Origin of the sequence: Mitsuaria sp. RG, assembly GCF_028369275.1 — a bacterium.
Lineage (GTDB): Bacteria > Pseudomonadota > Gammaproteobacteria > Pseudomonadales > Pseudomonadaceae > Aquipseudomonas > Aquipseudomonas peradeniyensis.
Genome location: NZ_JAQMYQ010000029.1, coordinates 1 through 55,755, shown reverse-complemented (window position 1 = coordinate 55,755; position 55,755 = coordinate 1). Strand labels below are relative to the sequence as shown.

Annotated in this window: 53 protein-coding genes (1 of these 53 only partly in view); 24 read left to right on the top strand and 29 right to left on the bottom strand. The window is 65.0% G+C overall.

What is annotated here, in order from left to right; genetic code table 11:
* The 5 genes from POF53_RS16940 to metG all read right to left on the bottom strand — a co-directional run.
* On the bottom strand, positions 1–334 hold the 5' portion of the coding sequence (locus tag POF53_RS16940; protein ID WP_498968636.1) for an Rnf-Nqr domain containing protein. The gene continues 191 nt to the left of window position 1, outside the view; 334 of the gene's 525 nt are visible here — the first part of the coding sequence; it begins with the start codon at positions 332–334; its stop codon lies off the left edge, out of view.
* Entirely contained in the window at positions 331–942 is a 612-nt protein-coding gene (locus POF53_RS16935; protein WP_254464838.1) for an RnfABCDGE type electron transport complex subunit G, read from the bottom strand. Before POF53_RS16935 ends, POF53_RS16940 begins: the two co-directional genes overlap by 4 nt.
* Complete coding sequence (locus tag POF53_RS16930) at positions 939–1,913, bottom strand: RnfABCDGE type electron transport complex subunit D (protein ID WP_498968634.1); 975 nt, start codon at positions 1,911–1,913, stop codon at positions 939–941. Before POF53_RS16930 ends, POF53_RS16935 begins: the two co-directional genes overlap by 4 nt.
* Positions 1,914–1,988: 75 nt before the next feature.
* Positions 1,989–2,537: an Rnf-Nqr domain containing protein gene (locus tag POF53_RS16925; protein WP_232855806.1), complete on the bottom strand. Its 549-nt coding sequence runs from the start codon at positions 2,535–2,537 to the stop codon at positions 1,989–1,991.
* A gap of 89 nt (positions 2,538–2,626) precedes the next feature.
* On the bottom strand, positions 2,627–4,669 hold the full coding sequence (metG, locus tag POF53_RS16920; RefSeq protein WP_254464835.1) for a methionine--tRNA ligase: 2,043 nt from the start codon (positions 4,667–4,669) through the stop codon (positions 2,627–2,629).
* Positions 4,670–4,827: 158 nt separating this feature from the next.
* Between metG and apbC the strand changes: the two genes are divergently transcribed.
* Complete coding sequence (gene apbC / locus POF53_RS16915) at positions 4,828–5,922, top strand: iron-sulfur cluster carrier protein ApbC (protein WP_203647749.1); 1,095 nt, start codon at positions 4,828–4,830, stop codon at positions 5,920–5,922.
* Between the two features lie 219 nt (positions 5,923–6,141).
* Here the strand turns inward: apbC and POF53_RS16910 are convergent, their stop codons facing one another.
* Positions 6,142–6,351 (bottom strand): cold-shock protein, encoded by a 210-nt coding sequence (locus POF53_RS16910; RefSeq protein ID WP_003254922.1) that lies wholly within the window; start codon positions 6,349–6,351, stop codon positions 6,142–6,144.
* A gap of 328 nt (positions 6,352–6,679) precedes the next feature.
* On the opposite strand from POF53_RS16910, the gene dcd reads away from it, so the two are divergent.
* Positions 6,680–7,246, top strand: coding sequence for a dCTP deaminase (gene dcd / locus POF53_RS16905; protein ID WP_050704036.1), 567 nt, complete (start codon positions 6,680–6,682; stop codon positions 7,244–7,246).
* A gap of 97 nt (positions 7,247–7,343) precedes the next feature.
* Complete coding sequence (locus POF53_RS16900; RefSeq protein WP_203647748.1) at positions 7,344–7,586, top strand: hypothetical protein; 243 nt, start codon at positions 7,344–7,346, stop codon at positions 7,584–7,586.
* A 6-nt stretch (positions 7,587–7,592) separates the two neighbouring features.
* Here the strand turns inward: POF53_RS16900 and POF53_RS16895 are convergent, their stop codons facing one another.
* On the bottom strand, positions 7,593–8,708 hold the full coding sequence (locus POF53_RS16895) for a succinylglutamate desuccinylase/aspartoacylase family protein (protein WP_203647747.1): 1,116 nt from the start codon (positions 8,706–8,708) through the stop codon (positions 7,593–7,595).
* A 226-nt stretch (positions 8,709–8,934) separates the two neighbouring features.
* Here POF53_RS16895 and POF53_RS16890 point away from each other — a divergent pair, with 226 nt between their 5' ends.
* Entirely contained in the window at positions 8,935–9,360 is a 426-nt protein-coding gene (locus POF53_RS16890; protein WP_203647746.1) for a type II toxin-antitoxin system HicB family antitoxin, read from the top strand.
* Between the two features lie 80 nt (positions 9,361–9,440).
* On the opposite strand, the gene POF53_RS16885 is transcribed toward POF53_RS16890, so the two are convergent.
* The 5 genes from POF53_RS16885 to POF53_RS16865 all read right to left on the bottom strand — a co-directional run bounded on the left by POF53_RS16885 (position 9,441) and on the right by POF53_RS16865 (position 13,735).
* Positions 9,441–11,876, bottom strand: coding sequence for a penicillin acylase family protein (locus POF53_RS16885; protein WP_498968629.1), 2,436 nt, complete (start codon positions 11,874–11,876; stop codon positions 9,441–9,443).
* Between the two features lie 193 nt (positions 11,877–12,069).
* Positions 12,070–12,273: an SEC-C metal-binding domain-containing protein gene (locus POF53_RS16880; protein ID WP_012313055.1), complete on the bottom strand. Its 204-nt coding sequence runs from the start codon at positions 12,271–12,273 to the stop codon at positions 12,070–12,072.
* A gap of 7 nt (positions 12,274–12,280) precedes the next feature.
* A complete protein-coding gene (locus POF53_RS16875) occupies positions 12,281–12,757 on the bottom strand; it encodes an LEA/WHy family protein (protein WP_498968626.1) in 477 nt (158 codons plus the stop codon).
* A gap of 2 nt (positions 12,758–12,759) precedes the next feature.
* Entirely contained in the window at positions 12,760–13,236 is a 477-nt protein-coding gene (locus tag POF53_RS16870) for a YchJ family protein (RefSeq protein ID WP_254464831.1), read from the bottom strand.
* 4 nt (positions 13,237–13,240) lie between these two features.
* Positions 13,241–13,735 carry a DUF6231 family protein gene (locus tag POF53_RS16865; RefSeq protein ID WP_498968624.1) on the bottom strand — a complete coding sequence of 165 codons (495 nt, stop codon included), beginning with the start codon at positions 13,733–13,735 and terminating at the stop codon, positions 13,241–13,243.
* Between the two features lie 160 nt (positions 13,736–13,895).
* Between POF53_RS16865 and POF53_RS16860 the strand changes: the two genes are divergently transcribed.
* The 4 genes from POF53_RS16860 (at position 13,896) to POF53_RS16845 (ending at position 16,518) form a co-directional block, all read left to right on the top strand.
* The gene (locus tag POF53_RS16860; protein ID WP_110738786.1) at positions 13,896–14,588 is read left to right on the top strand and encodes a PA1041 family peptidoglycan-binding anchor lipoprotein; all 693 of its coding nucleotides are present in this window, start codon (positions 13,896–13,898) and stop codon (positions 14,586–14,588) included.
* Positions 14,589–14,677: 89 nt separating this feature from the next.
* Positions 14,678–15,397 (top strand): PA1041 family peptidoglycan-binding anchor lipoprotein, encoded by a 720-nt coding sequence (locus POF53_RS16855; protein WP_203647742.1) that lies wholly within the window; start codon positions 14,678–14,680, stop codon positions 15,395–15,397.
* A gap of 94 nt (positions 15,398–15,491) precedes the next feature.
* Entirely contained in the window at positions 15,492–15,767 is a 276-nt protein-coding gene (locus tag POF53_RS16850) for a DUF1145 domain-containing protein (RefSeq protein ID WP_050704046.1), read from the top strand.
* Positions 15,760–16,518, top strand: coding sequence for a collagen-like protein (locus POF53_RS16845; protein WP_203647741.1), 759 nt, complete (start codon positions 15,760–15,762; stop codon positions 16,516–16,518). The genes POF53_RS16850 and POF53_RS16845 overlap by 8 nt, the downstream gene beginning before the upstream one ends.
* 848 nt (positions 16,519–17,366) lie before the next feature.
* Here the strand turns inward: POF53_RS16845 and POF53_RS16840 are convergent.
* Positions 17,367–17,831: a CopD family protein gene (locus POF53_RS16840; RefSeq protein WP_498968620.1), complete on the bottom strand. Its 465-nt coding sequence runs from the start codon at positions 17,829–17,831 to the stop codon at positions 17,367–17,369.
* A 98-nt stretch (positions 17,832–17,929) separates the two neighbouring features.
* Between POF53_RS16840 and dinG the strand changes: the two genes are divergently transcribed.
* From dinG to pdxH, 5 genes are all read left to right on the top strand, one after another.
* Positions 17,930–20,074: an ATP-dependent DNA helicase DinG gene (gene dinG / locus POF53_RS16835; RefSeq protein WP_203647739.1), complete on the top strand. Its 2,145-nt coding sequence runs from the start codon at positions 17,930–17,932 to the stop codon at positions 20,072–20,074.
* Positions 20,075–20,155: 81 nt separating this feature from the next.
* Positions 20,156–22,384, top strand: coding sequence for a hypothetical protein (locus POF53_RS16830; RefSeq protein ID WP_498968618.1), 2,229 nt, complete (start codon positions 20,156–20,158; stop codon positions 22,382–22,384).
* A gap of 169 nt (positions 22,385–22,553) precedes the next feature.
* Positions 22,554–23,699 carry a serine hydrolase domain-containing protein gene (locus POF53_RS16825; RefSeq protein ID WP_234562502.1) on the top strand — a complete coding sequence of 382 codons (1,146 nt, stop codon included), beginning with the start codon at positions 22,554–22,556 and terminating at the stop codon, positions 23,697–23,699.
* A gap of 99 nt (positions 23,700–23,798) precedes the next feature.
* Positions 23,799–24,776: an OmpA family protein gene (locus POF53_RS16820; protein ID WP_498968616.1), complete on the top strand. Its 978-nt coding sequence runs from the start codon at positions 23,799–23,801 to the stop codon at positions 24,774–24,776.
* Between the two features lie 19 nt (positions 24,777–24,795).
* Positions 24,796–25,443: a pyridoxamine 5'-phosphate oxidase gene (pdxH, locus tag POF53_RS16815; protein WP_203647735.1), complete on the top strand. Its 648-nt coding sequence runs from the start codon at positions 24,796–24,798 to the stop codon at positions 25,441–25,443.
* Between the two features lie 111 nt (positions 25,444–25,554).
* Here pdxH and POF53_RS16810 read toward each other — a convergent pair whose 3' ends face one another.
* On the bottom strand, positions 25,555–25,785 hold the full coding sequence (locus POF53_RS16810) for a hypothetical protein (RefSeq protein WP_028692125.1): 231 nt from the start codon (positions 25,783–25,785) through the stop codon (positions 25,555–25,557).
* 146 nt (positions 25,786–25,931) lie between these two features.
* Here POF53_RS16810 and POF53_RS16805 point away from each other — a divergent pair, with 146 nt between their 5' ends.
* Positions 25,932–26,396: an outer membrane lipoprotein gene (locus POF53_RS16805; protein ID WP_050704227.1), complete on the top strand. Its 465-nt coding sequence runs from the start codon at positions 25,932–25,934 to the stop codon at positions 26,394–26,396.
* Between the two features lie 75 nt (positions 26,397–26,471).
* Here POF53_RS16805 and POF53_RS16800 read toward each other — a convergent pair whose 3' ends face one another.
* The 7 genes from POF53_RS16800 to POF53_RS16770 all read right to left on the bottom strand — a co-directional run bounded on the left by POF53_RS16800 (position 26,472) and on the right by POF53_RS16770 (position 34,090).
* On the bottom strand, positions 26,472–28,079 hold the full coding sequence (locus tag POF53_RS16800) for an NAD(P)/FAD-dependent oxidoreductase (RefSeq protein WP_232855818.1): 1,608 nt from the start codon (positions 28,077–28,079) through the stop codon (positions 26,472–26,474).
* A gap of 103 nt (positions 28,080–28,182) precedes the next feature.
* Positions 28,183–28,860 (bottom strand): COG3650 family protein, encoded by a 678-nt coding sequence (locus POF53_RS16795; RefSeq protein WP_203647734.1) that lies wholly within the window; start codon positions 28,858–28,860, stop codon positions 28,183–28,185.
* A 235-nt stretch (positions 28,861–29,095) separates the two neighbouring features.
* Complete coding sequence (locus tag POF53_RS16790; protein ID WP_203647733.1) at positions 29,096–29,797, bottom strand: ABC transporter ATP-binding protein; 702 nt, start codon at positions 29,795–29,797, stop codon at positions 29,096–29,098.
* Positions 29,798–30,565, bottom strand: coding sequence for a high-affinity branched-chain amino acid ABC transporter ATP-binding protein LivG (gene livG, locus POF53_RS16785; protein ID WP_084856089.1), 768 nt, complete (start codon positions 30,563–30,565; stop codon positions 29,798–29,800).
* Positions 30,562–31,818 (bottom strand): high-affinity branched-chain amino acid ABC transporter permease LivM, encoded by a 1,257-nt coding sequence (locus POF53_RS16780; RefSeq protein WP_028692120.1) that lies wholly within the window; start codon positions 31,816–31,818, stop codon positions 30,562–30,564. Before POF53_RS16780 ends, livG begins: the two co-directional genes overlap by 4 nt.
* Positions 31,815–32,738 carry a high-affinity branched-chain amino acid ABC transporter permease LivH gene (livH, locus tag POF53_RS16775; RefSeq protein ID WP_028692119.1) on the bottom strand — a complete coding sequence of 308 codons (924 nt, stop codon included), beginning with the start codon at positions 32,736–32,738 and terminating at the stop codon, positions 31,815–31,817. The genes POF53_RS16780 and livH overlap by 4 nt, the downstream gene beginning before the upstream one ends.
* Positions 32,739–32,974: 236 nt before the next feature.
* A complete protein-coding gene (locus POF53_RS16770) occupies positions 32,975–34,090 on the bottom strand; it encodes a branched-chain amino acid ABC transporter substrate-binding protein (protein WP_186735311.1) in 1,116 nt (371 codons plus the stop codon).
* 357 nt (positions 34,091–34,447) lie between these two features.
* Between POF53_RS16770 and POF53_RS16765 the strand changes: the two genes are divergently transcribed.
* On the top strand, positions 34,448–34,753 hold the full coding sequence (locus POF53_RS16765; protein ID WP_062363838.1) for a DUF2288 domain-containing protein: 306 nt from the start codon (positions 34,448–34,450) through the stop codon (positions 34,751–34,753).
* A gap of 245 nt (positions 34,754–34,998) precedes the next feature.
* Here the strand turns inward: POF53_RS16765 and POF53_RS16760 are convergent, their stop codons facing one another.
* Complete coding sequence (locus POF53_RS16760; protein WP_186735307.1) at positions 34,999–37,182, bottom strand: hypothetical protein; 2,184 nt, start codon at positions 37,180–37,182, stop codon at positions 34,999–35,001.
* A 193-nt stretch (positions 37,183–37,375) separates the two neighbouring features.
* On the opposite strand from POF53_RS16760, the gene POF53_RS16755 reads away from it, so the two are divergent.
* Entirely contained in the window at positions 37,376–38,263 is an 888-nt protein-coding gene (locus tag POF53_RS16755) for an NAD(P)-dependent oxidoreductase (protein ID WP_203647732.1), read from the top strand.
* Here POF53_RS16755 and POF53_RS16750 read toward each other — a convergent pair.
* Together POF53_RS16750 and rapA are read right to left on the bottom strand one after the other, a co-directional pair.
* Positions 38,163–40,427: a putative bifunctional diguanylate cyclase/phosphodiesterase gene (locus POF53_RS16750; protein WP_203647731.1), complete on the bottom strand. Its 2,265-nt coding sequence runs from the start codon at positions 40,425–40,427 to the stop codon at positions 38,163–38,165. The two genes, POF53_RS16755 and POF53_RS16750, sit on opposite strands and share 101 nt — an antisense overlap.
* 316 nt (positions 40,428–40,743) lie before the next feature.
* Entirely contained in the window at positions 40,744–43,590 is a 2,847-nt protein-coding gene (rapA, locus tag POF53_RS16745; RefSeq protein WP_498968608.1) for an RNA polymerase-associated protein RapA, read from the bottom strand.
* A 127-nt stretch (positions 43,591–43,717) separates the two neighbouring features.
* Between rapA and POF53_RS16740 the strand changes: the two genes are divergently transcribed.
* The 4 genes from POF53_RS16740 to ccoM all read left to right on the top strand — a co-directional run bounded on the left by POF53_RS16740 (position 43,718) and on the right by ccoM (position 45,339).
* Entirely contained in the window at positions 43,718–44,413 is a 696-nt protein-coding gene (locus tag POF53_RS16740; protein ID WP_203647730.1) for a M949_RS01915 family surface polysaccharide biosynthesis protein, read from the top strand.
* 112 nt (positions 44,414–44,525) lie between these two features.
* Positions 44,526–44,852, top strand: a complete 327-nt coding sequence (locus POF53_RS16735) for an aspartate-semialdehyde dehydrogenase (protein WP_110739592.1) — start codon at positions 44,526–44,528, stop codon at positions 44,850–44,852.
* A 73-nt stretch (positions 44,853–44,925) separates the two neighbouring features.
* The gene (locus tag POF53_RS16730; protein WP_177330824.1) at positions 44,926–45,087 is read left to right on the top strand and encodes a hypothetical protein; all 162 of its coding nucleotides are present in this window, start codon (positions 44,926–44,928) and stop codon (positions 45,085–45,087) included.
* A 135-nt stretch (positions 45,088–45,222) separates the two neighbouring features.
* Entirely contained in the window at positions 45,223–45,339 is a 117-nt protein-coding gene (gene ccoM / locus POF53_RS16725; protein ID WP_023629476.1) for a cytochrome c oxidase subunit CcoM, read from the top strand.
* Positions 45,340–45,468: 129 nt separating this feature from the next.
* Here ccoM and POF53_RS16720 read toward each other — a convergent pair whose 3' ends face one another.
* Positions 45,469–46,206: an SDR family oxidoreductase gene (locus tag POF53_RS16720; protein WP_498968605.1), complete on the bottom strand. Its 738-nt coding sequence runs from the start codon at positions 46,204–46,206 to the stop codon at positions 45,469–45,471.
* Positions 46,207–46,307: 101 nt separating this feature from the next.
* Between POF53_RS16720 and POF53_RS16715 the strand changes: the two genes are divergently transcribed.
* Positions 46,308–47,087, top strand: a complete 780-nt coding sequence (locus tag POF53_RS16715) for a LysR family transcriptional regulator (protein WP_498968603.1) — start codon at positions 46,308–46,310, stop codon at positions 47,085–47,087.
* 170 nt (positions 47,088–47,257) lie between these two features.
* Here POF53_RS16715 and POF53_RS16710 read toward each other — a convergent pair whose 3' ends face one another.
* Complete coding sequence (locus tag POF53_RS16710; RefSeq protein ID WP_203647726.1) at positions 47,258–48,016, bottom strand: SDR family NAD(P)-dependent oxidoreductase; 759 nt, start codon at positions 48,014–48,016, stop codon at positions 47,258–47,260.
* 115 nt (positions 48,017–48,131) lie between these two features.
* Here POF53_RS16710 and POF53_RS16705 point away from each other — a divergent pair, with 115 nt between their 5' ends.
* Positions 48,132–49,052 carry a LysR family transcriptional regulator gene (locus tag POF53_RS16705; RefSeq protein WP_498968600.1) on the top strand — a complete coding sequence of 307 codons (921 nt, stop codon included), beginning with the start codon at positions 48,132–48,134 and terminating at the stop codon, positions 49,050–49,052.
* A 124-nt stretch (positions 49,053–49,176) separates the two neighbouring features.
* A complete protein-coding gene (locus POF53_RS16700; RefSeq protein WP_498968598.1) occupies positions 49,177–49,497 on the top strand; it encodes a DUF2025 family protein in 321 nt (106 codons plus the stop codon).
* A gap of 214 nt (positions 49,498–49,711) precedes the next feature.
* Here POF53_RS16700 and POF53_RS16695 read toward each other — a convergent pair whose 3' ends face one another.
* Entirely contained in the window at positions 49,712–52,297 is a 2,586-nt protein-coding gene (locus tag POF53_RS16695) for a bifunctional diguanylate cyclase/phosphodiesterase (RefSeq protein WP_498968596.1), read from the bottom strand.
* A 50-nt stretch (positions 52,298–52,347) separates the two neighbouring features.
* Positions 52,348–53,424, bottom strand: coding sequence for a diguanylate cyclase (locus POF53_RS16690; protein ID WP_203647722.1), 1,077 nt, complete (start codon positions 53,422–53,424; stop codon positions 52,348–52,350).
* A 161-nt stretch (positions 53,425–53,585) separates the two neighbouring features.
* Here POF53_RS16690 and POF53_RS16685 point away from each other — a divergent pair, with 161 nt between their 5' ends.
* Positions 53,586–54,644 carry an MBL fold metallo-hydrolase gene (locus tag POF53_RS16685; RefSeq protein ID WP_498968593.1) on the top strand — a complete coding sequence of 353 codons (1,059 nt, stop codon included), beginning with the start codon at positions 53,586–53,588 and terminating at the stop codon, positions 54,642–54,644.
* Here POF53_RS16685 and POF53_RS16680 read toward each other — a convergent pair.
* Positions 54,641–55,516: a formate/nitrite transporter family protein gene (locus POF53_RS16680; RefSeq protein ID WP_232855828.1), complete on the bottom strand. Its 876-nt coding sequence runs from the start codon at positions 55,514–55,516 to the stop codon at positions 54,641–54,643. The genes POF53_RS16685 and POF53_RS16680 overlap by 4 nt on opposite strands.
* Between the last annotated feature and the right edge of the window lie 239 nt (positions 55,517–55,755).

The window sequence follows — 55,755 nt, the reverse complement described above, 5'->3', positions numbered from 1 at the left end:
CCAGGTGGCGATATCGGCCAGGCTGTGCTGGCAGTTGCTCGCTGGCGAGGCAGGGCAAGGCCAGCAGCAGTGGGTAGAGGCCAAGCTGCTGGGTCAGGGGCATTGCCCAGGCTTGCAGGCCGAGGTGCAGGCAGGTCGCCAAGGCGGCGGCAAGTACTATGCTCATCCACAGGCGGGGGGCTTGTTCCAGGTGACGGCGCAGAGGAGTCATCAACGCCTGGTGCAGGCCCACCAGCAGTATTGTGCAAAGGCTGATCGCAAGCGCCTGGACGATGGTGCTGGTCGCGCCGAGCAATGGCGCCAGGCTGATTGGCAGGAGCCAGAAACGGTTCATGGAGGCGTCTCACCGAGCAATGCGGGACGATGCTGGTCAAAATAGCGCAGTGCATCCTGGATCGCCTCGATGACTGCCCGCGAGGTTACCGTCGCCCCGGCCAGCTGGTCGAACGCACCCTGGTCACGTTTGATTGCCCAGGCCTGCTCGGGCGTATCGCGCAGTGTCCGGCCGATGAACTGGTCCAGCCAATGGCGCGCCGGGTCGACCAGTTGATCGCCAAGGCCGGGGCTTTCCTGCTGTTCGAGCACGCGCACGCCCACCAGGCGGCCCTGGGGGGCGATGGCGATCACCAGTTCGATGGCACCGCCATAGCCTTGGACGCTGCTGTGCAGCAGGATAGCGCTGGTGACGCCCGCCAGGCTGGCGCGGTAGCCGGCCAGCAGATGGCTATGGCTCAGGCTGGGATCCTCGAGGGCCACGGGTGTTTGCAATGGCCGGTTGTCGTAGCTGCCCGGCGGCAGCACCTTGAGCCACTGCTGTTCCTGCCATTGGCGCGAAGCCTCGGCAATCGGCCCGGCGGTGAAGCGGTGCCAGGCCAGCGTCGCGGCAATCGCCAGCCCTGCCACCAGGAGCAGCGCTGCGGCACTGTGCCAGCGGGCGGTCATGGACAGGCCCGTTGCTGGCGGCGTTCCGCCCAGCGATCAAGGGTGGGGACGGCGAGGTTCATCAGCAGGACGGCGAACGCCGTGCCATCGGCGAAGCTGCCCCAGGTGCGGATCAGGTAGATCAGCAGGCCGGTGCCGATACCGAACAGCAGGCGGGCCAGTGGTTGCTTGCAGCCGGACACGGGTTCGGTGGCGATGAAGAACGCGGCAAGCATGGTCGAGCCGGACAGCAGGTGCAGCAGTGGCGAGCCGTTGGAATCGGAGCCTGCGCCATTCCAGCCCAGCAGGGCGGACAGGAACAAGGCGCCAAGCAGACCGACGGGGGCCTGCCAGCCGAAGACCTTGCGCTGCAGCAGGAATAACCCGCCGAGCAGGAAGGCGAGGTTGACCCACTCGCTACCACGCCCGCCCAGATGGCCGAACGCCAGGTGGTTGGCGAACAGTTCGTCTATGGTCAGGCTGCGGTTGTGGCGCAGCACATCGAGCACCGTGGGGCTGGCCCACGCGTCGATCCGTTCGCTGGCGCCCAAGCTCAGGCCAAGGCTTTCCACGAGCCCAGGTGCCTGACCGGGCCAGTGGTTCATCTGTAGCGGGAAGCTCAACAGGACGAACGCATAGCCGACCATGGCAGGGTTGAACAGGTTGCGCCCGACCCCGCCAAAAGCTTGTTTCCCCAGGCCGATGGCGACGCAGGCCGCCGTCACGGGCAGCCACCAGGGCGCCAGGCTGGGCAGGGCTGCGGCCAGCAGCGCGGCGGTGACCAGTGCACTGCCGTCGCCAAGGGCGCAGGCGACCGGCATTCTCCGCCAGCGCAATAGCACAGCCTCGGTAGCCAGCGCCGCGCAACCGCTCAACAGCAGGTTGATCAGCACGCCCCAGCCATGCAGCCAGAACAGCACCAGCAGGCCAGGGGCGCAGGCCAGCAGAACCAGCTGCATGGTGCTGCGCAGGCGCGGATCAGTGGTCGGCATGGCTTTACAGGTCCTCGAGGTGTTGCACAGCGATGGCTTCCGTTGCCAGGGGCAGGGCGATGCGTGGAGCCGGGCTCATTGGGTGAAGAGTCCGTTGAGTCCAGAAAACGCCATGGCCATCACCCCAGCCCCGATCAGCTGGACGGGCAGGCCGCGCAGGGCTGCGGGCATCTCGGCATGGCGGCAGCGGGCGTCAAGGTCGGCATACAGCGCCAGGGCCAGCCAGAATCCCAGCGCGCCGACAGTGGCCCACGCCAGAATACCCCAGCCGTCGACGGCGCCGTTGGCAAGCTGTAACAGCAAGCCTAGCACCACGGCGTTTGCGCTCAGCAGAGGTTGCAGATCGTGCAGGGGCCAGCCTGGCCGAAAATGTCGGAGCAGGTTTGGCAGTGTCCAGGCCAATGCCGCCAGCAAGGGCAGGAAGATGAACAATTGCAGGTCCTGCAACCCCATGGGCAGGAAAAATTGCCGGTGTAGCCAGACGCCGACAGGTAGTGCGACGAGGATCAACAGGGCCGAACACAGACCCAATGCATGCAGGCGCGCACGCTCGACCGGCTCGGCCTGCAGGACCAGGTGATTGACCAGCGCGGCGCTGACCAGGATCAGGACGTAGTCACTCATGGCGATGTCGAAAGCCGGAGGGTGCCATCATTATCGGGTAGCGGGCGGCAGATGCAACTGCCCCGGCCAATTGGCCGGGGCAGGAGGGCTTACTTGATACGCTGGCCTGGCTTGGCGCCGCTGTCGGGGCTGAGCAGGTATATCTCTTCACCGCCGGGGCCGGCGGCCATGACCATGCCTTCGGAAACGCCGAAACGCATCTTCCGCGGCTTGAGATTGGCCACCATCATGGTCAGGCGGCCTTCCAGCTGGGAAGGATCCGGGTAGGCCGACTTGATGCCCGAGAACACATTGCGGCGCTCGTCACCGATGTCCAGGGTCAGCTGCAGCAGCTTGTCGGCGCCGGGCACGGCTTCGGCCTTGACGATCAGCGCCACGCGCAGGTCGACTGCAGCGAAGGTATCGAACTCGATCTCGGCCGACAGCGGGTCCTTGGCCAGTTCGCCATTGCCCGCCGGAGCAGCCTTGGCTTCGGCGGCCAGCAGGTCTTCCTTGCTGGCGGCGACCATGGCTTCGACCTTGGCCGGCTCGATGCGGCTCATCAGGGCCTTGAACGGGTTGAGCTGGTGGTTTTCCAGGCGCGACAGGTGGTCGTTCCAGGTCAGCGGGGCGACGTTGAGGAACGCCTCGGCGTCGGCTGCCAGCAGTGGCAGTACCGGCTTGAGGAAGATCACCAGCTGGCGGAACAGGTTGACGCCCTGGGCGCAGATGGCCTGCACTTCATCCTGCTTGCCTTCCTGTTTGGCCAGCGACCACGGCGCCTTGTCGGCGATCCAGGCGTTGGCGCGGTCGGCCAGGGCCATGATCTCGCGCATGGCGCGGCCGAAGTCGCGAGCCTCATAGGCCTCGGCGATCGACGGCGCGGCGGCGAGGAAGGCCTCGGTCAGCTCGGGCGCGGCATCGCCGGCAACCATCACACCGTCGTTGCCCTTGTGGATGAAGCCGGCGCAGCGGCTGGCGATGTTGACCACCTTGCCGACCAGGTCGGAGTTGACCTTCTGCACGAAGTCCTCGAGGTTCAGGTCGAGGTCGTCGACGCCGCGACCCAGCTTGGCGGCGTAGTAGTAGCGCAGGTATTCCGGCTGCAGGTGGTCGAGGTAGGTGCGCGCCTTGATGAAGGTGCCGCGCGATTTCGACATCTTCGCGCCGTTGACGGTCAGGTAGCCGTGCACGTTGACCGCGGTCGGCTTGCGCAGGCCCGCGCCTTCGAGCATGGCCGGCCAGAACAGGGCGTGGAAGTTGACGATGTCCTTGCCGATGAAGTGGTACAGCTCGGCCTTGGAGCCTTCGTTCCAGAACGCGTCGAAGTCCAGCTCCGGACGGCGGTCGCAGAGGTTCTTGAAGCTGGCCATGTAGCCGATCGGCGCGTCCAGCCAGACGTAGAAATACTTGCCCGGTTCGCCCGGGATCTCGAAGCCGAAGTACGGCGCGTCACGGGAGATATCCCACTCCTGCAGGCCCGAGTCCAGCCATTCGGCGAGCTTGTTGGCCACCGCGTCCTGCAGGGTGCCGCTGCGGGTCCACTGCTGCAGCATGGCCTGGAAGTCAGGCAGCTTGAAGAAGAAATGCTGCGAGTCGCGCAGCACCGGGGTGGCGCCGGAGATCGCCGACTTGGGGTTCTTCAGTTCGGTCGGGGCGTAGGTGGCGCCGCATTTCTCGCAGTTGTCGCCGTACTGGTCCTCAGCCGCGCACTTGGGGCAGGTGCCCTTGATGAAACGGTCGGCGAGGAACATGCCCTTCTCGGGATCGAAATACTGGGTGACCGAACGGGTGGCGATGTACCCGGCGTCGCGCAGGCGAGTGTAGATCAGGCTCGACAGTGCGCGGTTCTCCTCGCTGTGCGTGGAGTGGTAGTTGTCGAAATCGACCAGGAAGTCGGCGAAGTCGGCGCTGTGCTCGGCCTGGACGTTGGCGATCAGCTGCTCCGGCGTGATGCCTTCCTTTTCCGCGCGCAGCATGATGGCCGAACCGTGGGCGTCGTCGGCGCAGACATAGATGCACTGGTTGCCGCGCAGCTTCTGGAAGCGCACCCACATGTCCGTCTGGATGTACTCCAGCATATGGCCAAGGTGGATCGATCCATTGGCATAGGGCAGGGCGCTGGTGACGAGAATCTGACGTGGCTCGGACATGGTGGCTCGGCTACTTATCTGGCTACGGGGTAAAAATGAGGGTGATCGGCCACTATAAAGGGCTGGCGAATTTATTTCACCCCAAGGACGCATCTGCTGACGATTGACGGGTTAGCATAGGCGCCTGTTCCGTATCCAGTTTGCCAATGGGAGCCTCCATGAGTGCCGTTACCCGTGCCGCCGTCGAAGGCGTGCTTCGCCAGTACACCGACCCCTACCTGAACCAGGATCCGGTCAGCGCCGGTTGCGTGCGCGCCATCGACATCCAGGGCGGGCAGGTCAGCGTGCAGTTGCAGCTGGGGTATGCCGCCGGCCTGTTCAAGGGCGGCTGGGCGCAGGTGCTGCAGACCGCCATCGGCAACCTTGATGGCGTCACTTCGGCCAGCGTCAGCATCGACTGCGTGATCGCCACTCACAAGGCCCAGGCCCAGGTGCCGGCGATGGCCAACGTGAAGAACATCGTCGCCGTGGCCTCGGGCAAGGGCGGGGTCGGCAAGTCGACCACCGCCGCCAACCTGGCCTTGGCCCTGGCCCGCGAAGGTGCCAGGGTGGGCATTCTCGATGCCGACATCTATGGCCCGAGCCAGGGGGTGATGTTCGGCATCGCCGAAGGCACCCGCCCGCAGGTGCGCGAGCAGAAGTGGTTCGTGCCGATCAAGGCCCATGGGGTCGAGGTCATGTCCATGGCGTTTCTCACCGACGACAACACGCCGATGGTCTGGCGTGGCCCGATGGTCTCGGGCGCATTGCTGCAACTGGTGACCCAGACCGCCTGGGACGACCTCGACTACTTGGTGATCGATATGCCGCCGGGCACCGGCGACATCCAGCTGACCCTGGCGCAGAAGGTGCCGGTGGCAGGCTCGGTGATCGTCACCACGCCCCAGGACCTGGCGTTGCTGGACGCGAAGAAAGGCGTGGAGATGTTCCGCAAGGTCAACATCCCGGTGCTGGGCGTGGTCGAGAACATGGCGGTGCATATCTGCTCCAACTGCGGCCATGCCGAGCACCTGTTCGGCGAAGGCGGTGGCGAGAAGCTGGCGGCGCAGTACGGTGTCGAGCTGCTGGCCTCGCTGCCGTTGTCGATGCTGATTCGCGAACAGGCCGACAGCGGCAAGCCGACCGCCATCGCCGAGCCGGAAAGCCAGATCGCCATGGTCTACCAGGAGCTGGCGCGGCAGGTGGGGGCGCGGATCGTGCTGCAGGAAGCGGCGGCGCCAGCGATGCCGAGCATTACCATCAGCGAAGACTGACGCGTTACCTGTAGGAGCTGCCTTGTGCCGCGAAAAGGGGGCGAAGCGCCCCCAGAATCTGTGTATCAAGCAGATATTGCCGGGGACGCTATCTGCGGCCCTTTCGCGGCACAAGGCCGCTCCTACAGGGAAATGCGCAAATCCAGCCTCTGTTTTGTTCAGGCACAAAAAAACCCGCCAATGGCGGGTTTTTTTTGAAAGCGAGGAAGCGAGATCGACTTAGGCGATCTGAACTTCTTCAGCCTGCATGCCTTTCTGGCCGCGGGTAGCGACGAAAGTAACAGCCTGGCCTTCTTTCAGGGTTTTGAAGCCGTCAGCTTGGATGGCTTTGAAGTGCACGAACAGGTCGTCGCCCGACTGAGGGGTGATGAAGCCGTAGCCCTTCTCATCGTTGAACCACTTGACAACACCGGATTGACGGTTGGACATTTTTCTGTCTCCTTGGACAAAGTTGATAACGGTCAGGAAACACCCTGACCGGGACTGAGCGCAAAGAGAGCAGAAAATTCAGCGATGGGCCGATCAGGATCGTGCATCAAACTAGAGATTCTCGGTGTCACGTGCAGCACAGTGGCGCCACCTTAACCCACTTTCCACAACCTGCCAATGGCCAAGAAGCGCTTTGATGAAATTCGGATCGACGGCCGGTGCAGGCCCCGTCCGGCGCGGGATAGGGCGAGGAAACTTTAACCCGGGCGCCGGGACCGGTAAGATGCACCTCTCGTTTTTTACCCCGCACTCTTCAGGACACCCCGCCATGAGCATCAAATCGGACAAGTGGATTCGCCGCATGGCGCAGGAACACGGCATGATCGAACCGTTCGTCGAGCGCCAGGTGCGCGGCGAGCAGGACAGCCGGGTCATTTCCTTCGGTGTCTCCAGCTACGGCTACGACGTGCGCTGTGCCGACGAATTCAAGGTTTTCACCAACATCAACTCGGCCACCGTCGATCCGAAGAACTTCGATGCCGGCAGCTTCGTCGACATCAAGAGTGACGTGTGCATCATCCCGCCGAACTCCTTCGCCCTGGCCCGCACCGTCGAGTACTTCCGCATCCCACGTGACGTGCTGACCATCTGCCTGGGCAAGAGCACCTATGCCCGTTGCGGCATCATCGTCAATGTCACGCCGCTCGAGCCCGAGTGGGAAGGCCATGTGACCCTGGAGTTCTCCAACACCACGACGCTGCCGGCGAAGATCTACGCCAACGAAGGCGTGGCACAGATGCTGTTCCTGCAGTCCGACGAGGCATGTGAAGTCTCGTACAAGGATCGTGGCGGCAAGTACCAGGGCCAGCGCGGCGTTACCCTGCCACGCACCTGAGCCGACAAAGCGCGGGAATTGTTTCCGCGCCCGGCACTCCAACGAGAATACAGTTTCGGCGCGCATGCCGTGCGCCGGGCCTCGTCAGGAGCCGCCGATGAAACTCGACCCCTCAATCAGTGCCAAGCTGGCCGTCCTGCAGCCGAACCAGATCGGATTGCTGGCCTGGTCGCTGATGGCCCACCCGCCGATCCACACACCGCTGCCGATGCAGGCCGGTGGCGTGCCGCACCAGCCCGATCCCGATACGCCGCAACCGCCGGAACCTGGCGAGCACCCGCCGATGGAGCCGGGCGAGCCGACCCTGCCCGATGAGCCGCCTCCAGCCCCGGTGGCCTGATTTTTCTCAGTTGCCCAGCAGGTAGCCGCTGCGACAGACCTGCTCGCCGGCCACATGGGCAACCACCATGCCCGCCGTGGCCATGCGCCGGATGCTGCGCGCATAGAGCAGCCCGGCCTGGGTATTGCGCAGGGGCGTGACCCGGTCGTTGAGCGGGTCGATGACCTCAGCGATCAGCTCACCGGCTTGCAGGTACTGGCCGGGCGCGGCGTGGAACACCAGCAGCCCGCCGAGCGGCGTCATGACCGGCTCAACCGCCGCCAGCGGCGTTGCCGGGTGAACCAATGCGGGCAACGGCGCCGGCTGGCCCTCGATGACCCCGGCATGGGTAAGGAAGTCGAGGATCGCCTGGCAGTCCCGGGTCGCCAGCGGGTGGCTGACATCGGCCTGGCCGCGCAGCTCGATGGTCACCGAGAAACTGCCCTGGGGGATCGGGAAGCGTTTGCCGAAGCGCTGCTGCAGCTGCCACCACACCAGGCTGAAACACTCATCGAACGACTGTCCGCCCGAATCGGTGGCCAGCAGGCTGGCCTGCACGCCCAGGTAACGGGCCAGCGGCTCGACCTGGGGCCAGGCCTCCGGCGTGGTGTACAGGTGCTCGACGGCCTCGAAGTCGCAATGCAGGTCGAGCACCATGTCGGCGTCGCAGGCCAGGCGTTGCAGGGTCAGGCGCTGCGACTGCAGCGGCGTGTGCGCGGGGTGGGCATCCAGGCCCCGGCGCAGGTATTCGCGTATCAGCGCCAGATTGTGCGCCGGATCCTGGGTGAGGTGCCCCTCGATCTGGTCGCCAATGCTGTCGGACAGGTCGACGAACCTGCGGTTGAAGTTCTCGCCGCTCTGCAGTTCGAAACGGCCCAGCGGCGCGTCCAGCAGCACCTGCTCCAGGCCCACCGGGTTGGCCACCGGCACCAGGATGATCTCCTTGTGCAACCGGCCCTGCTGCTCCATTTCCCCGAGTCGCTGCTTCAAGTGCCAGGCCACCAGCATGCCCGGCAGCTCGTCGGCGTGCAGCGAGGCCTGGATGTACACCTTGCCGGCGCCACGCGGGCCGAAATGAAAGCTGTGCAGCTGGCGGGCGATACCCGGGACAGGGGAGAGCAGGTCGTGGGTCGAGTGGTGCATGGTGGTCCTGATGTCGTCAGCGTTGTAGGGCGAAGGCTGGGATCAAGGATAGAAGCATAACTTCGGGAGTGGCGCACTATTCAGATCGCGGGACCGAGGAGCACGGTACAGACACGGACTACCTGAAATGAAGAAATGCTGAACCTTCAGGTGTTGTTTACTGGGGCTTCATCGTAATGCGCAACAAATATGTTGTCCGCGATTGGCCACGCAACGAGGTGACTAAATGAATTTCGATTATCCGGTGAACGTGCACCGTGATGCAGGCAGTGTCTGGATCAGTTGCCCGGATATTCCCGAGATGGCCAGTGCGGGGGATACGCTCGATGAGGCGCTGTTCGATGCCGTGGATGGCCTGGAATCGGCGCTTTCACTGTACGTGGAGCGGCGGGTCGCCATTCCGTTGCCTACGTCATTGCAATCGGCCGAGGCCGTTGTCAGGTTGCCGGCGCTGACCGCAGCTAAGGCGGCCTTGTGGAACACCATGATCGCCCAGAATGTGACCAAGACTGAAATGGCCCGACGGCTTGGCGTTAACCGACCGCAGGTGGATCGCCTGGTCGACCTGCTGCATCGCTCCAAGATCGAACAGGTCGAGCATGCCTTGCATGTGTTGGGGCAGCGCATCGAACTTGCAGTGGTGGCTGCCTGAGAGGGCTCCGGGAGCTTACCTCCTGGCGAAGCTTCTATTGCGGTCCATCCAGGGCTACCGCGGATGGGCCGCAATAGGACTTATTTGCCAGGCACCAGCGTCAACCGCTGGCTGCCATAGGCACGGGCAAAGTTCTGTGGTTGCAGCGGCAGGCTAGTGAAGCGACCCTTGAACCAGGCATCGAGCCCGTCGCTGTAGTGGCGGCTGACCGGGTTGCCGGACTGGCCGTTGCTGGTCAGTACCTGCAGCGGTTCTGCCTGGCCGAAGTCGACGATCATCCGCGCCGAGGCCGGTAGCTGGGTGTCGAAGTTGCTCCCCCAGGCAAAGGGCGTCAGGGCCAGGGTGCTGAAGTCGCCGCCCGCCGCCAGGGGCGCGCGGTCGAGCTTGTCGCCCAGGCCGTGGTAGGCCGGTGCCGGCCAGCGGTACTGGTGCAGCTTGCCCCATTGCCAGGCGCGGCGATCGGCGCCGAGCTGGGCGGTGCCGGTATCTACTGCGGCGGCCAGGCTGCGGGCGAGGATGGTCGGCTTGTCTTCTTTCTGCGGCGTGCCGCGATCATCCCAGAACGGACTGTCGTCGCGACCCAGCAGGTGATCGACCTGGGCGGAGTAGGACAGCTGGGCATTGCCGACGAAGGCCTGCCAGGCCGGGCTGGATTCCGGGCCCAGCTCGTCGAGGAAGGTCTGCCGGGTGACCGCCTGCAGGAACAGTTCATACAGCGCGGCATCGGCGGACACCTGGCTCAATCGGCCATCGAAGGCCTTGAGCCGGGCCAGGGCGTCGCGGGCCTTGTCGCGCTGCGCGGCGGGCAGGGCATCGATGGCCTGCTTGAGCGGCTGGGCCATGCCGGGGGCGTCGAACATCTGCTTGAGCTTGTCGGCCAGCAGCGTCACCTGGTCGTTCTGCAGCGCCATCAGGCTGCGGCTGTCGTGACGACCGTTGCCGGCCAGCTGGGCCATGCGCTCGGCGCGTTCGGGGTAGTACCAACTGCTCGACAGCTGCATGCCATAGCCCTTGGGCAGGCTGCGCTGGTTGGCGTGACCGATGAAGCCGGCGGGCGGATCCTGGTCGTAGGGGTGCAGCATCGCGTCGGCGTAGCCGTCCCAGTCATAGCGCCCGTCCCAGCCCGGCGAGGGCAGCAGGCCCTGGCCTTCGCGGCGGTTGGGGTAGCGGCCACTGACCTGCCAGCCGATGTGCTGCGGCTCGGCGAACACGAAGTTCAGCGCCGCCGCAGTGACCTCGCGGGTGCTGTCGAAGGCGCGTTCTATGTTCTGCGCACGGGTCAGGTCGAACAGCGCGTCGAGGCTGCGATCTTCCTTGAGCTGCGGCAGGTGCAGGGCCAGGGCCAGGCTGCCATGGCCCGGCAGCAGGGTGCCGTGACGGGTGTCGTACATCACCTCGCGCTGCGGGCGCTGGCCGCGCACGAAGAAGGTTTCGTTGCGTGCGCGGGCCTGCTGCCACTTGCCGTCGGCGAGGTAGCTCAGCTGGCTGCCCTGGCGGCGTACCTGCTCGAGGAACAGGTCCTGGTTGTCGGCCATCACCGCGCTGCTGCTCCAGGCCAGCTTGCCGTTGTAGCCGGCCAGCACGATCGGCAGGCCCGGCAGCGACAGGCCGGCGACCCGATACTTGGTGGTGTGGATCTGCACCGGGCTCAGCGCCCAGGCGGCGCGGCTGTCGCTGGCCAGCAGGCTATTGCCGCTGCGGCTACGCTGGGGCGCCAGGGCCAGGTTGGCCGAGCCGGGGGCGCCCAGCAGGCCGAGATCGGCCAGTTGCTGCCCGGCGGCGGTGAGTGCGCCGAGCCCCGGCAGCTGGCTGGCCAGGTTCACGCCTTTGAGTTTGTCGACCTCGCCTTCGGCCAGTGGCTCGTCGGGGGCGCCGGGCAGCAGCCAGGCGAGCTTGTCGGCACCGACCTTCTGCGCCAGGGTCAGGGCCGACAGTTCCTCCTGCAGGTTCACCGACTGGCTGAAGGCGTAGAGACTGAAGATCAGCGCCGAGTCCTCCGGTTTCCAGTATTCCGGGCGGTAGCCGCTGCGGGCGAGCTCGCCCGGCAGCTTGTCGCGGTAGCGGAACAGGTAGGCGTTGACCCCGCGGGCGTACACCTCGAAGAAGCGCTTCAGGCGCGGCGAGGCGTCGGCATAGAGCTGGCCGGCGCTTTGCTTGAGGTTGGCGGCGCGCATCAGGCGATCCAACTCCAGGGCGTCGGCCCCGGCCAGCTCGGCCAGGCGCCCCTGGGCCAGCAGGCGCATGGCGACCATCTGCTCGATGCGATCCCCGGCATGCAGGTAGCCCAGGCTGAACAGCGCGTCGTGGAAGCTGCTGCTTTCGATCAGCGGCGCACCCATCGCGTTGCGCCGAACCGAGACGTTCTGCGCCAGGCCCTTGAGCGGTTGCACGCCGGTCGTCGGCAGTACGCTGTCCTGGTGACCACCCATCTGGCAGCCGCCGAGCGCGAGCAGGCCAAGCAACGCGGCAGCATTGCCGAGGCGGAGAGGGAAGGGCGGAAGGACGGGGGCGGCCATGACTAGGCTCCTGCAGGGCGTGGCGGGGTTCTGAAAGGCGCTAAGGTAGTGAGCGCGCAGTCGCCGTGCAAGGTGCCGGGAAGCTTTATTTACCAGTGGTAGTGCTGGTACGTGCAGATCGCGGGTCAAGCCCGCTCCCACGACTATTTGCCGGGGAGCGCGCTTGACCCGCAATGGTCTGCGTCGACGTCGATCAGGCGCCGTGGCACTTCTTGAATTTCTTCTCGCTGCCGCACGGGCAAGGGTCGTTGCGGCCGACGTCCTTCAGGGCGTTGCGCACCGGCTCCTGGTGGCCGTGGTTGCAGTGCGGGCCGTGCACATGGCCATGGTCGTGGTCGTGGTGATGGTCGTGACCGTGGTTGCAGTCGGGGCCATGGACATGGGGTTGCTGGGTCATTGCGGGGTTACTCCGGTTGTAGATCGCCGGGGATTATCTCACCCCTTTGCGACAAGTGCAGGTCCCGATGGACGATCAGCCCGGTGGCCAGCTCGCCGCGCAGCTGGTATTGCAGTGGCTGGCCGCTCTTGAGCAGCTTCGCCAGGGGCTTGAGGTGCTGCCAGAGGTTGGTACGCACGGTGATCTTGAAGGTGCGCCGGGCCTGGCCGCCGACGCTACGCCACAGGCTTGCCTCGTCCTCGGCCAGGAGCAGGTCGCCCAGGCGCACCGAGTAGGCCAGGTGGCGGATGAACAGGCGGTCGTCGTTGGGGTTGTCGACCTGCAGGTGCAGGACAAACTCCTGCTGATGCAGGCGCATCTTCACAGGCTCCACCTCAAGCAGGTGCAGCTGTGGCTCGCGCCAGGTGTCGCTGCCCCAGCTGGCGCAGCCCGCCAGCCAGCCCAGCAGCAGGCCAAGTGTGAGCAGGCGGGCCAGGGGGCGCATGTTCAACTACCGAGGTAACTGGCGCAGCATTTCTTGAACTTCTGCCCGCTGGCGCAGGGGCAGGGATCGTTGCGACCGGCCTTGAGCGCCACGGTCGGGTCGATGAAGTACCAGCGTCCGGCATGCTGGACGAATGCCGAGCGCTCGCGGTGCCGGTGGTCGCCTTCCAGGTCGTGCCAGCGCGCGGTGAAGGTGACGAAGGCGTGTTCGGGTTGCCCGCCCAGTACCTCGGCGCTTTCCACCTCCAGCCCCAGCCAGGTGCTCTGCGCGCTCCACGCCGACATGGCCGTGCGATCAAGGTCGGCCTGCTGGGCCGGCAGGGTGGTGTCGACCAGGTAGTCCACCAGGCCCAGCACGTAAGCGCTGTAGCGCGAACGCATCAGGGCCTGGGCGTCCGGCGCCGGGGTGCCGCTGTGATAATGCCCGCAGCAGGCGTCGAGCAGGTTGCCGCTGCCGCAGGGGCAGATCGAGACACTCATCCAGTCACCACCAGTACTTGCCGAAGTTTTCAGGGTTGGCCCAGAACTTCGCATTGAGCCAGTCCGGGACCTGCTTGTAGTCATGCAGATCATAGGTGAACAGGCTCAACACCTGTTCGTCGCGCTGGAATTTCTCGCTGGCCGAGAGCGCCAGCGAATAGAAGTCGGTGTCCTGCCAGCCGCAGGCGTTCAGGTCCGCCAGCACCGCGACACGGCTCGCATTGAGGTTGCGGATGCCGCCCAGCAGCTCCAGGCCGGTGCGCTTGGGCAGGTGCTCCAGGCAGTCGACCAGTACCGCCAGATCGAAGCGTCGGGATGCTTGTTCGGCGGGAAGCGGGCCGGGTGCGGCGACCTCGATCCGGGTCTCGGGATGGGCGGCGCTGAAGGCCTCCAGGGCCGGGAAGCGGCTGCCCACCAGCAGCAGGTGGCGCGGGGTGAAGCGATCAAGCAGGGCGGCCAGGGCCTGCTGCGGCGTGCGTTGTGAGAAAACCTCGGTCATTGCCATTCCTCGTTCAGGTCGCTCAAGACTAGCGGTCCTGGGCGATCGGGCAAAGAGGCGCGTCGCCACGTCGTGGCTTATTGCTGGCAGAGCGGTAATCGCCGGTCTTTACTCCCAGAGCATCGGTAATGCACCGATTCCCCCTAGGAGAAGCAACAAGATGAGCATAGTACGCACAGCGATACCCCTGGTTCTGCTCACCAGTGTGTTGACTGGTTGTGCAGGTTTGCAAAAAACCGACTGGCCGAAGTGTGCTGCCGTCGGGGGCGTGGGCGGCGCGGCCCTGGGCGCGATCGAAAGCTCCAGTTGGGCCGGCTGGGGCGCGTTGCTCGGTGGCGGCCTGGCGGCTGGCTATTGCTGGGCCCACGGCGATGGCGACGAGGACGGCGATGGCGTGCCGGACAGCCGCGACAAGTGCCCTGGCACCCCGCGAGGCGTGCAGGTCGATGCCAACGGTTGCCCGCCTGAGCCGGCGCCGGTGGTCGAGGAAGTGGTGGTGCAGAAGGAAGAAGTCATCGTCATCCGTGACGTGCGTTTCGAGTTCGACTCGGCGCGCCTGACCGCCACTGACAAGGAGCGCTTGAACACCATCGCGACACGCCTCAAGCAGGAAGCCCCGGGCGCCCGCCTGAGCGTTTCCGGCCACACTGACAGTGTCGGTTCCGACAGCTACAACCAGAAGCTGTCCGAGCGTCGTGCCCAGTCCGTGACCAACTACCTGGTCGAAAGCGGTGTACCGCGTGCGAGCTTTGTCTCGGTGGTGGGCGCTGGCGAGACTCAGCCTGTGGCCGATAACGCCACCGCCGACGGCCGTGCCATGAACCGCCGCACCGAGATCAAGATCCAGCGTTGAGTGCCGTGCGCCCGCGCCTTGAGAAGTGGCGCGGGCGCGTCTTTACTCCTGTGTGACCGGTAGCGGCCGGTGACACAGGAGCAATCACCATGCGTGTTTTGTCGAAAGCGGCACTGCCGTTGCTGGTGGCCACAAGCCTGCTTACAGGCTGCGCCACCCACAGCGATGGCAGCGCGCCCCTCAATCAAAGGACCTGGCCCATCTGCAGCCTGCTTGGCGGACTGGTCGGCGGCGGCCTGGGCGCCATCGAGAGTTCCACCTGGGCGGCTGGTGCCGGTGTTGCCGGTGCGATTGCCGGTGGCCTGATCTGCTATGCCCAGGATGGCGACGAGGATGGCGATGGCGTATTCGACCGCCGCGACCGCTGCCCGGATACTCCGGCAGGCACCCAGGTCAATCACATGGGCTGCCCGTTGCCGCAGTATCCGGCATCGGCGCCACCACCTGAGCCGGCGGCAACCCCGGAGGTGATCACCCTCGATGACCAGGGCCAGGTGCTGTTCGCCTTCGACTCCGCCGAGCTGACCCAGGGCGCCCAGCAGCGCCTGCAAGGTTTGTTGCCCAAGCTCAACGAGCCCGGCGTGGCCAGTGTCAAGGTTCTCGGATTCACCGACAGCGTGGGTTCGGACGCCTACAACCAGCGCTTGTCCGAGCGCCGCGCCAGCGGTGTTGCCGAGTACCTGATCAGCCAGGGGCTGGCGCCGAACAAGGTGACCAGCCAGGGTCGCGGAGAGAGCGAGCCGGTGGCCGACAACGACACCGACGAGGGCCGCTCGCGCAACCGTCGGGTGGAACTGCACCTGAACTGACCCCTCTGGCGCATACCTCGGCAGTAGGGTTACTGTTGTTGGCGCGGTCCGCTCGAACGGGCCGCGCCGACATAACAACAATCGGGGGCCGGACATGAAGTTCATCCTGGGCCTGGGCAAGGCTCTGACGGTGGCGTTCTGGGGCGTGGTGCTGTTCAACCTGTTCATGCCGCAGCCGTTGCCGCTCAATCTGCTGATCAATGCCGCGGGTATCGTCCTGCTGTCGCTGCATGCGCTGGAGGTGCTGTTCTTCAATGGCAGCCTGCGCGGGCGCAGCCATCGCTGGTTCGACCGCCTGCAGATCCTGCTGACCGGTATCTTCCATGTCATGTCCATCCCCCGTCCGCAGGAGGCGTCGAGCCATGCGTAAATTGATGTTGCTGGCCGCACTGGCCAGCCCCCTGGTCCAGGCCGAAAGCCTGGAGGTCGCCGCCCATTCGATGCTGCGTCTGCCCAACAAGGCGGCCAGCGTGCACCTGGAGCAGTTGCGGGTGGCCGACTCGGCGACGTTGCTGCTGCCGGCCACGCTTACCGAACTGAAGATCGACCGGCTCGAGCTGGGGCGTGATGCGCGGATCGCCATTGCGCCGGCCGAGCGGGACCTGAGTATCGAGGCTTTGAGTGCCTACCTGGGCGAAGGCAGCGAGTTCAGCGCGCCCGGGGCGCCCGGGACCTATGAACGTGCCGCGCGGCCGGGGCGTAACCTGGATCTGCGGTTGCAGGCGCTGGAGGCGGATCGGCTGTCGATCGATGCCCGGGGTGGGGCTGGGGCGCCTGGGTATGTCGGGCTCGATGGGGCCAATGGCAAGCCCGGGGGGTGTACCTGGGGGCAGGCCAGCCGGGGGGCCAATGGTGATGATGGTGGCAATGGGCACGATGGTGCTGCCGGTGGGCGGGTTCGTCTGGCGGTGCCTGAAGGGTTTGCGCAGGAGCGGATTGTGGTGCGGCTTGATGGTGGGGCGCCGGGGAAGGCGGGGGCTGCTGGGAAGGCTGGTTTGGGTGGGGCCAGTAAGGGGTGTCTGGTTTATCGGACTGATGCTGGGGGGAATGGGCGGCCTGGGCAGGCCGGGCAGCCTGGGTTGGCTGGGGGCTCGGGGGAGTTGATTCTTCAGCGGCTTTGAGTTTTCTGGGTTAGTGTTGTTTGGTTGTTTGGTTGTTTTGGTTGGTGTTGAGAGTTGTATGTGCATTCATTTGCGATGTTGACGCTTATTCACCTTTCCGCCCTTACGGCGGGTAACTTTTTGAAGGATCAAAAAGTCACCAAAAAATCCTCGCTCCATTCATCCGGCCCTACGCTTCGCTCCGGGTTCCCTCACTCCGGCCTTGCTCCCGGGAGGACCGCGCTGCAGGGCCCATCCTGGGCCCCAGCGCTTGACGGGCATCCATGCCCGTCACCTCCCTTCGCAAGGCCTGCGTTCGGCCTCCTGAAGTCGCGAAGTTACGGGCGGCGCCTGAACTAGCGCAGCTGTCGCTAGTTGAAATTTAATTAATCTCTCGATCGCATCGCGGGGCAAGCCCGCTCCTACACGACAGTCGCCGTTATATATAACCCTGTAGGAGCGGGCTTGCCCCGCGAATGGGCCGGAACAGCCAATATATAAATAACTGTAAAACAAATAACTTCGCATCTCTTGCTCTTGCTCTTGCTTCTAAACGCGGAATAGTCCAGGCGCCGCCAATTGCGACTTCAGGAGGCCGAGCGGAGTTCTTGCGAAGGGAGGTGACGGCCATGGATGGCCGTCAAGCGCTGCGCCCCAGGATGGGGCGTTCAGCGCGGTCCTCCCGGGAGCAAACAATGGCGTGAGGGAATCCCGCCACGAGCGGGACGGATGAACGGAGCGGAACGGTTTTGCCTACTTTTCCCTAGAGATAAGTAGGTCGCCGTAAAGGCGAAAAGGTGACTAAATGTCGACATCACCTACGAATGCGCATACAAAAACCAAAACAATCACCAAGGAACCCGAACCCCTCAAACCCAAACCCGCGAACTAGCCACCCCCACCACCAAAACCCCAATCAACAAATTAACCCCCACCAACCGCCGAATCCGCCCCAGCACCCCAGCCCCCGAAGCCCAATCCCCAGCCTCCACCGCCGCCCGCAGTTCAGGCAACAACAAAGACTGAACCCGCATGAACAACGCAAACATGACAATCCCCCCGCCAATCATCACCTGCACGTAACGAGGCGCGGTCTCGAACCCGGCAAACCGCAGGTGAATCATCCCGACCCCGCTGACAGCCAACACCGCCACCGCCAGCCAGACCCATCTGAAGAACCGCTGGAAAACCTCCACCCACAACCGCAGCCGCGCAGGCCCCTCCAGCGCGACAACCGTTGCCGGCCGCAGCACCAGCCAGGCGAAGAACATCCCCCCGACCCAGACGAGGGCAGCCAGGACATGCAAGGTGTAGGGCAGGGCAAAGGCAAGCATCCGGATCTCCATGCGGCACAAAGGGCAATAGCGGGGTATGATAGCCGGCCCATGCGAAACACTGAAAATATATCCAGCCCTCCGGGCGCCTGCAGACCATGATCAGCAACGAACTCAAAGCCACCATCCAGGGCGCCTACTCGCGTTTCCTCGAAGCCAAAAGCCTCAAGCCACGCTACGGTCAGCGCCTGATGATCGCCGAAGTGGCCAAGGTGCTCGGCGACATCGCCTGCGACGACGACGGCCGCCGTGCCGGTGAGCCCGCCGTGGTGGCCGTCGAGGCCGGCACCGGCACCGGCAAGACCGTCGCCTACAGCCTGGCCGCAATCCCCGCCGCCAAGGCCGCCGGCAAGCGCCTGGTGATCGCCACCGCGACCGTGGCCCTGCAGGAGCAGATCGTCTTCAAGGACCTGCCCGACCTGATGCGCAACAGCGGGCTGAACTTCAGCTTCGCCCTGGCCAAGGGGCGCGGGCGCTACCTGTGCCTGTCCAAGCTCGACGTCCTGCTGCAGGAAGGCCATGCCCAGTCGGCCACCGCCCAGCTGTTCGAGGAGGAAGGCTTTCGCATCGAGGTCGACGAGCGCAGCCAGAAGCTGTTCAACAGCATGATCGAGAAGCTCGCCGGCAACCGCTGGGACGGTGACCGCGACAGCTGGTCGGAGGCTGTCGAAGACCAGGACTGGGCTCGCCTGACCACCGACCATGGCCAGTGCACCGGCCGACATTGCCCGAACTTCCAGCAGTGCGTGTTCTACAAGGCCCGTGAAGGCATGGGCAAGGTCGACGTGATCGTCACCAACCACGACATGGTCCTGGCCGACCTGGCCCTGGGCGGTGGCGCCGTGCTGCCCGATCCGCGCGACACCATGTACGTGTTCGATGAAGGCCACCACCTGCCCGACAAGGCCATCGGCCACTTCGCCCATTATTCGCGCCTGCGCTCCACCGCCGACTGGCTGGAGCAGACCGCCAAGAACCTGACCAAGCTGCTGGCCCAGCATCCGTTGCCGGGCGACCTTGGCAAGTACATCGAGCAGGTTCCGGAGCTGGCGCGTGAGGTCCGCACCCAGCAGCAGTTCATGTTCACCCTCTGTGAGCAGGTGGCGGATTTCCGCGCCGGCGAGGACATGGAAGGCCGCGACCGCCCGCGCTACCGTTTCGAAGGTGGCGTGGTGCCGGAGCAGATCCGCGAAGTCGGCATCGAGCTCAAGAAAGGCTTCGCCCGCCTCAACGACTTGTTCACCCGCCTGGCCGACCTGCTCAAGGAAGGCATGGACGGCGAGAACAACATCGGGATTGCCAGCCACCAGGCCGAGGAGTGGTACCCGCTGTTCGGCAGCCTGGTGACCCGCGCCCAGGGTAACTGGGAACTGTGGACCGCCTTCACCGCCGAAGACCCGGAAGACAATCCGCCCATGGCCCGCTGGCTGACCTTGGCCGAAAGCGGCGCGCTGTTCGACATCGAGGTCAATGCAAGCCCCATCCTGGCCGCCGAGATGCTGCGCAAGAGCCTGTGGAACGTCGCTTATGGCGCCCTGGTGACTTCGGCGACGCTCACTGCCCTGGGCAAATTCGACCGTTTCCGCATGCGTTCGGGCCTGCCCCGCGACGCGGTGCAGTGCGTGGTGCCCAGTCCGTTCGTGCATGGCGACGCCGGCCTGCTGCGGGTGCCGGACCTGGGCGCCGACCCGCGGGACGCAACGGCCCATACAGCGGCGATCATCCGCGAGCTGCCGGGCATCGTCGAGGACGCGCGTGGCGCACTGGTGCTGTTCTCCTCGCGCAAGCAGATGCAGGACGTGTTCGATGGCCTGGACCGCGACTGGCGCAAGCTGGTGCTGATCCAGGGCAACCTGTCCAAGCAGGAGACCCTGAACAAGCACAAGGCGCGGGTCGACGACGGCCAGCACAGCGTGCTGTTCGGCCTGGCCAGTTTCGCCGAGGGTGTCGACCTGCCGGGTGCCTACTGCGAGCACGTGGTGATCGCCAAGATCCCCTTCGCCGTGCCGGATGATCCGGTCGAGGCCGCGTTGGCCGAGTGGATCGAGGCCCGTGGCGGCAACCCGTTCATGGAAATCGCCGTACCCGACGCCTCGCTGCGCCTGATCCAGGCCTGCGGACGGCTGCTGCGCACCGAGCAGGACCGAGGCGTCATCACCTTGCTCGACCGCCGTCTGGTCACGCAGCGCTACGGCAAGGCTATCCTCAATGCGCTGCCACCGTTCCGACGGGAAATCGGCTGAGCGTCGGAGCAAGACGCACATCCCGTTGTCCATTACTCGATTGTGAGCCCATGACGGGCTCCGAAGGAGAGTCACCGCCCTATGATCCGCCGCACCCTGCCTGTCGTGTTCTCCCTGTTGTTCAGTGCGCCCTTGCTGGCCGGGCAACAGACGCTGTTCAGTTTCGTGCGCCCGGCCTCGGTGGTGAATGTCGTCACCCAGGACGCCAGCCTGCCGCAGTACAACGCGGAACAGACAGCCGAAGGCGAAGTGTTGCGGCGGGTGGTGTTCAACCCGGTGGCGCAGCCGACCCTGCGCCTCGCACCGCAAGGCGGAGCGTGGGACTGGAGCACCGGCCAGGCACTGACCCTGCGCCTGCAGAGCGGGATGGACTGGGCGCTGACCGTCGATGTGACGGTGCAAAGCAGCGACGGGCGCACCCTCACCAGCCGTATCGATCTGCCGGCTGGGCCCGCACAGACCGTGATGATTCCGCTCAAGGCCAGTTCACCATTGAGCCGGGGCATGCGCGCCGGGCCTCCGATGCCCTGGACTTTCGAAGGACAGCGCCTGCTGCTCACCAGCAGCGAAGGTGCGGTGGACCTGGCGCAGGTCACTTCGGTCAGCCTGAGCATTCCCGGCCCCAAGGTGGCCCAGAGCCTGCTGATCGAGAAGGTCGGCCTGCAGGATGACGACCAGGCGTTCAAGGCTGCCTACAGCGAATTGATCGATGCCTATGGGCAATCGACCCGTGGCCGCTGGCCGGAGAAGATCGTCGGTGATGAGCAGCTCAAGGCCGCCGACAACCGCGAACAGGCATTGCTCAAAGCCTGGTTGGCTGAGCGCGAAAAACTCAAGCTGGACACCTATGGCGGTCTGCTCGCGGGGCCGGCCTTCGAAGCCAAGGGCTTCTTCCGCACCGAGAAACGCGACGGGCGTTGGTACCTGGTGACGCCGGACGGGCATCCGTTCTATTCGCTCGGCGTCAATGCCGTTGCCGCCGATGGTGGGCGCACCTATGTTGCCGGTCGCGAAGGCATGTTCAAGGGTTTGCCGGGCGAAGGCGATGCGTTGACTGCCTTCTACGGCGAAGGCAACAACGACGACGGCAATGCCTCGTCCCAAGGCCGGGGATTCAAGCAAGGGCGCTGGTTCGATTTCTATGCGGCCAACCTGCAGCGCACGTACGGCAAGCCTTGCCCGCAGGATGGCACGGCCTGCCCGGCGCCGGCCCTGGACGAACTGCGCTGGCAGGCCCACACCCTGGATCGCCTGCAGGCCTGGGGCTTCAACACACTCGGCAACTGGAGCGACCCGGCGCTCGCTCAAGCCAGGCGCCTGCCGTTCACCTTGCCGCTGTCGATCGTTGGTGACTACGCCAGCATCAGCACCGGCATGGATTGGTGGGGTCGCATGCCCGACCCTTTCGACCCGCGCTTCGCCATGGCCACTGAGCGCGCCGTGGCCATCGCCGCCCGGGATCACCGCGACGACCCCTGGCTGATCGGTTACTTCGCCGACAACGAACTGGCCTGGGCCGCCCCCGGCGACGACCCCAAGGCACGCTACGGCCTGGCCTATGGCACCTTGCGCCTGACCACCGATGTGCCGGCCAAGCGTGCCTTCCTCAAGCAGTTGCGCGACAAATACCGCAACCAGCAAGGGTTGTCGAAGGCCTGGGGGATCGAGCTGGCCGCCTGGGAGTTGATGGAAGACCCAGGGTTCGAGGCGCCATTGCCCAATCCGGAGCACCCGGAAATCGAGCGCGACTACCAGTATTTCCAGCAGGTGTTTGCCGAAACCTATTTCAAGACCATTTCCGATGCCCTGAAATGGCATGCGCCCAACCATCTGCTGCTGGGCGGGCGCTATGCGGTCAGCACGCCCGAGGCGGTGAAGGCCTGCGCCAGGTTCTGCGATGTGCTGAGCTTCAACTTCTATACCTTGAAGCCAGATGACGGCTATGACTTCGCCCGTTTGGCCGAGCTGGACAAGCCGGTGCTGGTCTCGGAGTTCCAGTTCGGCTCCCGCGATCGCGGTCCGTTCTGGCCCGGCCCGCTTGAAGTGGCCCGCGAGGAGGATCGGGGCCCGGCCTATGCCAACTTCCTCAAGGCCGCCATGGCCCAACCGATGATCGTCGGCGCGCACTGGTTCCAGTATCTCGACCAACCGGCCAGCGGCAGGCTGCTGGATGGCGAAAACGGCCACCTGGGCCTGGTGGCCATTACCGACGTGAGCTACCCGGGCTTCGTCGAAACCGTGCGCCGGAGCAACCTGCAGATCCTCACGCAGCTACGCACCGAACTGGACAAGCCCGCCCCCAAAAAATGAGCGCTGTCCCTGGGAGCGCTTTCGTGGGAGCGGGCTTGCCCCGCGATAGCGTTCCATCAGGGAACAAGGACGCCCCTGACAACCACCCAGCCATATCCAGTTTGCAAATCGCCCAACTACTGAAACAATGCACCCCTTTGCAAGCCAGGTCGTACAGAGAGGTAGTCGGGTGCAGATCCAGGGTCACTATGAGCTGAAGTTCGAGGCGGTGCGCGATGCCTTCGCCGCGTTGTTCGAGGATCCCCAGGAACGTGGTGCCGCATTGTGCATCCAGGTTGGCGGCGAGACCGTGGTCGACCTGTGGGCCGGCAGCGCCGACAAGGACGGCCGCGAGGCCTGGCACAGCGATACCATCGCCAACCTGTTCTCCTGCACCAAGACCTTCACCGCCGTCACCGCCCTGCAACTGGTGGGCGAGGGCAAGCTGGCCCTCGATGCGCCGGTGGCACGCTACTGGCCGGAGTTCGCCCAGGCCGGCAAGGAGCAGGTCACCCTGCGCCAGCTGCTCAGCCATCGCGCCGGCCTGCCGGCCATCCGTGAGCTGCTGCCAGCCGAGGCGCTGTACGACTGGCAGACCATGGTCGATGCCCTGGCCGCCGAAGCGCCCTGGTGGACGCCCGGCAGCGAACACGGTTATGCGGCGATCACCTATGGCTGGCTGATCGGTGAGCTGATCCGCCGCGCCGACGGTCGCGGCCCCGGCGACTCGATCGTGGCCCGAACCGCCCGGCCATTGGGGCTGGATTTCCATGTTGGCCTGGCGGACGACGAATTCCACCGCGTGGCGCATATCGCCCGCGGCAAGGGTAACCCCGGCGATGCCGCGGCCCAGCGCCTGCTGCAGGTCACCCTGCGCGAACCCGAGGCCCTGTCCACCCGGGCCTTCACCAACCCGCCGGCGATCCTCACCAGCACCAACAAGCCCGAATGGCGGCGCATGCAGCAGCCGGCGGCCAATGGCCACGGCAACGCCCGCAGCCTGGCGGGCTTCTATGCCGGCCTGCTCGACGGCAGCCTGCTGGAGTCCGAACTGCTTGACGAACTCACCCGCGAGCACAGCCTCGGCCAGGACCGCACCCTGTTGACCCAGACCCGCTTCGGCCTGGGCTGCATGCTCGACCAGCCGGAGCTGGCCAACGCCACCTTCGGCCTTGGCGCACGGGCGTTCGGCCATCCCGGTGCGGGCGGCTCGGTCGGTTTTGCCGATCCCGAACACGACGTGGCCTTTGGCTTCGTCACCAATACCCTGGGCCCCTACGTGCTGATGGACCCGCGCGCCCAACGCCTGGTGCGGGTCCTTGGCAGTTGCCTTTGATCGGGTAACGCGGGTATTGCCCGGACCCTTTGACTATCCTCAATGCCAACGCCTGACGCGTATGGGCAAAATTTCTTTCTATTTCATGGTGTATCGCTGATGTCTTCACATAAAACCTTAGCACTCGCCCTGTGCCTGGCCATGACCGGCTGCGCCAGCCATTCCCAGGACGCCGCCAAGGACAGTGGCTTGAACTGGTGGCCCTTCGGCACCGACAAGGTCGCCGACAAGGAAGTGAAGGAGGCCGTCGTCGAAAACGTCGCCAAGGCTGATGCCAAGTCCGAAAGCGCCAGCCGCTGGTGGTGGCCGTTCGGTAGCGATGAGAAAAAGGACAAGGTCGCGGCGGTGCCGAAGATCGACCAGAAGGCCACCCAGGCCTGGCTCGACCAGTACGAGCCGAAGGTCCGCGAGGCGATCAAGGGCAGCAAGTTTGAACTCGAACGCCGTGAAGATGTGCTGGCGGTAACCATTCCGGTGGACAGCTCCTACAACCCGGACCGTCCGAACATGCTGCTGCCGGTCACCCTCGGCCCGATCACCCAGGTGGCCAAGGCCATCGAGACCGACACCAAGACCGCCGTGCTGGTGCTTGGCCACGCCGACAGCAGCGGCGCCACCGCCGCCAACCAGAAGCTCAGCCTCGAGCGCGCTGCTTCGGTGTCGGCGATCTTCCGTCTCAGCGGCCTGCAGCGTGACCGCCTGATGCTCAAGGGCATGGGCTCGGTGATGCCGCGCGCCGCCAACGACAGCGCAGAGGGCCGCGCCCTGAACCGCCGCGTCGAGCTGCTGCTGACCCCGCAGAACACCATGATCGCGCTGCTGGCCAAGTACCAGCAGGCCGCCCCGGCGCCAGCCCCGGCGGCAATGGTCGCCACCCAGGACGCCAAGGCCCCGGCGGCTAAACCAGCCGCCAAGGCCGCTGCCAAGCCAGCCGCGAAAAAGCCGGCCGCCAAGGCCAAGGCGCCTGCCAAGGCCAGCACCGCCGCGAAGAAGAAAGCCACTCCGGCCAAGCCCGCCGCGAAGAAGGCCGCCACCGACAAGAAAGTCGCCGCCAACAGCCCTGCGAAGACCAACTGATCGTCAAGGAAACGCAGTCATGACCCAATCCCTGGCCGATATGCGCCGCGACTACACCCGTGATGGCCTGGCTGAAGCCCAGGCCCCGGGGGAGCCGTTCGCGCTGTTCCACCACTGGTTCGCCGATGCGCTGAAGACCGAGCAGCTGCCGGTGGAAGCCAACGCCATGACCCTGGCGACCGTCGACGCCGATGGCCGTCCGCATTGCCGGGTGCTGTTGCTCAAGGCCCTCGATGCCCGAGGGTTCACGTTCTTCACCAACTATGAAAGCGCCAAGGGCCAGCACATCGCGGCGAACCCGTTCGCGGCCATGACTTTCTTCTGGCCGGCGCTGGAGCGTCAGGTGCGGATCGAAGGGCGGGTGGAAAAGGTCACGGCCAAGGAGTCGGATGACTACTACCAGGTACGTCCTTTAGGCAGCCGCCTGGGCGCCTGGGCGTCGCCGCAGAGCCGGGTGATTGCCGACCGCGAGGAACTGGAAGGGCTGGTCAAGGCCACCGAGGCGCGCTTTTCCGACACCCAACCGCATTGCCCGGAACACTGGGGCGGCTACCGCCTGGTGCCGGAGCGTGTCGAGTTCTGGCAGGGGCGTGCCAGTCGTCTGCACGACCGGCTGAACTTCCGGTTGGTCGATGGCCAGTGGCTGCGCGAGCGTTTGGCACCCTGACATCCAGGGCCGCTGCGCAGCCCATCGCGGCACAAGGCCGCTCCTACAGGGATCGCGTAACCCCTGTAGGAGCGGCCTTGTGCCGCGATGGGCTGCAAAGCAGCCCCAGCATTACCGATACCCCGCCGCCTCCCGCTCCAGCCACGCCGCCAACTCCTTGCGCCGCACCTTCTCCACCCGTGCCCGCTCCAGCAGCTTGAGCATGAAATCCCGCTTCGCCGGATCCTCCCCGGCCAGTGACAGCGCCAGGTCCCGGTCCATCCAGCGACGCATGCGCACATACAGCCACCCGTGAAAATACAGGCCGGCGATCGTCACCACGACGACGATGAAGTAATCCATGGCTATCCTTGGTCGAACGTAAAAGCCCGCCACACAGTCGGCGCAGGCTGTACCTGGGCTGAATGAAAACAATTTTATAACGTTTGCGCCGTGACACTTGTCAAGGCGCGGAGTCTAATGGACACCTGTCTTATGGAGATTGACCCATGCGTAAATCCGCTTTGCTGCTGGCCAGCTTCACCACCGTGTCGCTGCTGCTGGGCGGCTGCCAGTCGTCGCTGACCGGCGACAGCTACTCCCGTGATGAGGCCCGCCGCGTGCAGACCGTGCGCATGGGTACCATCGAATCCCTGCGTCCGGTGAAGATCGAAGGCACCAAGACCCCGATCGGTGGTGGTGCTGGCGCCATCGTCGGTGGCGTCGCCGGCAGCGCCATCGGTGGCGGCCGTGGCAGCGTCGTGGCTGCGGTGATCGGTGCCGTGGCCGGTGGTCTGGCCGGCTCTGCCGCCGAAGAAGGCCTGACCCGCACCCAGGGGGTCGAGATCACCGTGCGTGAAGACGATGGCAGCATGCGCGCCTATGTGCAGCAAGTGCAGCAGAACGAGGTTTTCCGCGTGGGCGAACGTGTGCGCATCATGACCGTCGATGGCACCAGCCGCGTCACTCACTGATTCCGGCTCATATAAAGAAACCCCGAACGGGCCAGGCCTGTTCGGGGTTTTCTTTTACCTGTAGCCGCGATGCGATTACAGGCCGAGCATGTCCCGCGCCACCGCCTCGGCGATACGGATGCCATCCACGCCGGCGGAGAGAATGCCGCCAGCGTAGCCCGCACCTTCGCCGGCCGGGAACAGGCCCTTGAGGTTGAGGCTCTGCAAGCTGGCATCACGGGTGATGCGCAGCGGCGACGAGGTGCGGGTCTCGATGCCGGTCAGCACCGCGTCGTGCAGGTTGTAGCCCTTGATCTGGCGGTCGAAGGCCGGCAGCGCCTCACGGATTGCCTCGATGGCGAAGTCCGGCAGGCTCGGGGCCAGGTCGCCCAGGGTCACGCCCGGCTTGTAGGACGGCTCGACGCTGCCCAGTGCGGTGGACGGACGGCCGGCGACAAAGTCACCCACCAGCTGCGCCGGTGCCTGGTAGTTGCTGCCGCCCATCACGTAGGCATGGGCCTCCAGGCGCTCCTGCAGCTCGATGCCGGCCAGCGGGCCGCCCGGGTAGTCGCGCTCGGGGTCGATACCGACGACGATGCCGGAGTTGGCGTTGCGCTCATTGCGTGAGTATTGGCTCATGCCGTTGGTGACCACGCGCCCCGGTTCGCTGGTGGCGGCGACCACGGTGCCGCCCGGGCACATGCAGAAGCTGTAGACCGAACGGCCGTTCTTGGCGTGGTGCACCAGCTTGTAGTCGGCGGCGCCGAGTTTCGGGTGGCCGGCGTACTTGCCCAGGCGCGCCTTGTCGATCAGCGACTGCGGGTGTTCGATACGGAAACCGACCGAGAACGGCTTGGCCTCCATGAACACGCCCTTGGCGTGGAGCATGCGGAAGGTGTCGCGGGCGCTGTGGCCCAGGGCAAGGACCACATGGCGCGAGTGCAGCTGTTCGCCGCTTTGCAGTACCACGCCTGTGAGCTGCTCGCCGTCCACCAGCAGGTCGGTGACCTTCTGCTCGAAGCGCACCTCACCGCCCAGGGTGATGATTTCCTCGCGCATCTTCTCGACCATGCTGGTCAGGCGGAAGGTGCCGATGTGCGGCTTGTTGATGTAGAGGATTTCGTCCGGGGCACCGGCCTTGACGAACTCTTCCAGCACTTTGCGACCGTGGTGGTTCGGGTCCTTGATCTGGCTGTACAGCTTGCCGTCGGAGAAGGTACCGGCGCCGCCTTCGCCGAACTGCACATTGGACTCGGGATTGAGCACGCTCTTGCGCCATAGGCCCCAGGTGTCCTTGGTGCGCTGGCGCACTTCCTTGCCGCGCTCGAGCACGATCGGCTTGAAGCCCATCTGCGCCAGCAGCAGCCCGGCGAAGATACCGCAGGGGCCGAAGCCGACCACGATCGGGCGCGCAGGCAGGTCGGCGGGGGCCTGGCCGACAAACTTGTAGCTGACGTCCGGGGCCACGCCGATCTTGCCGTCGCCTTCGAAGCGGCGCAGCAGTTCGTCTTCGTTGCTGGTTTCAAGGTCGATGGTGTAGATGAACAGCAGCTCGCTGTTCTTCTTGCGCGCATCGTAGCTGCGCTTGAACAGGGTGAAGCCGAGCAGTTGCTCATCGCTGATGCCCAGGCGCTGGACGATGGCGGCGCGCAATTCGTCGTCGGAGTGGTCCAGGGGCAGCTTCAGTTCGGTGATTCGTAGCATGGCAGGGTCCAGTATCCCGGCCATGGGCGGCCGGCGGCTTTACACAAACCGCCAAGTATAAGCTGTTAGCCGCCCCGACAGGCAGGATAAAAGCGCCTGGTGATCAGAGGTCGCGGGCGCCGCCGTAGTAGGCACAGCCCTGCAGGGTCTTGCCGTCGATGCGCAGTTCGGCCTTGAGGTGGCGGATGGCCCCGGTGGCGCCGTCGACGCAGCGTTGCGGCGCGACCCACAGCTCGACGCGCTGGCCATTGGCCTCGCTGGACAGGCTCAGGCCGCCGCCGGGCATTGCCTCTTCCAGGTAAGGCAGCGCCAGCGGATCCTGGCCGATGCGGTTGAGCACCATGCCCTTGCCGCTGGCCTTGATGTCCCAGTCCGGTTCGTGGCCGCCGGCACGCAGGGTCAGTTGCCTGAAGTTCGGGTCTTCGCAGCCGGAATATTCGGAGGTTTCGAGGCGGTACAGGCGGGTCACGTCAAGCTGGCCGTCGCTGCCGGCCTGCTTGCTGCCGGTCATGCGCGCGCGGACGTCGGCAAACAGCTTGTCACCGGCGTCGTCGGCCAGGTTGGCGGCTTCCTGCAGGATGCCGGTGGCGGCGGCGTCGTTGACGATGAAGCGGCGGCTTTCGCTGCAGGGCTTGAACAGCAGATGACCGCCGGCCGCGCTCAGTTCGCCTTGCATGCGGGTGGTGCCCAGGTTCGGGTCTACCGGTTTTTCGGCCAGCATCTGGCAGCCGGTGAACAGCGGCAGCAAGGCGGTGAGCAGCAGGGAAGGGGTGAGGCGCATGGGGCGGGCTCCGGGAGACTTTGCAGAATAACGGGCCACGGTACCGAGGCTGGGCGCTGATCACAAGTGGACCGTGTGTCGGCCCTTTCGCGGGTAAACCCGCTCCCACAGGTTCATCACCACCCTTGTATGCAGTGATGTACCTGTGGGAGCGGGCTTGCCCGCGAAGAGGCCGGCATAGGCGATATATTCCTGGCAGGCAGAAAAAAGGGCCTTGCGAAGGCCCTTTGATCATTCAACCCCCCAGATATGCGTCGCGCACCTTCGGATCGGTCAGCAACGCTTCACCGGTACCCTGCATCACCACCTTGCCGTTCTCCAGCACATATGCCCGGTCGGCGACCTTCAGCGCTTGGTTGGCATTCTGCTCCACCAGGAACACGGTCACGCCATCGCGGCGCAGCTGTTCGATGATGTCGAAGATCTGCTGGATGATGATCGGCGCCAGGCCCAGGGACGGCTCGTCGAGCAGCAGCAGCTTGGGCTTGCTCATCAGCGCCCGGCCGATGGCCAGCATCTGCTGCTCGCCGCCGGACATGGTGCCGCCGCGCTGGATGTAGCGCTCCTTAAGGCGCGGGAACAACTGCAGGACCTTGTCCAGTTGCTCCTGGTAGTCGCCCTTGTTGGTGAAGAAACCGCCCATGGCCAGGTTCTCCTCGACGGTCAGGCGCGAGAACACGCGGCGGCCTTCCGGCACCACCGCGATGCTCTTGCGCATGATGTGCGAGGACGGCTGGCCGACCAGTTCCTCGCCCAGGTACTTGATGCTGCCGCTGCTCGCCTGGGGCGAGCCGCAGAGGGTCATCAGCAGGGTCGACTTGCCGGCGCCGTTGGCACCGATCAGGGTGACAATCTCGCCCTGGTTGATCTCCACGTTGACGCTGTGCAGCGCCTGGATCTTGCCGTAGAAGGTGGAAACGTTCTCGAACTTCAGCATTTACGCCTCCCCCAGGTAGGCCTTGATCACATCAGGGTTGCCGCGAATCTCTTCCGGCGTGCCATCGGCCAGGGGCGTGCCCTGGTTGATCACCACGATGTGGTCGGAAATGCTCATCACCAGCTTCATGTCGTGCTCGATCAGCAGCACGGTCACGTTGTGGGATTCGCGCAGGTAGGCGATGAGGGCCTTGAGGTCCTCGGTCTCCTTGGGGTTGAGGCCGGCGGCCGGTTCGTCGAGCATGATGATCCGCGGTTGGGTCATCATGCAGCGGGCGATTTCCAGGCGCCGTTGCTGGCCGTAGGCGAGGGTGCCGGCGGTACGGTTGGCGAACTCGGTCAGGTTGACCTTCTCCAGCCAGTACTGCGCGCGCTCCATGGCCTCCTTCTCGCTGCGGCGGAAGCTCGGGGTCTTGAACAGGCCGGCGAAGAAGTTGGTGTTCAGGTGGCGGTGCTGGGCGATCAGCAGGTTTTCCAGCGCGGTCATTTCCTTGAACAGGCGCACGTTCTGGAAGGTCCGCACCACGCCCTTGCGGGCGATCTGATGGCCGGCCAGGCCCTGGATCGGCTGGCCGTCGAGCAGGATGGTGCCGCCGCTGGGCTTGTAGAAGCCAGTCAGACAGTTGAACACGGTGGTCTTGCCGGCACCGTTCGGGCCGATCAGTGCGACCACCTGTTTTTCCTTGACGGTCAGGCCCACGCCGTTGACCGCCAACAAGCCGCCGAAGCGCATGCTCAGGCCGCTGACTTGCAGAATTTCGCGGCTCATCGAGGCAGCTCCATGTGCGGACGTTGCATGGGCAGCAGGCCCTGCGGACGCCAGATCATCATCAACACCATCAGCGCACCGAACATCAGCATCCGGTATTCGCTGAACTCACGCATCATCTCCGGCAGCAGGATCATCACGATGGCCGCGAGAATCACGCCCAGCTGCGAACCCATGCCACCCAGCACGACGATGGCGAGGATGATCGCCGACTCGATGAAGGTGAACGACTCCGGTGTCACCAGCCCCTGGCGGGCGGCGAAGAAGCTGCCGGCGAAACCGGCGAAGCAGGCACCCAGGGTGAACGCCGAGAGCTTGATCACGGTGGGGTTCAGGCCCAGCGCACGGCAGGCGATCTCGTCTTCACGCAGCGCTTCCCAGGCGCGCCCGATCGGCATGCGCAGCAGGCGGTTGATGACGAACAGCGCCAGCAGTGCCAGCAGCAGGGCCACCAGGTAGAGGAAGATGACCTTGTTGATCGAGTTGTATTCCAGCCCGAAGAACTCATGGAAGGTCTGCATCCCCTCGGCGGCGCGGCGCTCGAAGGTCAGGCCGAAGAACTCAGGCTTGGGGATGTTGCTGATGCCGTTGGGGCCGCCGGTCCAGTCGGTGAGGTTGCGCAGGAACAGGCGGATGATCTCGCCGAAGCCCAGGGTCACGATCGCCAGGTAGTCACCGCGCAGGCGCAGCACCGGGAAACCGAGCAGGAAGCCGAAGGTGGCGGCCATCAGGCCGGCGATCGGCAGGCATACCCAGAAGCTCCAGCCCAGGTAGTGCGAGAGCATCGCGTAGCTGTAGGCGCCGACGGCGTAGAAACCGACGTAACCCAGGTCGAGCAGGCCCGCAAGCCCTACCACGATGTTCAGGCCAAGGCCCAGCAGCACGTAGATCAGGATCAGCGTGGCGATGTCGACCGCGCCGCGCGAGCCGAAGAACGGCCAGATCAGCGCCGCCACGATCAGCCCCATGATGACCCAGCGCTGGGTCTTCGGCAGGGTGAGGAAGTTGGTCACCGAAGGTGGAACCAGCTTGCGCTCCGAGCGGCGGCCCATCACCGCGCTCCACTGCTTGTCGAACAATACGCGCAGGAACATCAGCACCGAGCAAGCGGCGATGATGCTGATGGTGAACGAGCCCTGGCTGTGCACGATCAGGCTGATGCCGTCGATGCTGAGTTTCAGGCCCAGCACCGGGAAGGCCACGGCCCAGACCAGCAAGGCGCTGAAGAACGCCTGTTTGAGATTTCTGTTCATACTTTTTCAACCTCCGGGCGGCCCAGGATGCCGGTCGGCCGGAACAGCAGGACAAGAACCAAAAGACCGAATGCCACCACGTCCTTGTACTGGTCGCCGAAGATGTCGGCGCCGAACGCTTCGGCCACGCCCAGCACCAGCCCGCCGAGCATGGCGCCCGGGATGCTGCCGATGCCGCCCAGTACCGCCGCGGTGAAAGCCTTCAGGCCCACCAGGAAACCGGCGTTGGGGTTGATCACCCCGTACTGCATGCTCAGCAGCACGGCCGCCACCGCCGCCAGCGCGGCACCGATGACGAAGGTCAGGGCGATGATGTTGTTGGTGTTGATGCCCAGCAGGTTGGCCATCTTGATGTCCTCGGCGCAGGCGCGGCAGGCGCGGCCCAGGCGGGAACGGGAGATGAACAGGGTCAGGCAGGTCATGGCGACGAGGGTCACCACGAACACCAGGATCTGCATGTACGAGACCAGTACTTCCTCAGCGCCCCCCGGGCCGAACGAGAAGCTGCCGGGGATCAGGTTGGGGATGGACTTGTCTTTTGAGTCCTGCGACAGCAGGACAGTGTTCTGCAGGAAGATCGACATGCCGATGGCGGAGATCAGCGGGATCAGCCGGTTGCTGTTGCGCAGCGGCCGGTAGGCGACCCGTTCGATGCTGTAGCCGTAGGCGCTGGTGACGAAGATCGTGGCGACGAAAGCCACGGTCATCAGGATCGGCAACGAGTGAATGCCCATCATGGCCAGCCCGGCAAGGGCGATGAAGGCCACGTAGGAACCGATCATGTACACCTCGCCGTGGGCGAAGTTGATCATGCCGATGATGCCGTACACCATCGTGTAACCGATGGCGATCAGCGCGTAGGTACTGCCGATGGTCAATCCGTTAACCAGTTGTTGTAGGAAATGGTAGATCTCAGGCATTACAGCGCTCCTAAAAACCTGATTTGCATTTCTCTGGCGGGGGATGACCCCGGCCCATGTTCTCGTGGTCTACGCCACGTGATCTTGTGCGGGCACAACCAGGAAACCGCGGGTGACGGTTTTAAGATTTTCAGGTGAACCGGCTCCCGGATCACGGGAATCAGGTCCATAGAACCTCGTAAAACAAAGCCCACTGCTCGCACAGTGGGCTTCTCGGTCAGCTATTAGTCACGCAGTTACTGAGGGGAGACTTCGGTCTTCGGCTTGCCGAAGTGCCATTCGTAGACCACGAACTTGAAGTCTTTCAGGTCGCCCTTGGCGTCGTAGGACAGGTCGCCGGTCGGGGTCTTGAAGGTACCGGCGTGGATGGCGGCAGCCACCTTGTCGGTGTCTTCGGACTTGGCGGCCTTGATGCCTTCGGCGATCAGCTGGACAGCCGAATAGGCCGGGAACACGAACGGACCGCTCGGGTCCTTGCCGTCGGCCTTGATGGCGTCGACGATGGCCTTGTTCGCAGGGTCGGCGTCGAACGACTTCGGCAGGGTGACCAGCAGGCCTTCGGAGGCGCCCTGGGCGATCTGCGAGATGGAGTCGTTACCCACGCCTTCCGGACCCATGAACTTGGCCTTCAGGCCCTTCTCTTGCGCCTGGCGCAGGATCAGGCCCAGCTCTGGGTGGTAGCCGCCGTAGTAGACGAAGTCGACGTTGTTCTGCTTGAGCTTCTGGATGATCGAGGAGAAGTCCTTGTCACCGGCGTTCAGGCCTTCGAAGACGGCGACCTTGGTGCCTTTCTTCTCGAGGGTGGTCTTGACCGCGGTGGCGATGCCTTCGCCGTACTGCTGCTTGTCGTGCAGGACCGCGACGACCTTCGGCTTGACGTGGTCGGCGATGTAGTTGCCAGCGGCCGGGCCCTGGGCGCTGTCCAGGCCGATGGTGCGGAAGACCATCTTGTAGCCACGGCTGGTGATGTCCGGGGAGGTGGCGGCGGGGGTGATCATGATCACGCCTTCGTCCTCGTAGATGTCGGACGCAGGCTGGGTGGAGCTGGAGCACAGGTGGCCGATCACGTACTTGACGCCATCGTTGACCACTTTGTTGGCGACGGCCACGGCCTGTTTAGGGTCGCACGCGTCGTCGTATTCCTTGGCTTCGAGCATCTTGCCATCGACGCCGCCCTTGGCGTTGATGTCCTTGATGGCCTGTTTGGCGCCGACGAACTGCATGTCGCCGTACTGGGTCACCGGCCCGGTCTTGGGACCGGCGATGCCGATCTTGATGGTGTCGGCGGCAAACGAATGGCTGGCGACTCCGGCCAGAACCATCGCGGCAAACAGCTTGGAAATCTTGATCATAGTGCTCCACTCATTCTGTTGTAATTCTTATAGTCCTGAGGCCAGGGCTACAGACCGGGCGGGATTTCGGCCTGGCTACGCCATGCCGTAAGCCCACCTTCCCCCGGAACATGTCCCGGAACTGTACCGGTACAGTGTAGAGCGCTGTCCGAGCGCTTGAAAAGCGGGCGAAAAGCGTCTGTTTCGAGGGGTGTCGCCTGGTCGACATAAAGATACAGAAAAGCGCCATCACTTTGCCGGTATCTGCGGCCCGCCCCCACAAGTTCGGGCCTGATCGACCAAATTACGTATTTGAAACCAGGTTTTTCTGCAAAAATGCCGGCCTTTTTGTTGGACGATCTTTGCGCAGGTAAACCCATGACTGATCAAGTAAGCACCCTCTATGCCAAATTGCTCGGCGAGACCGCCGTCATCGAGTGGAAAGCCCTGGAGCGTTTCTGGGCCAAGGGTGACCTGATTTGGGTCGACCCCAGCCTTGACCTGATCACCGTTGCCGAGGCGATGGCCGAGAATCGCAGCGAGATCTTCGCCAAGTGGCGTAATGATGGCACTGTCGGGGCGGTTTCCGCCGAGCAGGCGCTCGACCTGCAAACCCGCGATCCAGAGATCTGGGCGGTGGTGGTTTCGCCGTTCATCGTGATCCAGGCGAAGAAAGCGGAATAAGCACGCGCTTTTTTAGTGCGCAAAAACGCGCAGGCGCCTCACGTTGGTGCGCGTTGACGCTCACGTAAGGTGGAAGTTGGTAACAGTGGCGGGGTGATTTGGCGGGGCGGTAACAGTTTACGGGATGCGTAAATGGGGCTGCTGCGCAGCCCTTTCGCGGCACAAGGCCGCTCCTACAGGAGGGCGCGATTTCCTGTAGGAGCGGCCTTGTGCCGCGAAAGGGCCACTAAGTGGCCCCAGCTCTATCAGTAATCCACGCGCCCGGTATGGCTGTTCAGCGAAATCACCCGGGTCTTGCCGATGCGGTGGCGGAAGATCTCGCGCAGGTACTTCACCGCCTTCTTCACGCACTCGCGCGACAGGCGGATGTCGTTGATCGAGACGAAGCGGCTCTTGTCGTTGATCAGCTCGCGGTACTTCTTCTCGTACATCGGCTTGATCGCATACCAGTTGGTGTCGAGGATCTTCGCCGGGTTCTCGAACTCGTTGAGCAGGTCGTCGATGCTGTCCTCGTCGAAGTGCTCGCTGGTGATGAACTCCAGGATCGCGTTGTCCATGGTGTCGTCGAAGCGGTACGGGTTGCGCGCGAAGCAACGCTTGATAAACGCCACGATCAGGGTCAGGAAGTCATCCGACAGGCACGGGCTCTTGGCGATCAGGGTGGTCAGCGACAGGTTGGCCGAGGCGCCGATCACCAGTGCGTAGCGCTTGAGCGTGGTGTTGGGGAACAGGCTGTTGAGGTGGGTCTTGAGCCGGTTCAGGTCCATGTACGACAGCTTGTAGTCCTTGGGCAGGGATACGATCGACACCACCGACGAGCAGTTCTTGAAGAAGTGCAGGTCGTGCAAGGCTGCGGCGTCGTAGCCCGAGGCCTGGTACTGCTCCAGCGCGGCACGGTAGCGGCGCGACTCGATCGGCAGCAGGCTGATGCCCTCGATGGCCTGGGTCTGCTTGTTGAAGTGCGGCAGGTCGATGGAGCGGAAGAACAGGTCGTCGATGTCCAGGCGCGGCTGCTCGCGCTCGAACACCTTGAACTTGTCCGAGCCCGCTGGCGGCACTTCCGGCACCACCGATTCGGCGTAGGCAATGGCCACGGGGCCTGCCAGGCTCATGAACAGGTCGTTGGCGTCCAGGCGGATGGTCTCGCCGATGTCGATGCCGGCGCGGCGGAAGTAGTTCTGGTCGTAGTCGGTGGTCACCGCCTGGGCGGTGAGGATGTTGAAGATCTGCTGGGAGATGTACTGGTTGGCGTGCTTCTCCATGGCGTTGACGTCGATGTTCTGGATCGTGCCGTCATCGCTCTCCTCGGCGTAGCGCATGATGTCGTTGGAGATCAGCATCATCGCGTTCCACGGGCGGATCCGGCCCATGACGCTGGCTTCGCTGCTGTCTTCGTTGTCGAAGTTGTACGAGAAGTCCCATTCCTCCGACAGGTACTTGCACAGCAGGCGCCCGGCGTTGATGTGCAGCGCCTCGGACATCTCGCTGCGGTGATCGGAGGCGTTGGGCAGCACGCAGATGCCGCTGGTGAAGATCGGCTCGAAGACGAACGAGTGCCCGCTCTTGCCGTCGTTCTCGTCGGCCGGCTTGGTGTCGAAGGTCTTGTTCATGTATGAATACTGCTGGGCCAGGCCGAACTCCGAGGCCATCCCCGAGCCGGTGCCGCCGCCGGCGCTGAAGATGTAGAAGTACAGGCGCGACTGGTTGGCCTTGATGCCGCAGGAGTCGATCAGGTACGAGTGGATCAGCTTCCAGTCGGCGCTGGAGAAGCGCTGGGTGTCCTTGTTGAGGATGATCTTGGCCAGGTACTGGCCGAGGATCGGCGCGTTGCCGGCGCCCCCGGCATGCACCTCGGACAGGTCCATGATCTTCATCTTGCTGTAGTCGCGCAGGAAGCCGCCACGCTCGCCCTTGCGCGAGAAGCGGATGCGCCCGGCGATGTCCTTGTCCAGATCGCCCAGCATCACCAGCGGCTCGACCAGGAACACCGGCTTGGCGGCCTTGTTCTGCACCAGGCGCAGGTTCTGGCGGATCCAGCGCGCCGGGCTGTAGCCGGCCTCGCCCTTGAAACGGTCCTCGTTGTTGTACTCGTTGAGGAAGAAGGTACGGGCGTTGTACACCAGCTCTGCGACGTCCAGGGCGATGTTCGAGCCGCAGCGGCCCAGGCCGATCAGGCACACCGACGGGAACTGCTGCTCCAGGCGCAGCTGGTCCTCGTCCTCGACGTGCAGGTTCGGCGGAAACACCAGGTCGCGCAGGCCGTCGAGGTTGTCGAGGATGCGCTGGATGTCCTGCTCGGTGAAGTACAGGTACTGTTGCGCCGGCGTGCTGCGGGCGGCGGGTAGGTCTCGAGCACTGCCGGCGGTCAGCGAGGTGGGGCTGAGGGTCGGCTCGGGAGCCGCATTGGCAGAAGTGTTCGTAGAGGTCATAGTGCGCCATTTGCCTGGAGTGGTTGGCTTCCCGGTGATGAATATCATCTAGCCATCACGGAGAAATTTCGCGACTTTATCAGTGCGTCTTTTTCTTATGCGATAGGGGGTTTCCTTAGTCGGACTAAGGTTTTTCCCTTCGCACCCGCATTGCATCGTCCGTTTGTCACGCTTCTTTAATCTGGAGTCGCTCATGAGTACTGCATTGCCTTCGCTGGGGTTTGCCGGGATCGGCCTGATGGGCCTGCCGATGTGCCGTCGGCTGCTGGCCGCCGGGTATCCGCTGACCGTGTGGAACCGCAGCCCGGACAAGTGCGCCGAGCTGGTCGCCGCCGGTGCGCGACTGGCCGCCAGCCCCGCCGAGCTGTGCCAGGCGACGGATATGGTGCTGTTGTGCCTGGCCGACACGGCGGTGGTGCGCGAGGTGGTGTTCGGCGAGCAGGGCGTCGCCCAGGGTGGGCGCAGCGGTCAGTTGCTGGTGGACTTCTCCAGCCTTGAGCCGACCGCCACCCGGGAGATGGCCGCCGAGCTGGCTGCCCTGTGCGGCATGGCCTGGCTCGATGCGCCGGTGTCCGGCGGCACGCCGGGGGCCGAGGCGGGTACTCTGGCAATCATGGTCGGTGGCGAGGCCGATGATCTTGAGCGGGCGCGGCCGGTGCTGCAGACCCTGGGCCAGCGGGTGACGCACATGGGCGCGGTGGGCGCCGGCCAGGTGACCAAGGCGTGCAACCAGATGATCGTGGCCTGCAATGCATTGGTAATCGCCGAGGTAGTGGCGCTGGCCGAGCAGTCAGGGGTCGATGCGCGGCTGATCGCCGAGGCGCTGGCGGGTGGGTTTGCCGACTCCAGGCCGCTGCAGATCCTTGCCCCGCAAATGGCCGAGAGCCGCTTCGAGCCGGTCAAGTGGCACGTGCGCACCTTGCTCAAGGACCTCGACACCGCGGTGAAATTCTCCCGCGAGCAGGGCTCGGCGACGCCGCTCAGTGGCCTCGCCGCGCAATTGATGCGCCTGCACGGTAGCCAGGGCTATCTGCAAAAAGATCCGGCGACCCTGGTAACGCTGTATCGCAACAAGGACTGAGCTCGCCCGGCTGGCGGTCGAGCCGTTCGAGGATCGGCCGCAGTTCGGCCAGCGGCACTGGTCGGCTGAGCAGGTAGCCCTGCAGGTAGTCGCAGCCATGACTGGCCAGGAATTCATGCTGTTCGACGGTCTCGACGCCTTCGGTGACCACCTTCAGGTGCAGGGTGTGGGCCATGATGATGATCGCCTGGACGATCTCCCGGTCCTTCTGGCTGCCCGGTACGTCCTGGATGAACGAGCGGTCGATCTTCAGCACGTCCAGCGGCAGGCGCTTGAGGTAGGCCAGCGAGGAATAACCGGTACCGAAGTCGTCGATCGACAGCGCCACGCCCTGGGCGCGGATGCGCTTGAGCAGGCTGATAGTGTGGTGGATGTCACCCATCAGCGCGTTCTCGGTGACCTCCAACTCCAGCTGGCGCGGCGCCAGGCCGGCCTGGAACAGCGCCATTTCCACCTCGGTGGCCAGCTCCTCGCGGCCGAGGGTGAGCGCCGAGCAGTTCACCGTGACCTTCAGTTCGCCGTAGCCATGGCGATTGAGCTGGGCCAGATCCTCGCAGGCCCGGCGCAGCACCCACAGGTCCAGCTCGGCGATCAGGCCATTGGCCTCGGCGATGCAGATGAAGCGGTCGGGGCTGAGCAAGCCGTGTTGCGGGTGCTGCCAGCGCACCAGGGCCTCGAGCTTGGCGACCTGGCCGCTGCGCAGGTCGAAGATCGGCTGGTAGTGCACGCACAGGCCGCGCTCCTCGAACAGCGCCACACGCAGTTCCTCTTCCAGTTGCAGCTCCAGGGTGGCGCGGGTCTTCAGGCCGTTGTTGAAGAAGTTCAGGCTGTTGCGCCCGCAGCCCTTGGACTGGTACAGCGCCAGGTCGGCGTTCTTCAGCAGTTCCTCGGTGCTCTGGCCATCGTCGGGGAAGATGCTGATGCCGATGCTGGTGGTCATCACCATGCGCCGGCCCGCCAGGTCGATCGGCTCCTTCATTCGTTGCATGATGCGCTGGGCCAGGTGACGGGCCTCGTCGCGGCTGTTGAGACTGGTGACGATGCAGAACTCGTCGCCGCCGAAGCGGGCCACCAGGTCCTGGCCGCGGGTGGCGGCCTTGATATGGTCGGCGATGACCTTGAGCAGCTCGTCGCCGGCGGCATGCCCGAGGCTGTCGTTGATGCGTTTGAAATGGTCGATATCGAGGAACATCACCGCCAGCATGCCCTCATGGGCGGCCTGCTCGGCCAGGCGCTCGGCGAACACCTGGTTGAAACCGCGGCGGTTGACCAGGTTGGTCAGGGCGTCGTAGTGGGCGGCCTGCTGCAGTGAGGCCCGGGCCTGGTCGAGCTGGCTGAGCAGCACATTGACCCGGCGCAGGTCGTGCTCCTTGCTCTGCAGCTTCTTGTCGGCCAGCGCCGCGCTGATGCTGCCACCGCTGATCAGCAGGGTGATGACGGCGATGGTCAGCGCCAGTTGCAGACTGTTGTCGGCCGAGGGCAGGCGCAGGGCGGTTTCGCCAGGAATCACCAGGGTCATGGCGGCCATGCCGGTGAAATGGGTCAGCACGATGCCGCCGGCCATTAACAGGCTGGCGCCGTACTTGAGCAGCAGGTGCAAGGTGCCGCTGCCCTTGTTGAAATAACGGGCCATCAGCAGCGCCAGCAGGCTGACGAGCACGGCGATGCCGATGGAGGCGAGCAGCAGGCCGGTCTGGTAGTACTGCTGGGCGCTGGTCTGCAGGGCGGCCATGCCGGTGTAGTGCATGAGGCTGATGCCCAGGCCGATGAACAGCGCGGTCTGCAGGTAGTGGCGCAGGCGCATTTCGCTGCGGTTGAGGCTGTTCATCGCCAGCCAGGCGGCGAGCAGGGCCACCAGCAGCGATAGGCCGGTCAATGGCGCGTCGAAGTGGATCTCCAGCGGCGCCTGGAACGCCAGCATGCTGATGAAGTGCATGGCCCAGATCCCGCCGGCCAGGCAGCAGGCGCCGAGCACCCGCCATTGCCGGCGGGCGAAACGGTCATCGCAGTGGCTTTGCCTTTCGCTCATGTCCAGCGTGGCGAAACAGGCGGCGCTGGCCACGATAAAGGCGAGCAGCACCAGGAAGGGGTTGTGTCGACAGTCGAGGATGATCTGTCCGGTCGCCGGCAGCTCGGCGAACAATTGCAGTCCCAGCCACTCCATTGCAGGCCTCTTCGTCGAGTCTTCACTCGTCCCCAAAAAGCACGGATGGAGACTGTTCCTGCTGGAGTATAGGAACGGGTGCTTAAGCCTTCCTGATTAATGGCACTTTGGTTTCTACCATTTGGATATGAAGGCAATAGCTGGATGGTCTAAACGGATACCGCTGCCCCGCACAAACCCTGTAGGAGCGGCCTTGTGCCGCGAAAGGGGCGCGCAGCGGCCCCGGCGATCCTTGCATGAACGCTGAAATCCTGGGGCTGCTTTGCAGCCCTTTCGCGGCACAAGGCCGCTCCTACAGAGGATGCGTGAGTCCTGATCAACCGGCGACAAGCACCCGGATTGCCTCGAGACGCAGCGCCGCTTTTTCCAGCGCCGCCAGCCCTTCTTCGCGCTGCTTGCTCAGCGCATCGATCTCGCTGTCACGCACGCTCGGGTTCACGGCCTTCAGCGCGGTCAGGCGTGCCAGCTCCTCGTCGGCTTCGGCGGTGAGCCGCTGCCGGGCCTGTGCCACGCGCTCGTCGTGGATCGGCAGGACCTTGGCTTCGCCGGCGGTGATGCGCTTGGCCAGCACGTCGCGCTGGGCCTGGACGAACTTGTTGGCGCTGGCCTTGGGCACGCTTTCGAGCTGGTCGTTGAGGGTTTCGAACGCCACCCGCGGGCCCAGGTCGTTACCGTTGGTGTCGAGCAGGCAGCGCAGCGCGGCCGGTGGCAGGTAGCGGCCCAGCTGCAGGCTGCGCGGGGCCACCACTTCGCTGACGTAGAGCAGCTCGAGCAGCACGGTGCCGGGCTTGAGCGCCTTGTTCTTGATCAGCGCCACCGCGGTGTTGCCCATCGAGCCGGACAGCACCAGGTCCATGCCGCCCTGGACCATCGGGTGCTCCCAGGTCAGGAACTGCATGTCCTCGCGCGACAGCGCCTGGCCACGGTCGTAGGTGATGGTCACGCCTTCGTCGTCGCCCAGCGGGAAGCTGGCGTCGAGCATCTTCTCGCTCGGCTTGAGGATCAGGGCGTTTTCCGAGTGGTCTTCGCTGTCGATGCCGAAGGCGTCGAACAGGGTTTCCATGTAGATCGGCAGGGCGAACTGGTCGTCCTGTTCGAGAATGTCCTCGACCAGCGCCTGGCCTTCGCCGGCGCCGCCGGAGTTGAGTTCCAGCAGGCGGTCGCGGCCGGTGTGCAGTTCGGCTTCCAGGCGTTCGCGCTCGGCGCGGGCCTCGGCCACCAGCTTGCTCCAGCTCTTTTCGTCGCTGTCGGCCAGCAGCGGCAGCAGGCGCGGGCCGAACTGGTGCTGCAGGGCGTTGCCGGTCGGGCAGGTGTTGAGGAAGGCGTTGAGGCCTTCGTGGTACCACTGGAACAGGCGCTCCTGCGGGCTGTCCTGCAGGTACGGGATGTGCAGCTGGATCGTGTGCTTCTGGCCGATCCGGTCGAGACGGCCGATGCGCTGCTCGAGCAGGTCCGGGTGGGCCGGCAGGTCGAACATCACCAGGTGATGGGCGAACTGGAAGTTGCGGCCCTCACTGCCGATCTCGGAGCAGATCAGCACCTGGGCGCCGAATTCCTCGTCGGCGAAGTAGGCGGCGGCGCGGTCGCGCTCGAGGATGCTCATGCCTTCATGGAACACCGTGGCCGGGATGCCGGAACGCACGCGCAGGGCGTCTTCCAGGTCCATGGCGGTCTCGGCGTGGGCGCAGATCACCAGGACCTTGGTGCGCTTGAGCATCTTCAGGGTGTCGATCAGCCAGTCGACCCGTGGGTCGAAACGCCACCAGCGCTCGTCGTCGCCGCTCTCGCCCTGGGCCTGGAAGGCCACTTCCGGGTACAGCTCGGCGCGCTCGCCCGAGGGCAGCTCGGCGTAGGCGTCGGGGTTGGCCAGCGGGTAGGGGTGCAGCTGGCGCTCGGGGAAGCCCTGGATCGCCGCGCGGGTGTTGCGGAACAGCACGCGGCCGGTGCCGTGGCGATCGAGCAGCTCGCGGATCAGGCGGGCACTGGCCTGGCTGTCGCCATCGCTGACCGCGGCCAGCAGAGCCTCGCCTTCGGCGCCGAGGAAGCCCTGGATGGTGGCGTGGGCCTTCGGCGACAGACGGCCTTCGTCGAGCAGTTCCTGCACGGCTTCGGCCACCGGGCGATAGTGCTCGCTCTCGGCGCGGAAGGCGGCCAGGTCGTGGAAACGGTTGGGGTCGAGCAGGCGCAGGCGAGCGAAGTGGCTGTCCTGGCCGAGCTGTTCCGGGGTGGCGGTGAGCAGCAGCACGCCCGGGATGACCTGGGCCAGTTGCTCGACCAGCGCATATTCGGCGCTGGCCTGCTCCTCGTGCCAGACCAGGTGGTGGGCCTCGTCGACCACCATCAGGTCCCAGCCTGCGGCGAACAGCGCGTCCTGGGCCTTCTCGTCCTCGACCAGCCATTCCAGGGCCACCAGCGCCAGCTGGGCATCCTCGAACGGGTTGCTGGCGTCGCTCTCGATGAAACGCTCGGCGTCGAACAGCGCCACCTGCAGGTTGAAGCGTCGGCGCATTTCCACCAGCCACTGGTGCTGGAGGTTCTCGGGCACCAGGATCAGCACGCGGTTGGCGCGCCCGGACAGCAGCTGGCGGTGGATCACAAGGCCCGCCTCGATGGTCTTGCCCAGGCCCACTTCGTCGGCCAGCAGGACCCGTGGGGCGATGCGGTCGGCCACTTCACGGGCGATGTGCAACTGGTGGGCGATGGGTTGGGCGCGCACGCCGCCCAGGCCCCACAGCGACGAGAGCATCTGCTTGCTGGTGTGCTGCAGGGTGTTGTAGCGCAGCGAGAACCACGACAGCGGGTCGATCTGCCCGGCGAACAGGCGGTCGCTGGCCAGACGGAACTGGATGAAGTTCGACAGCTGCGTCTCGGGCAGGGTGCGCGGCTGGTTCTGGCCGTCGATGCCGTGGTAGACCATCAGGCCGTCGATGTCATCGACCTCCTGCACGGTCAGCTTCCAGCCTTCGAAGTGGGTGATCAGGTCGCCGGGCGAGAAGCGCACGCGGGTCAGCGGCGCATTGCGTAGCGAGTACTGGCGGGTGTCGCCCGTGGCCGGGTAGAGCACGGTCAACAGGCGGCCATCCTGCGCCAGGATGGTCCCAAGACCGAGCTCGGCTTCGCTGTCGCTGATCCAGCGTTGCCCCGGTTGATACTGCTGCGCCATACTGCCAAAACTCCCGCGATGAAAAAGCCGACTATGTTAACGGATCGGCTTCGCCAGACCAATGAATGTGAAGAGTCTAGCGCTTTCATCGACGAACACCGTCCCGTCACGAGGGCCACGCGCCAACATGGTTGCCAAGCACCGCTGGTTGAACGTCACCCTGGGCCTGGGCAGCCTCGCGCTGTTGGCCGCCTGTGAACAGAAGAGCTTCGAGGTCCTGCCGCCTATTCCGGTCGAGCAACTGGAGGTGCTCGGTGTGCAGACGCCGATCAAGAGCGTGCACTTCCACGACCGTGAGGGCGAAGGCCTGCTGGTGCTGAGCCGGGCCGATGGCCAGGCCACCGACCCCGATACCGAGGAGGAAGTCGACAAGGTGGTGCTCAAGGCCACACTGTATGGCCGCGCTGCCGGTGGTGACGCCTTCAAGGCGCGCTGGCAGATCGAACAGGAGACCACCTGCGCCGGGCTGGACCTGGACGTCGACTTCTATACCGATGTCAGCGATGTCGGCGACCTGAACAAGGACGGTGTCGCCGAAGTGACCGTGGCCAGCCATGCTTTCTGCGGCGGCGGCATCGACCCCCATGACATCGCCATCGAGATGCGTGAGGGCCAGGCGATCTACACCATCACCGGCCAGTCGCTGATCAGCCCGCCCGGTGAGGACGCGTTCGGCGGCGAGCGCGAGGACAGCGCCTCGCTCAAGAGCGCCCCGCAGGTCGTGCGCGAGCACATGGATGCTGTCTGGCAACAGGTCTACAAGCGGCCCTGGAGCGAGTCGAGCGCCGCGCCCGACGACGACCCGGACGAAGAAGCCGAGTAAGCCCGCGCTATACTCCAGCGCAGTGTGGCCTTGTGATACGCCGCACACCTTTGACCGCGGGCATTCAAGGCGGCGCACCACCAGCCGATAACAAGGCTACAGGAGACCCATCATGCTGCCGCCGATCATCCCGCTCAGTGCCGCCCCCGTGACCTCGCAACAGGATCCGGTCAAGCCGCCGCCGACCATCCCGCCGGTGGTACCCGCGCAGCCGACCTCCAGTGACGGCACCATCGACCTCAAGCACCACCGCGACCCCGAGGAGCAGACCTTGCTGCTGCGCGAGGAGCAGCGCCGCCAGCAGCAACGGCGCAAGCAGGCCGAAGGGGACCGCTACGAAGCCGTGCCCGGCGAGGAGCTCAACGCCGACAACACCGTGCCGGTGGCGCCGATGGGCGAGCGCACGCGTCAGGGGTTGCTGGTGGATATCGAAGTCTGACCAGGCTCTGTACCCTAGTCAGCGTTGCCGCTTGCCTTCATCATGAAGGCCTCTGCTGTCCGTCGAGCCCACTATGAGCCAAGACAACCTGATCGATTTCGGCGCCGAACGCGCCAAACGCATCCACGACCTCAATGACAAGCGCCTGAACGACATGCGCCAGGCCTTCGAGCAGGCCATGCCGCTAACCCAGGCCAAGAAGAAAAAGCCCAAGGGCAAACCCAAGAAGCGCTGAAACTTGATGCAGGTCAACCCTGCACCCGCCTCGCGCGCCCGGCCTCGGGCGCCATTGACTCCGGTCAATTTTCCCCCTCCCGGCATTGGTTACCTTGCACCCATCGGATGACGGCACATCAAGGGAGGGGCCGACATGTTCTTCGACAACGTGGTTATCGCCGGTGTGGTAACGGTCGGGTTGATGTTGGCGTTCTTCGCCGGTCTGGGCATTTTCATCTGGAAGGACTCGAAAAAGCGCAATCAGCGCTGATCCTTCCCGATTCACGAGCACGCAAGGCATTTAGGGCGACTTCGGTCGCCCATTTTTTTTGCCTGTATTTTCATCACGGGGTGGGGCCTGCCGACGAACGGGGCGCATCGCGCCCCGGATACATCCATCTCAGGGCTGCTGGGCGGTCGCCGCCAGCACGATCTCGCGAATGCACACCTGCTGCGGCTGCTGGTAGGCCCAGACGATCGCCCCGGCCACATCCTCGGCGCTCAGCACCACGCCACCCATGTCATTGGCCTTCCACGCCTCGTAGTCGCGCTTGATGCCCTCGTCGGTGGTGTGCCCGAGCAACTCGGTCTCCACCGCGCCCGGGGCGATGGTCACCACCCGCACATTGTGCGGCGCCAGCTCCTCGCGCAGGTTCTCCGACAGCCCGTGCACGGCGAACTTGCTGCCCACGTAGGCGACATGGTTGGGGAAGGTCTTGCGCCCGGCCACGGAGCTGACGTTGATCAGCGTGCCGTGGCGCCGCTCGATCATCCCGCTGACCAGCGCATGCACGCCGTTGAGCAGGCCCTTGACGTTGATGTCGAACATGCGCTCCCACTGCTCCGGATCCTGCTCGTGCATCTGCCCCAGCAGCATCACGCCTGCGTTGTTCACCAGGGCATCGGCCGCATCGGCCGGGCCGTACAGCGCTTCGGCCTCGGCCACGGCGGCGACCAGCGCCGCCCGGTCGCGGATATCCACGGCGCGGCACAGGCAATCGGGGAGCGCCAGCGCCTCGAGGCGTTCCAGGCGCCGGGCGATCAGCAGCAGCGGATGCCCTGCGGCGCTAAAGCGCCGGGCGGTGGCGGCGCCGATACCGGAGCTGGCGCCAGTGACGATGATCAGGGGTTTGTTCATGGTTGCCTCCAAGGCATAATCGCTTTCGATGGCCAGGATTCTAGATAGCGCTCGCGGCCATGAAAAACGGCTTATTTCTCTGGCTGGCATCGGTTCTATCTATGGATATCCGTCATCTCAAGGCATTCATCGCGGTCTTCGAAGCGCGCAACATCACTGTAGCCGCCCAGCGTTTGTGCGTGGCCCAGCCGACCTTGTCGGTGACCATTCGCCAGCTGGAAGAGGACCTTGGCGCCGAACTGTTCCTGCGCCAGGCCCGCGGCGTCGAAGTCAGCGAACACGCCCGCGAGCTGTATCCCCAGGCCTGTCGCATGGTGGCCGAGGCCGAGGCCTTGCGCCTGCGGTTTCGCCAGGGGCAGGAGCGGGTGCCATTGGCGCTGGGCATCGAGGCGGACATCGCGCCGGCCCAGGTCGAGGCCTGCGTGCGCCTGGCCAGCCAGGCGGTGGCGGGTTTGCAGTTGACCCTGCTGGAAGGCTGCGACGGCGACGCTCGCTTGGCCGACGAGGCCCAGCGTTGCGAGGATGAACTGTTCCTGGCGCTGTGGGAGGAAGCGTTCGTGCGGGTGATGGCCACCGGCAGCCAGCCGGACGGGCGCTGGATCACCTGCCCGCAGCACCCGTCGCACCAACGCCTGATGGGCTTGTATGACGGGGGCGAGCAGATCGGCCAGGCCGGTTCGTTGCAACTGGTCCTGGCCATGGTCGCCGCTGGGCAAGGCGCGGCCTGGTTGCCGCAGTCGCTGGTCGAGCGTTGCCCGGGTGTCTACTGGCAGCCGGCCAGTGGCCTGGCGCTGCGGCGTCGGGTCGGGCTGTGCATGTCCCACGAGGCCTTGGCACTGCCCGCCGTGGCGGCGCTGCATCAGGCCCTGAGCCGCGTTTGAAGGGTGGTAGGCGTTTCTACGTGTAGGAGCGGCCTTGTGCCGCGAAAGGGCTGCGCAGCAGCCCCGGCAATCGTTGCATCAACGCTGAAATCCCGGGGCTGCTCCGCAGCCCTTTCGCGGCACAAGGCCGCTCCTACACAGGAACTGCGCATCGACTGGACAACGCGCGCCTAGAGAAACATCCCCCCAGACACCTCCAGCCGCTGCCCCGTGATCCAGCCATTGCCATCCTCCAGCAACAGGGCGATGGCCGCACCGATATCGTCGGGCAGGCCGACGCGTCCCAGCGCCGTGTTGCCGGCGATGTAGTCATTGACCTGCTGGTTGTCGCGCACCACGCCACCGCCGAAGTCGGTCTCGATGGCGCCCGGCGCAAGAATGTTCACGCGGATGCCGCGCGCGCCCAGCTCCTTGGCCTGGTAGCGGGTCAGCACCTCCATGGCGCCCTTCATGGCCGCATAGGCAGCGTAGCCGGGCAGGGCGAAGCGGGTCAGCCCGGTGGAGATGTTGACGATTCGCCCGCCGTCGGCCAACAGCGGCAGCAGGTGCTGGGTGAGGAAGAACGGCCCTTTGAGCTGGATGTTCAGCAACTGGTCGAACTGCGCCTCGCTGGTCTCGCTGAACGGCGCGTTCAGGCCGATGCCGGCGTTGTTCACCAGGAAGTCCAGCTGGCGGCGGCCGAACTGCTGTTCGAGGGTGTCGCCCAGGCGCTCGGCGAAGGCGGCGAAACTGGCACTGTCGCTGACATCCAGTTGCAGCATGGCGGCGCGCACGCCGGCCTGCTCCAGCGAGGCGGCCACGGCGCGGGCCTCGTCGGCCTTGCTGTGGTAGGTGCCGATGATGTCGATACCGCGAGCGGCCAGGTGTTCGGCGGTGTTCTTGCCCAGGCCGCGGCTGGCGCCGGTGATCAGTGCGATCTTGCGAGTCATGTCGATTACCTCGGTGGGGTGGCTGTTGAATGACAGGTTATTGATCGGTTGATGGCTGTTAAATCCACGGATTCCGGAAATACTGTTCGTATAGAATGGACAATCGGAGCCCGTGATGAACAAGCTGGAGCTGTTGCGCACCTTTGTCAGGGTCAGCGAACTGAGCAGTTTCACCCTGGCCGGCGAAAGCCTGGGCTTGCCGCGCTCGACCGTCTCCGAGCAGGTGCGGGCGCTGGAGCGGTTGCTCGGCACGCGCCTGTTCAACCGCACCACGCGACGGGTGCAGACCACCCAGGATGGTGCCTTGCTCTACGAGCGCAGCAAGGACCTGCTGTCGGGCATGGACGAGATCGAAAGCCTGTTCAGCGCCGACGATGCCGAGTTGGCCGGGCGTTTGCGCATCGACCTGCCGACCATGATGGCGCGGCGGCTGATCGTGCCGGCGCTGCCAGGGTTCCTTGAGCGTTTTCCGCGTCTGGAGGTGGAGCTCAGTTGCACCGACCGCCAGGTCGACCTGCTGCGCGAAGGCTTCGACTGCGTGATGCGCATCGGCGCGCTCAGCGACCTGGATGTGGTGGCCCGTCCGGTGGGGCGCCTGAGCATGCGCAACTGCGCCAGCCCCGCCTACCTCGAGCGGTACGGCGTGCCGCAGAACCTGCAGGACCTGGCTGGCCATCGGTTGGTCCACTATGTGCGCAACCTCGGTGCCCGCAGCGCCGGGTTCGAATACGAGCAGGATGGCGAGCTGCGCTTCCAGGCCATGGCCGGCGTGGTCACGGTGAACAATGCCGAAGCCTACTCCGCCGCCTGCCTGGCCGGGCTCGGGCTGATCCAGGTGCCGGCGGTGGGCGTCGATGAACACCTGCGCAACGGTGAACTGGTATCGCTGCTCGAGCCCTGGCAGGCGCGGGCCATGCCGGTGTCGTTGCTGTATGCGCGGCGGCGCCATGTGCCGCGCCGGGTCCAGGCGTTCATGAACTGGCTGGCGGCGCTGCTGGCGTCGCAGGTCGACCCGGTGGCGGTGCCAACCGGCTGAAACGGGAAGGGTGAGAAAGCGTGGCGAAGGTTCCGGCAGTTGCGTTAGGCTGGCACCTGCGCGTCGCCCGTCAGAGGTGACCGTTCCCTGCGTGCGTCACTTCCGAATTTTGCGAGGTTACGCCATGGCCATCACTTCCCAGGACATCTGCAACGCCGCCGACCAGCTCAAGGGCTTCGTCGGCTTCCACGGCAAGCGCGGCATTCATATCGTGCGGTTTTCCGAAGATTCGTTCGGCATGGATGTCACCGACGACAGCATTACCCCCTGCAACGAGTTCGTCTGGCGGCACGAGGCCGATACGCGCATGGCATTGTGCCGGGAGCGCCTTGCCTTGTTGCTGGAGCAGCATGTGGACGACCGGCTGAACATCGGCGAGCCGCTGCGCATCTACCTCCAGCGCACCGACCTGCCGGAGATCGTGGCCGAACGCAGCCTGCGCTGAAGGCGTCTCCCAAGGGCAAACGCAATCCCTGTAGAACCCCCCCAGTCCTTCGGGCTGCGCTGTCGCGCAGGAAACAGAGTTTTAAGCATCACCTGCGTGGGAGCGGGCTTGCCCCGCGATGCGATGTTTGGCGCCGGCTTTGCCGGTGATCCGGGCGGTGCGGCGTTCCGACAAGACCGCTCCCACAGAGATACAGCTCCCTCTCCCGAGGGACTCAGGACACATCCTGCTGGCGCACCTCCCGGCCCGCCAGCAGCGCCTCGAACCCCGCCCGGTCCACCGGCTTGCTCAGGTAGTAGCCCTGGACCTCATGGCACTGCTCCTTGTCCAGCGCCTGCAGCTGCTGCTCGGTCTCCACCCCCTCGGCGGTGACCGTCAGCCCCATGGCCTTGCCCAGGTTGATGATGGCCTGGACCACCGCACGGTCGTTGCCGCTCTGGCTGCTGAGCCCGGCGATGAAGCGCTTGTCGATCTTGATGCTGTCAAACGGGTAGGTGCGCAGGTAACCCAGCGACGAGTACCCGGTGCCGAAATCGTCCATGTTCAGGCGCACGCCCAGCTCTTTGAGCGCGAGCATGGTGCCCAATGCGCCCTCGATGTCGTTGAGCATCACGTTCTCGGTGATCTCCAGTTCCAGGCGCTGGGCCGGGAAGCCGGTGTCCAGCAGCACCTGGCGCACATCAGCGACCACATCGCTGCGGGAGAACTGCGCCGGCGACAGGTTGACCGAGACCAGCAGTTCGTCGGGCCAGTCGCGGGCATTGCGGCAAGCCTCGGCCAGCACCCAGCGACCAAGAGGCACGATCAGGTCGCTCTGCTCGGCCAGGGGAATGAAGGTGTCCGGCCCGAGCAGGCCTTCCTCGGGATGCTGCCAGCGCAACAAGGCCTCCACCGAGACGATGCTCAGGTCGTCCAGGCGGTAGCGCGGCTGGTAGTGCAGGACGAACTCGTGCTGTTTGATCGCCCGACGCAGGTCGTTTTCCAGTTGCCGGCGGTACTGGATCTGCTGGTTCATCTCCGGCGAGAAGTAACGCCAGGTGTTCTTGCCGTCGGCCTTGGCCTGGTACAAGGCGATGTCGGCGCAGCGGATCAGCTCGCCGGCATCGTAGCCCTGCACCCGGGTCTGGGCGATGCCGATACTGGCGCCGATGTGCAACTGGTGCTCCTCGTAGGCGATGGGTTGCTGCAGCAGGTCAAGCAGGCGGGCGCAGAAGCGGTCGATCTCGCTGCGGTTGTCCAGGCCATGCAGCACCAGGACGAACTCGTCGCCGCCCAGGCGGGCGACCAGGTCATTGTCGCGAGTGGTGTCGCGCAGGCGGCCGGCCACCTCCTGCAGTACCGCGTCGCCGGCCGGGTGGCCGAGGGAATCGTTGATCGGCTTGAAGCTGTCCAGGTCGAGCAGCAGCAAGGTCAACGGCGGTGAATCGCTGCCGCGCAACAGTGCCTGCTCAAGGTGGCGTGACAACTTGTTGCGGTTGGCCAGGCCAGTCAGGGCATCGTGCATCGACAGGTGCTGGATGCGGGCATGGGCGGCGACCTCGTCGGTGATGTCGCTGGCGGTACCGCGAAAGCCGACAAGCTTGCCCTCGTAGATGATCGAGCGCGCCGATACGCGGCAGTAGCGGTTCTGCCCGCTGGCGTCATCGTAGTTGCAGCGCAGGTTGGCCAGTTGCTGCGGGTTTTCGTCGGCCTGGCTGTCGAGCCAAGGCAAAAGCGGTGTAGTGTCGCAGGCCAGCAATTGGTTGAGCGGCTGGCCTATCCAGTCCTCTAGCCGGTAACCGGTGACGCTGACGAAGCGCTGCGACAGGTAGGTCAGGCGGTGCTGGCGGTCGGTTTCCCAGATCCAGTCGGACGCGGCCTCGGCTACCGCGCGAAAGCGCTGTTCGCTCGCCTCCAGGGCACGGTTGCTCTGCTGCAGGCGCAGCAGGCTGTCGTCGATGGCGCGGGAGCTGCGCAGGGCATGGCGAAACAGGTAGAGCAGCACCAGGCCGAGCACCAGCAGCACCGCCAGCAGCGGTGGCAGGAAGGCGTGGAGCAGTTGGCGGCCCGGCAGCGGCGTGTTCCAGGCCAGGTGATAGCCGGTTTCGCCCAGGGCTATATACGGTTGTCCGGCCTGGGCAGAGCCGTTCTTCTCCAGGCGCATGCCGGTCAGGCCAGCGCCCTTGCCCAGCACGGCGAGCTTGGCCTCGGTCAGCTGGTCGACGAACACCATCACCGGCGCCTGGCGCACATCCGCCTCGGTCACCTCTTTATCCGGGCGCACCGCCGCCGCGCTGAGCACTGCGGGCCAGCCGTTGAAACGCACGAAGTGGGTCACCTGCTCGCGGGCGGGGGCCGCCTTGCGCGCCGCGTCGATGAGCGCCGCCAGGGGGCTGTCGATATGGGCGCTGGCCGGCGAGTCGGTGGGCTTGCCCTTGAACAGGGCGTAGGTGGTGCGGCCATCCTCGACCACGAACACGCCTTCGTAGCCGCTGGCGCTGTACAGCGACTCGCCGACGTTCTTCTCATCATAGGCCCACTGCCAGTCGACCTTGCCGACCAGATGTTGATAGGCGACGTCCCAGACGGCGTAGCTGGAGAGGAACTGGCGCGAGGCCACCAGCCGCTGCTCCAGCGCCTGGGTGGCCTGGAAGGTGCTTTGCTGCTGCGCTTGGTGGTCCAGCGTGGCGGCGATGTTGAACAGCGCCACCAGGGTGAACACGCAGGCAAGCCCGAACAGCGCGCAGAAGCCGCCGACCAGGCGGCGCACCTGCAGGCGCGAGGTGGGGCTGGAGGATGAAAGGTCGACGTTCCTGTCCATGTACGGGCGACTCCTTCAACTGCTGTCTGCGCCCGGGCCTGGGCGAAGGTTCAGTCAGGATAGGCCAGCTTGAGCATGGCGGCCTCGCCGCGGGCGAAATTGACCTGGTCGCGGCCCTGGTGCTTGGCGGCATACAGGGCCTTGTCGGCCTGTTCCAGCCAGTGTTCGGGCGAGGCGAGGGTGGTGCGAAAGTCCGCCAGGCCGATGCTCAGGCTGATGCGCAGGTCAGGCAATTGCGGGTTGCGGTAGGCGCCGACGCGCTCGCGCAGGCGTTCCATGGCCTGGCAGGCCTGGGCCTCCTGGGCGCCGGGGAGGATCACACAGAACTCGTCGCCGCCGTAGCGCCCGGCCAGGTCGTCCTCGCGCAGGCTGCGCCGCAGTTCCTGGCTGAGCTGGCGCAGCACGCAGTCGCCGACCACATGGCCGTAGGTGTCGTTGATGGTCTTGAAGTGGTCGATGTCGATCAGGGCGATGACCGCCGGCAGCTGTTGTTGCTGGCAGATCTGGAACTTGAGCAGCAGCAGGTCTTTCCATGAGCCATGGTTGAGCAGGCCGGTGAGGCTGTCGGTGCGGCTCAGGGCGCTGAGGCGGCGCTTGTGCTCGGCCAGCTTGATCGCCAGCTGGTAGCACACCCAGCCCAGGGCCAGGGGGTAGAAGGTGAGCATCGGCAGGCAGGCGAGCACCTGCAACTGCGTGGCCTGGAGCTGCAGGCCGGTGCCGAGCAGGGCGCTGGCCAGCAGCATGCCGCCCAGCTGGGCCAGCAGGCCGCGCAGCAGCACCCGTTTGCCACCGGCGGCGACGTTGTTCATGGTCATCATCGACAGGATGGTCACGGTGGGCAGCGGGTTGAAATGCATCGCCGCGGTCCAGAACCCGCCCATCAGCGAGTCCAGCAGGATGTTGCGCTGTTCGGCCTGGTAGGGCGTGGCCGAGCGCCGAGCCCACTGATAGGCCACATGAGGCCAGAGCAAGCCGTTGAACAGCAGCAGGGCCCAGGCCCACTGCGGCGGGTTCAGCGGGGCGATGGCGGCCATCACGCTGAACAGGCCGATCCCCAGGCCGATGATGCGCGGCAGGTAGATGCGCCTGACGAAAGAGAGCCCCTTGCCGCTGCGGTTGTCGATCATGGTTGTCGTTCTTCTGTGGGGCGCCGTTTATCGCATAAGTCGTGTGAATATTGTTGAACAATCGTTCATCGGCGAAAAATGACCTTACAAGCCATTTCACGGTTGATCCGACCCTGTGGAGTAATATGAAGGCTTTCCTCTTATGCGGAGTGCTGCTGCTCATGCTCCCCATGGCTACCCCCGCCGGCGAGCCGGCACCGCACCGGGACGGACGCTTTCACAACCAGGTCGAGCTGCCCCGGGATGGCGTGCTCAAGAAGCTACGCATCGGCGTCAAGTACCTGCTGTTGCGCAAGCCGCCGCAAACCCGGCCAGACGCGGCGCTGAGCCTGCAGCCGATGACCCGCCAGCAGGTGGCCGAAGCACCGGATCACAGCCTGTGGCGCCTCGGCCACTCCACGGTACTGCTCAAGCTGCGCGGGCGCTTCTTCATTACCGACCCGGTGTTCGCCGAACGCGCCTCACCGGTGCAGTGGGCCGGGCCGCTGCGCTTCCATGCGCCACCGTTGGCGCTCGACGACCTGCCGCCGCTGACCGCGGTGATCCTGTCCCATGACCATTACGACCACCTCGACGAGCAGGCCATCCGCCGGTTGGCGCCGCGCACCGAGCACTTTCTCGCGCCGCTGGGGGTGGGCGACCTGCTCATCGAGTGGGGCGTGCCGCCGGCCAAGGTGCGGCAGCTGGACTGGTGGCAGGAAACCGAGGTCGAAGGCGTGCGCTTCGCCGCCACGCCGGCGCAGCACTTCTCCGGGCGCGGGTTGTTCGACAGCAACCGCAGGCTGTGGGCGTCCTGGGTGATGATCGACGAAGGGCTGCGGCTGTTCTTCAGCGGCGACACCGGTTACTTCGCCGGTTTGCGCGAGATCGGCGAGCGCTACGGGCCGTTCGACCTGACCTTGATGGAGACCGGCGCCTACAACGTTGCCTGGCCCAATGTGCACATGCAGCCGGAGCAGACCCTGCAGGCGCACCGGGATCTGAAAGGCCGTTGGCTGCTGCCGATTCACAACGGTACCTTCGACCTGTCGATCCACAGCTGGCAGGAACCCTTCGAGCGCATCCTGGCGCTGGCCAATGCCGCCCAGGTGCAACTGAGCACGCCACAGATGGGCGAGCGGCTCAGCCTCGACTCGCCGCATCCGGGGCAGAACTGGTGGCGGCCGCGGCCATTGCCGCAGCGGGGCAGGTCATCCGAGCGGGCGGTTGTCGCGCGCTAATCCTTGACCTGCTTGTCGTCCTTCAACAGTTTCGAGGGCGGCTTGCCGCTGTCGCTGCGCACCTGGGCATGGCTGATCAAGGCGAAAATGAAGCTGCCGCCAATGATGTTGCCGGCCAGGGTGGGCAGGGCGAAGTCGAGCCAGAAGGCGCTCCAGCTCTGCTCGCCGGCCCAGACCAGATAAGACACCTCGACCGAGCCCACTACTATATGAGTGAAGTCGCCCAGGGCCATCAGGTAGGTGATCATCAGGATGATCCAGATCTTGGCGTGCTCCATGGACGGGATCATCCAGACCATGGTGGCGATCATCCAGCCCGAAACGATGCCCTTGGCGAACATCTGGCCGATGTCGTTCTCCATCACCTTGCGGCCCACATCCAGGAAGGCGATGTCGGTCTTGCTGTCGAAGATCGGCAGTTCGAGCATTACCCAGGCCACCAGCAGGGTGCCGGCCAGGTTGCCGAGCAGGACGATGGTCCACAGGCGCAGCAGGCGGCCCAGGTTGATGAGGGTGGGGGTGGTCATCAACGGCAGCACGGCGGTCAGGGTGTTCTCGGTGAACAGTTGCTGGCGGGCGAGGATCACTGCCAGAAAGCCTGCGCTGTAGCCCAGGCTGGCGACTACCTGGGCGCTGTCGCCCTCGGGCAGGCGAGCATAGAACAGCCCCATGGCCATCAATGACAGGCCCATGGTCAGGCCGGCCGCCAGCGCCGACCACCACAGGGCGGCGAGGGTGCGCTCCAACTCTTGGTCGCCCTGGGCGCGGATGATCTCGTGCAGCACCGCCGCCCGGGGCGGCTGGTTATGGCTGACTTCCTGCTCTTCGTCCGGCGACAGCCCCGGGGTCTTCTCGCTCTGTGCATCGCTCATGGCAGCCGCTCCGCTTGCGTGTTTCTCTACAGAGCGGCAACCGCGCCGAATAGTTGCCGAGCGGCCGCCGGATGGCGATCGAAAGTTTTTTCAGATCAAGGTGTTGACTCTGAAATCAAACCGCGTATTATTCGCCTCCTCGCAGCGTTGAACGCCACGAGGCAAGCGGTAAGTTGTTGAGGTTGAAGGTGTTTGCAGAAAACGACTTCGAAATAAACTTCAAAATAACGCTTGACAGC

Coding starts and splice junctions, on each gene's coding strand:
- POF53_RS16935 (WP_254464838.1), bottom strand. CDS start 942: ATGACCGCCCGCTGGCACAGTGCCGCAGCGCTGCTCCTGGTGGCAGGG.
- POF53_RS16930 (WP_498968634.1), bottom strand. CDS start 1,913: ATGCCGACCACTGATCCGCGCCTGCGCAGCACCATGCAGCTGGTTCTG.
- POF53_RS16925 (WP_232855806.1), bottom strand. CDS start 2,537: ATGAGTGACTACGTCCTGATCCTGGTCAGCGCCGCGCTGGTCAATCAC.
- metG (WP_254464835.1), bottom strand. CDS start 4,669: ATGTCCGAGCCACGTCAGATTCTCGTCACCAGCGCCCTGCCCTATGCC.
- apbC (WP_203647749.1), top strand. CDS start 4,828: ATGAGTGCCGTTACCCGTGCCGCCGTCGAAGGCGTGCTTCGCCAGTAC.
- POF53_RS16910 (WP_003254922.1), bottom strand. CDS start 6,351: ATGTCCAACCGTCAATCCGGTGTTGTCAAGTGGTTCAACGATGAGAAG.
- dcd (WP_050704036.1), top strand. CDS start 6,680: ATGAGCATCAAATCGGACAAGTGGATTCGCCGCATGGCGCAGGAACAC.
- POF53_RS16900 (WP_203647748.1), top strand. CDS start 7,344: ATGAAACTCGACCCCTCAATCAGTGCCAAGCTGGCCGTCCTGCAGCCG.
- POF53_RS16895 (WP_203647747.1), bottom strand. CDS start 8,708: ATGCACCACTCGACCCACGACCTGCTCTCCCCTGTCCCGGGTATCGCC.
- POF53_RS16890 (WP_203647746.1), top strand. CDS start 8,935: ATGAATTTCGATTATCCGGTGAACGTGCACCGTGATGCAGGCAGTGTC.
- POF53_RS16885 (WP_498968629.1), bottom strand. CDS start 11,876: ATGGCCGCCCCCGTCCTTCCGCCCTTCCCTCTCCGCCTCGGCAATGCT.
- POF53_RS16880 (WP_012313055.1), bottom strand. CDS start 12,273: ATGACCCAGCAACCCCATGTCCATGGCCCCGACTGCAACCACGGTCAC.
- POF53_RS16875 (WP_498968626.1), bottom strand. CDS start 12,757: ATGCGCCCCCTGGCCCGCCTGCTCACACTTGGCCTGCTGCTGGGCTGG.
- POF53_RS16870 (WP_254464831.1), bottom strand. CDS start 13,236: ATGAGTGTCTCGATCTGCCCCTGCGGCAGCGGCAACCTGCTCGACGCC.
- POF53_RS16865 (WP_498968624.1), bottom strand. CDS start 13,735: ATGACCGAGGTTTTCTCACAACGCACGCCGCAGCAGGCCCTGGCCGCC.
- POF53_RS16860 (WP_110738786.1), top strand. CDS start 13,896: ATGAGCATAGTACGCACAGCGATACCCCTGGTTCTGCTCACCAGTGTG.
- POF53_RS16855 (WP_203647742.1), top strand. CDS start 14,678: ATGCGTGTTTTGTCGAAAGCGGCACTGCCGTTGCTGGTGGCCACAAGC.
- POF53_RS16850 (WP_050704046.1), top strand. CDS start 15,492: ATGAAGTTCATCCTGGGCCTGGGCAAGGCTCTGACGGTGGCGTTCTGG.
- POF53_RS16845 (WP_203647741.1), top strand. CDS start 15,760: ATGCGTAAATTGATGTTGCTGGCCGCACTGGCCAGCCCCCTGGTCCAG.
- POF53_RS16840 (WP_498968620.1), bottom strand. CDS start 17,831: ATGCTTGCCTTTGCCCTGCCCTACACCTTGCATGTCCTGGCTGCCCTC.
- dinG (WP_203647739.1), top strand. CDS start 17,930: ATGATCAGCAACGAACTCAAAGCCACCATCCAGGGCGCCTACTCGCGT.
- POF53_RS16830 (WP_498968618.1), top strand. CDS start 20,156: ATGATCCGCCGCACCCTGCCTGTCGTGTTCTCCCTGTTGTTCAGTGCG.
- POF53_RS16820 (WP_498968616.1), top strand. CDS start 23,799: ATGTCTTCACATAAAACCTTAGCACTCGCCCTGTGCCTGGCCATGACC.
- pdxH (WP_203647735.1), top strand. CDS start 24,796: ATGACCCAATCCCTGGCCGATATGCGCCGCGACTACACCCGTGATGGC.
- POF53_RS16810 (WP_028692125.1), bottom strand. CDS start 25,785: ATGGATTACTTCATCGTCGTCGTGGTGACGATCGCCGGCCTGTATTTT.
- POF53_RS16805 (WP_050704227.1), top strand. CDS start 25,932: ATGCGTAAATCCGCTTTGCTGCTGGCCAGCTTCACCACCGTGTCGCTG.
- POF53_RS16800 (WP_232855818.1), bottom strand. CDS start 28,079: ATGCTACGAATCACCGAACTGAAGCTGCCCCTGGACCACTCCGACGAC.
- POF53_RS16795 (WP_203647734.1), bottom strand. CDS start 28,860: ATGCGCCTCACCCCTTCCCTGCTGCTCACCGCCTTGCTGCCGCTGTTC.
- POF53_RS16790 (WP_203647733.1), bottom strand. CDS start 29,797: ATGCTGAAGTTCGAGAACGTTTCCACCTTCTACGGCAAGATCCAGGCG.
- livG (WP_084856089.1), bottom strand. CDS start 30,565: ATGAGCCGCGAAATTCTGCAAGTCAGCGGCCTGAGCATGCGCTTCGGC.
- POF53_RS16780 (WP_028692120.1), bottom strand. CDS start 31,818: ATGAACAGAAATCTCAAACAGGCGTTCTTCAGCGCCTTGCTGGTCTGG.
- livH (WP_028692119.1), bottom strand. CDS start 32,738: ATGCCTGAGATCTACCATTTCCTACAACAACTGGTTAACGGATTGACC.
- POF53_RS16770 (WP_186735311.1), bottom strand. CDS start 34,090: ATGATCAAGATTTCCAAGCTGTTTGCCGCGATGGTTCTGGCCGGAGTC.
- POF53_RS16765 (WP_062363838.1), top strand. CDS start 34,448: ATGACTGATCAAGTAAGCACCCTCTATGCCAAATTGCTCGGCGAGACC.
- POF53_RS16760 (WP_186735307.1), bottom strand. CDS start 37,182: ATGACCTCTACGAACACTTCTGCCAATGCGGCTCCCGAGCCGACCCTC.
- POF53_RS16755 (WP_203647732.1), top strand. CDS start 37,376: ATGAGTACTGCATTGCCTTCGCTGGGGTTTGCCGGGATCGGCCTGATG.
- POF53_RS16750 (WP_203647731.1), bottom strand. CDS start 40,427: ATGGAGTGGCTGGGACTGCAATTGTTCGCCGAGCTGCCGGCGACCGGA.
- rapA (WP_498968608.1), bottom strand. CDS start 43,590: ATGGCGCAGCAGTATCAACCGGGGCAACGCTGGATCAGCGACAGCGAA.
- POF53_RS16740 (WP_203647730.1), top strand. CDS start 43,718: ATGGTTGCCAAGCACCGCTGGTTGAACGTCACCCTGGGCCTGGGCAGC.
- POF53_RS16735 (WP_110739592.1), top strand. CDS start 44,526: ATGCTGCCGCCGATCATCCCGCTCAGTGCCGCCCCCGTGACCTCGCAA.
- POF53_RS16730 (WP_177330824.1), top strand. CDS start 44,926: ATGAGCCAAGACAACCTGATCGATTTCGGCGCCGAACGCGCCAAACGC.
- ccoM (WP_023629476.1), top strand. CDS start 45,223: ATGTTCTTCGACAACGTGGTTATCGCCGGTGTGGTAACGGTCGGGTTG.
- POF53_RS16720 (WP_498968605.1), bottom strand. CDS start 46,206: ATGAACAAACCCCTGATCATCGTCACTGGCGCCAGCTCCGGTATCGGC.
- POF53_RS16715 (WP_498968603.1), top strand. CDS start 46,308: ATGGATATCCGTCATCTCAAGGCATTCATCGCGGTCTTCGAAGCGCGC.
- POF53_RS16710 (WP_203647726.1), bottom strand. CDS start 48,016: ATGACTCGCAAGATCGCACTGATCACCGGCGCCAGCCGCGGCCTGGGC.
- POF53_RS16705 (WP_498968600.1), top strand. CDS start 48,132: ATGAACAAGCTGGAGCTGTTGCGCACCTTTGTCAGGGTCAGCGAACTG.
- POF53_RS16700 (WP_498968598.1), top strand. CDS start 49,177: ATGGCCATCACTTCCCAGGACATCTGCAACGCCGCCGACCAGCTCAAG.
- POF53_RS16695 (WP_498968596.1), bottom strand. CDS start 52,297: ATGGACAGGAACGTCGACCTTTCATCCTCCAGCCCCACCTCGCGCCTG.
- POF53_RS16690 (WP_203647722.1), bottom strand. CDS start 53,424: ATGATCGACAACCGCAGCGGCAAGGGGCTCTCTTTCGTCAGGCGCATC.
- POF53_RS16685 (WP_498968593.1), top strand. CDS start 53,586: ATGCTCCCCATGGCTACCCCCGCCGGCGAGCCGGCACCGCACCGGGAC.
- POF53_RS16680 (WP_232855828.1), bottom strand. CDS start 55,516: ATGAGCGATGCACAGAGCGAGAAGACCCCGGGGCTGTCGCCGGACGAA.